The organism is Streptomyces sp. NPDC005648, assembly GCF_040605395.1.
GTDB lineage: Bacteria > Actinomycetota > Actinomycetes > Streptomycetales > Streptomycetaceae > Streptomyces.
Genome location: NZ_JBEXCS010000008.1, coordinates 1 through 55,486, shown reverse-complemented (window position 1 = coordinate 55,486; position 55,486 = coordinate 1). Strand labels below are relative to the sequence as shown.

At 71.8% G+C, this 55,486-nt stretch carries 52 protein-coding genes (1 of these 52 cut by a window edge); 30 read left to right on the top strand and 22 right to left on the bottom strand.

The features are described 5' to 3' along the window. Both ABZT17_RS06780 and ABZT17_RS06775 read left to right on the top strand, forming a co-directional pair. Positions 1 to 129, top strand: partial view of a glycosyltransferase family 2 protein gene (locus tag ABZT17_RS06780; RefSeq protein ID WP_356344596.1) — the end only. 855 nt of this gene lie to the left of the window's left edge; the window shows 129 of its 984 coding nt (coding positions 856-984); the start codon falls outside the window, past its left edge; its stop codon occupies positions 127 to 129. After that, positions 126 to 1,118 (top strand): NAD(P)-dependent oxidoreductase, encoded by a 993-nt coding sequence (locus ABZT17_RS06775; RefSeq protein WP_356344594.1) that lies wholly within the window; start codon positions 126 to 128, stop codon positions 1,116 to 1,118. Before ABZT17_RS06780 ends, ABZT17_RS06775 begins: the two co-directional genes overlap by 4 nt. Here the strand turns inward: ABZT17_RS06775 and ABZT17_RS06770 are convergent. Continuing rightward, positions 1,098 to 2,492: an O-antigen ligase family protein gene (locus tag ABZT17_RS06770; RefSeq protein ID WP_356344592.1), complete on the bottom strand. Its 1,395-nt coding sequence runs from the start codon at positions 2,490 to 2,492 to the stop codon at positions 1,098 to 1,100. The genes ABZT17_RS06775 and ABZT17_RS06770 overlap by 21 nt on opposite strands. Before the next feature lie 18 nt (positions 2,493 to 2,510). After that, positions 2,511 to 3,953 carry a polysaccharide biosynthesis tyrosine autokinase gene (locus ABZT17_RS06765; protein WP_356344589.1) on the bottom strand — a complete coding sequence of 481 codons (1,443 nt, stop codon included), beginning with the start codon at positions 3,951 to 3,953 and terminating at the stop codon, positions 2,511 to 2,513. Between the two features lie 126 nt (positions 3,954 to 4,079). Here ABZT17_RS06765 and ABZT17_RS06760 point away from each other — a divergent pair, with 126 nt between their 5' ends. The 8 genes from ABZT17_RS06760 to ABZT17_RS06725 all read left to right on the top strand — a co-directional run bounded on the left by ABZT17_RS06760 (position 4,080) and on the right by ABZT17_RS06725 (position 13,431). Beyond that, complete coding sequence (locus ABZT17_RS06760) at positions 4,080 to 5,144, top strand: glycosyltransferase family 4 protein (RefSeq protein WP_356344587.1); 1,065 nt, start codon at positions 4,080 to 4,082, stop codon at positions 5,142 to 5,144. Between the two features lie 29 nt (positions 5,145 to 5,173). After that, on the top strand, positions 5,174 to 5,848 hold the full coding sequence (locus ABZT17_RS06755; RefSeq protein WP_356344585.1) for a sugar transferase: 675 nt from the start codon (positions 5,174 to 5,176) through the stop codon (positions 5,846 to 5,848). Further along, positions 5,848 to 6,795, top strand: a complete 948-nt coding sequence (locus ABZT17_RS06750) for an NAD-dependent epimerase/dehydratase family protein (RefSeq protein ID WP_356344582.1) — start codon at positions 5,848 to 5,850, stop codon at positions 6,793 to 6,795. Before ABZT17_RS06755 ends, ABZT17_RS06750 begins: the two co-directional genes overlap by 1 nt. A 98-nt stretch (positions 6,796 to 6,893) precedes the next feature. Next, a complete protein-coding gene (locus tag ABZT17_RS06745; RefSeq protein ID WP_356344579.1) occupies positions 6,894 to 8,198 on the top strand; it encodes a glycosyltransferase in 1,305 nt (434 codons plus the stop codon). A gap of 39 nt (positions 8,199 to 8,237) precedes the next feature. Then, a complete protein-coding gene (locus ABZT17_RS06740) occupies positions 8,238 to 9,563 on the top strand; it encodes a UDP-glucose/GDP-mannose dehydrogenase family protein (protein WP_356344577.1) in 1,326 nt (441 codons plus the stop codon). A 16-nt stretch (positions 9,564 to 9,579) separates the two neighbouring features. Next, entirely contained in the window at positions 9,580 to 10,557 is a 978-nt protein-coding gene (locus tag ABZT17_RS06735; protein WP_356344575.1) for a UDP-glucuronic acid decarboxylase family protein, read from the top strand. Between the two features lie 31 nt (positions 10,558 to 10,588). Beyond that, on the top strand, positions 10,589 to 11,596 hold the full coding sequence (gene rfbB, locus ABZT17_RS06730) for a dTDP-glucose 4,6-dehydratase (protein WP_356344573.1): 1,008 nt from the start codon (positions 10,589 to 10,591) through the stop codon (positions 11,594 to 11,596). Continuing rightward, a complete protein-coding gene (locus tag ABZT17_RS06725) occupies positions 11,593 to 13,431 on the top strand; it encodes a glycoside hydrolase family 15 protein (RefSeq protein WP_356344571.1) in 1,839 nt (612 codons plus the stop codon). Before rfbB ends, ABZT17_RS06725 begins: the two co-directional genes overlap by 4 nt. Here the strand turns inward: ABZT17_RS06725 and galE are convergent. The 7 genes from galE to iolC form a co-directional block, all read right to left on the bottom strand. Next, a complete protein-coding gene (galE, locus tag ABZT17_RS06720) occupies positions 13,358 to 14,416 on the bottom strand; it encodes a UDP-glucose 4-epimerase GalE (protein ID WP_356344810.1) in 1,059 nt (352 codons plus the stop codon). The genes ABZT17_RS06725 and galE overlap by 74 nt on opposite strands. Positions 14,417 to 14,607: 191 nt before the next feature. Then, entirely contained in the window at positions 14,608 to 15,393 is a 786-nt protein-coding gene (locus tag ABZT17_RS06715; RefSeq protein ID WP_356344568.1) for a GntR family transcriptional regulator, read from the bottom strand. 35 nt (positions 15,394 to 15,428) lie between these two features. Then, a complete protein-coding gene (locus ABZT17_RS06710) occupies positions 15,429 to 16,931 on the bottom strand; it encodes a CoA-acylating methylmalonate-semialdehyde dehydrogenase (RefSeq protein ID WP_356344565.1) in 1,503 nt (500 codons plus the stop codon). 57 nt (positions 16,932 to 16,988) lie between these two features. Then, positions 16,989 to 18,866 (bottom strand): 3D-(3,5/4)-trihydroxycyclohexane-1,2-dione acylhydrolase (decyclizing), encoded by a 1,878-nt coding sequence (gene iolD / locus ABZT17_RS06705; protein ID WP_356344562.1) that lies wholly within the window; start codon positions 18,864 to 18,866, stop codon positions 16,989 to 16,991. Then, complete coding sequence (iolB, locus tag ABZT17_RS06700; RefSeq protein WP_356344560.1) at positions 18,866 to 19,771, bottom strand: 5-deoxy-glucuronate isomerase; 906 nt, start codon at positions 19,769 to 19,771, stop codon at positions 18,866 to 18,868. Before iolB ends, iolD begins: the two co-directional genes overlap by 1 nt. A 28-nt stretch (positions 19,772 to 19,799) precedes the next feature. Then, the gene (locus ABZT17_RS06695; protein ID WP_356344558.1) at positions 19,800 to 20,678 is read right to left on the bottom strand and encodes a deoxyribose-phosphate aldolase; all 879 of its coding nucleotides are present in this window, start codon (positions 20,676 to 20,678) and stop codon (positions 19,800 to 19,802) included. Positions 20,679 to 20,692: 14 nt separating this feature from the next. After that, a complete protein-coding gene (gene iolC, locus ABZT17_RS06690) occupies positions 20,693 to 21,670 on the bottom strand; it encodes a 5-dehydro-2-deoxygluconokinase (protein ID WP_356344555.1) in 978 nt (325 codons plus the stop codon). Between the two features lie 302 nt (positions 21,671 to 21,972). Here iolC and ABZT17_RS06685 point away from each other — a divergent pair, with 302 nt between their 5' ends. The 5 genes from ABZT17_RS06685 to ABZT17_RS06665 are packed head-to-tail and all read left to right on the top strand — an operon-like array spanning position 21,973 to position 26,943. Then, positions 21,973 to 22,995, top strand: a complete 1,023-nt coding sequence (locus ABZT17_RS06685; protein ID WP_356344553.1) for a sugar ABC transporter substrate-binding protein — start codon at positions 21,973 to 21,975, stop codon at positions 22,993 to 22,995. Then, positions 22,995 to 24,071: an ABC transporter permease gene (locus tag ABZT17_RS06680; protein WP_356344551.1), complete on the top strand. Its 1,077-nt coding sequence runs from the start codon at positions 22,995 to 22,997 to the stop codon at positions 24,069 to 24,071. The genes ABZT17_RS06685 and ABZT17_RS06680 overlap by 1 nt, the downstream gene beginning before the upstream one ends. Positions 24,072 to 24,075: 4 nt before the next feature. After that, positions 24,076 to 24,996, top strand: a complete 921-nt coding sequence (locus ABZT17_RS06675) for an ATP-binding cassette domain-containing protein (protein WP_356344547.1) — start codon at positions 24,076 to 24,078, stop codon at positions 24,994 to 24,996. Position 24,997: 1 nt separating this feature from the next. Next, a complete protein-coding gene (locus tag ABZT17_RS06670; RefSeq protein WP_356344545.1) occupies positions 24,998 to 25,900 on the top strand; it encodes a sugar phosphate isomerase/epimerase in 903 nt (300 codons plus the stop codon). 23 nt (positions 25,901 to 25,923) lie between these two features. Continuing rightward, on the top strand, positions 25,924 to 26,943 hold the full coding sequence (locus ABZT17_RS06665) for a Gfo/Idh/MocA family oxidoreductase (protein ID WP_356344542.1): 1,020 nt from the start codon (positions 25,924 to 25,926) through the stop codon (positions 26,941 to 26,943). Here the strand turns inward: ABZT17_RS06665 and ABZT17_RS06660 are convergent. Continuing rightward, complete coding sequence (locus tag ABZT17_RS06660; RefSeq protein ID WP_356344539.1) at positions 26,934 to 27,389, bottom strand: GNAT family N-acetyltransferase; 456 nt, start codon at positions 27,387 to 27,389, stop codon at positions 26,934 to 26,936. The two genes, ABZT17_RS06665 and ABZT17_RS06660, sit on opposite strands and share 10 nt — an antisense overlap. Positions 27,390 to 27,399: 10 nt before the next feature. Between ABZT17_RS06660 and ABZT17_RS06655 the strand changes: the two genes are divergently transcribed. Further along, on the top strand, positions 27,400 to 29,166 hold the full coding sequence (locus tag ABZT17_RS06655) for a hypothetical protein (RefSeq protein WP_356344536.1): 1,767 nt from the start codon (positions 27,400 to 27,402) through the stop codon (positions 29,164 to 29,166). Here the strand turns inward: ABZT17_RS06655 and ABZT17_RS06650 are convergent. The 5 genes from ABZT17_RS06650 to ABZT17_RS06630 form a co-directional block, all read right to left on the bottom strand. After that, positions 29,121 to 30,137 (bottom strand): Gfo/Idh/MocA family oxidoreductase, encoded by a 1,017-nt coding sequence (locus ABZT17_RS06650; RefSeq protein WP_356344534.1) that lies wholly within the window; start codon positions 30,135 to 30,137, stop codon positions 29,121 to 29,123. The genes ABZT17_RS06655 and ABZT17_RS06650 overlap by 46 nt on opposite strands. A 26-nt stretch (positions 30,138 to 30,163) precedes the next feature. Further along, positions 30,164 to 31,492 carry an FAD-dependent oxidoreductase gene (locus ABZT17_RS06645; protein ID WP_356344532.1) on the bottom strand — a complete coding sequence of 443 codons (1,329 nt, stop codon included), beginning with the start codon at positions 31,490 to 31,492 and terminating at the stop codon, positions 30,164 to 30,166. Between the two features lie 163 nt (positions 31,493 to 31,655). Further along, positions 31,656 to 32,660 carry a Gfo/Idh/MocA family oxidoreductase gene (locus ABZT17_RS06640; RefSeq protein WP_356344529.1) on the bottom strand — a complete coding sequence of 335 codons (1,005 nt, stop codon included), beginning with the start codon at positions 32,658 to 32,660 and terminating at the stop codon, positions 31,656 to 31,658. Between the two features lie 94 nt (positions 32,661 to 32,754). Beyond that, the gene (locus ABZT17_RS06635) at positions 32,755 to 33,531 is read right to left on the bottom strand and encodes an SDR family oxidoreductase (protein WP_356344527.1); all 777 of its coding nucleotides are present in this window, start codon (positions 33,529 to 33,531) and stop codon (positions 32,755 to 32,757) included. A 17-nt stretch (positions 33,532 to 33,548) separates the two neighbouring features. Next, entirely contained in the window at positions 33,549 to 34,712 is a 1,164-nt protein-coding gene (locus tag ABZT17_RS06630) for a phytanoyl-CoA dioxygenase family protein (RefSeq protein WP_356344524.1), read from the bottom strand. 107 nt (positions 34,713 to 34,819) lie between these two features. On the opposite strand from ABZT17_RS06630, the gene ABZT17_RS06625 reads away from it, so the two are divergent. Then, positions 34,820 to 35,851 (top strand): LacI family DNA-binding transcriptional regulator, encoded by a 1,032-nt coding sequence (locus ABZT17_RS06625; RefSeq protein WP_356344521.1) that lies wholly within the window; start codon positions 34,820 to 34,822, stop codon positions 35,849 to 35,851. Between the two features lie 10 nt (positions 35,852 to 35,861). Further along, positions 35,862 to 36,473 (top strand): poly-gamma-glutamate hydrolase family protein, encoded by a 612-nt coding sequence (locus tag ABZT17_RS06620; RefSeq protein ID WP_356344518.1) that lies wholly within the window; start codon positions 35,862 to 35,864, stop codon positions 36,471 to 36,473. On the opposite strand, the gene ABZT17_RS06615 is transcribed toward ABZT17_RS06620, so the two are convergent. Next, positions 36,457 to 37,614 (bottom strand): Gfo/Idh/MocA family oxidoreductase, encoded by a 1,158-nt coding sequence (locus ABZT17_RS06615; protein ID WP_356344516.1) that lies wholly within the window; start codon positions 37,612 to 37,614, stop codon positions 36,457 to 36,459. The genes ABZT17_RS06620 and ABZT17_RS06615 overlap by 17 nt on opposite strands. 132 nt (positions 37,615 to 37,746) lie before the next feature. Here ABZT17_RS06615 and ABZT17_RS06610 point away from each other — a divergent pair, with 132 nt between their 5' ends. Next, positions 37,747 to 38,751 (top strand): LacI family DNA-binding transcriptional regulator, encoded by a 1,005-nt coding sequence (locus tag ABZT17_RS06610; protein ID WP_356344513.1) that lies wholly within the window; start codon positions 37,747 to 37,749, stop codon positions 38,749 to 38,751. On the opposite strand, the gene ABZT17_RS06605 is transcribed toward ABZT17_RS06610, so the two are convergent. Beyond that, the gene (locus tag ABZT17_RS06605) at positions 38,741 to 39,085 is read right to left on the bottom strand and encodes a cupin domain-containing protein (protein WP_356344511.1); all 345 of its coding nucleotides are present in this window, start codon (positions 39,083 to 39,085) and stop codon (positions 38,741 to 38,743) included. The two genes, ABZT17_RS06610 and ABZT17_RS06605, sit on opposite strands and share 11 nt — an antisense overlap. Positions 39,086 to 39,207: 122 nt before the next feature. Here ABZT17_RS06605 and ABZT17_RS06600 point away from each other — a divergent pair, with 122 nt between their 5' ends. The 3 genes from ABZT17_RS06600 (at position 39,208) to ABZT17_RS06590 (ending at position 41,840) form a co-directional block, all read left to right on the top strand. Beyond that, the gene (locus ABZT17_RS06600) at positions 39,208 to 39,723 is read left to right on the top strand and encodes a hypothetical protein (protein WP_356344509.1); all 516 of its coding nucleotides are present in this window, start codon (positions 39,208 to 39,210) and stop codon (positions 39,721 to 39,723) included. A gap of 171 nt (positions 39,724 to 39,894) precedes the next feature. Next, a complete protein-coding gene (locus tag ABZT17_RS06595; RefSeq protein WP_356344506.1) occupies positions 39,895 to 40,761 on the top strand; it encodes an intradiol ring-cleavage dioxygenase in 867 nt (288 codons plus the stop codon). Next, a complete protein-coding gene (locus ABZT17_RS06590) occupies positions 40,758 to 41,840 on the top strand; it encodes a maleylacetate reductase (RefSeq protein ID WP_356344504.1) in 1,083 nt (360 codons plus the stop codon). The genes ABZT17_RS06595 and ABZT17_RS06590 overlap by 4 nt, the downstream gene beginning before the upstream one ends. A 103-nt stretch (positions 41,841 to 41,943) precedes the next feature. Here the strand turns inward: ABZT17_RS06590 and ABZT17_RS06585 are convergent, their stop codons facing one another. The 3 genes from ABZT17_RS06585 to ABZT17_RS06575 all read right to left on the bottom strand — a co-directional run bounded on the left by ABZT17_RS06585 (position 41,944) and on the right by ABZT17_RS06575 (position 45,816). After that, a complete protein-coding gene (locus ABZT17_RS06585) occupies positions 41,944 to 43,422 on the bottom strand; it encodes an MFS transporter (protein ID WP_356344502.1) in 1,479 nt (492 codons plus the stop codon). A 62-nt stretch (positions 43,423 to 43,484) separates the two neighbouring features. Next, positions 43,485 to 44,669: a histidine kinase gene (locus tag ABZT17_RS06580; protein WP_356344500.1), complete on the bottom strand. Its 1,185-nt coding sequence runs from the start codon at positions 44,667 to 44,669 to the stop codon at positions 43,485 to 43,487. Positions 44,670 to 44,781: 112 nt separating this feature from the next. Next, complete coding sequence (locus tag ABZT17_RS06575; protein ID WP_356344497.1) at positions 44,782 to 45,816, bottom strand: zinc-binding dehydrogenase; 1,035 nt, start codon at positions 45,814 to 45,816, stop codon at positions 44,782 to 44,784. Between the two features lie 333 nt (positions 45,817 to 46,149). Here ABZT17_RS06575 and ABZT17_RS06570 point away from each other — a divergent pair, with 333 nt between their 5' ends. The 7 genes from ABZT17_RS06570 (at position 46,150) to ABZT17_RS06540 (ending at position 51,953) form a co-directional block, all read left to right on the top strand. Further along, on the top strand, positions 46,150 to 46,653 hold the full coding sequence (locus ABZT17_RS06570) for a MarR family transcriptional regulator (protein ID WP_356344495.1): 504 nt from the start codon (positions 46,150 to 46,152) through the stop codon (positions 46,651 to 46,653). A 145-nt stretch (positions 46,654 to 46,798) separates the two neighbouring features. Next, positions 46,799 to 47,449 carry a GntR family transcriptional regulator gene (locus tag ABZT17_RS06565; protein WP_356344493.1) on the top strand — a complete coding sequence of 217 codons (651 nt, stop codon included), beginning with the start codon at positions 46,799 to 46,801 and terminating at the stop codon, positions 47,447 to 47,449. A 66-nt stretch (positions 47,450 to 47,515) separates the two neighbouring features. Next, positions 47,516 to 48,268 (top strand): PIG-L deacetylase family protein, encoded by a 753-nt coding sequence (locus tag ABZT17_RS06560; protein WP_356344491.1) that lies wholly within the window; start codon positions 47,516 to 47,518, stop codon positions 48,266 to 48,268. After that, positions 48,265 to 48,969 (top strand): 4-carboxy-4-hydroxy-2-oxoadipate aldolase/oxaloacetate decarboxylase, encoded by a 705-nt coding sequence (locus ABZT17_RS06555; protein WP_356344488.1) that lies wholly within the window; start codon positions 48,265 to 48,267, stop codon positions 48,967 to 48,969. The genes ABZT17_RS06560 and ABZT17_RS06555 overlap by 4 nt, the downstream gene beginning before the upstream one ends. A gap of 31 nt (positions 48,970 to 49,000) precedes the next feature. Beyond that, positions 49,001 to 50,110: a 4-oxalomesaconate tautomerase gene (locus ABZT17_RS06550; RefSeq protein WP_356344486.1), complete on the top strand. Its 1,110-nt coding sequence runs from the start codon at positions 49,001 to 49,003 to the stop codon at positions 50,108 to 50,110. Further along, positions 50,107 to 51,057: a VOC family protein gene (locus ABZT17_RS06545; RefSeq protein ID WP_356344484.1), complete on the top strand. Its 951-nt coding sequence runs from the start codon at positions 50,107 to 50,109 to the stop codon at positions 51,055 to 51,057. The genes ABZT17_RS06550 and ABZT17_RS06545 overlap by 4 nt, the downstream gene beginning before the upstream one ends. A 107-nt stretch (positions 51,058 to 51,164) precedes the next feature. Beyond that, entirely contained in the window at positions 51,165 to 51,953 is a 789-nt protein-coding gene (locus tag ABZT17_RS06540; RefSeq protein WP_356344482.1) for an alpha/beta hydrolase, read from the top strand. 37 nt (positions 51,954 to 51,990) lie between these two features. On the opposite strand, the gene ABZT17_RS06535 is transcribed toward ABZT17_RS06540, so the two are convergent. Then, positions 51,991 to 52,953: an alpha/beta hydrolase fold domain-containing protein gene (locus tag ABZT17_RS06535; protein ID WP_356344480.1), complete on the bottom strand. Its 963-nt coding sequence runs from the start codon at positions 52,951 to 52,953 to the stop codon at positions 51,991 to 51,993. A gap of 75 nt (positions 52,954 to 53,028) precedes the next feature. After that, entirely contained in the window at positions 53,029 to 53,616 is a 588-nt protein-coding gene (locus ABZT17_RS06530) for a helix-turn-helix domain-containing protein (RefSeq protein WP_356344477.1), read from the bottom strand. 242 nt (positions 53,617 to 53,858) lie between these two features. On the opposite strand from ABZT17_RS06530, the gene ABZT17_RS06525 reads away from it, so the two are divergent. Next, positions 53,859 to 55,307, top strand: a complete 1,449-nt coding sequence (locus ABZT17_RS06525) for an MFS transporter (protein ID WP_356344474.1) — start codon at positions 53,859 to 53,861, stop codon at positions 55,305 to 55,307. Positions 55,308 to 55,486: the final 179 nt, after the last annotated feature.

Sequence of the window (55,486 nt, the reverse complement as noted above, 5' to 3'; positions counted from 1 at the left end):
GCCGGAGCGGCACTGCGCGGACAGCGCGTGGAGCTGCGGGCCACCTTCGCCGTCTACCGGGAGTTCCTGCGGTGGGTCCGTGAAGATCGAAAAGCAACCGATGGAATGGTCGGAAGGCAAGGCAGATGAAACTCACACGCGTTCTCGTCACAGGGGGGCAAGGGTATCTGGGCTCTGTCGTCGACGATCTGCTGTCCCACAACGGATTCGAGGTCGTGTCCCTCGACAGCGGCTATGTGTCGGACACGCAGCGGGAACTGCCCCATGTGACGTATGAGCGGGGGGACGTACTGGACCCGGGCGCCTGGCAGACCCTGCTCGCCGGTGCCGACGCGGTGGTTCACCTCGCCGCGATCGTCGGAGATCCCGCGTGCGGGGTGGACGAGGATCTGGCGATGGCGACGAACTACCTGGGGACGATCCGGGTCGTGGAGGCATGCAGGAAGTTCGGGGTGGGTCGGATCGTCTTCGCGTCCACCTGCAGCAACTACGGGAGCACGGCGGGCGAACAGGTCGACGTCTGGTCCCCCCTCAACCCCCAGTCGGTGTACGCGCAGACGAAGGTGCTGGCGGAGCACTACCTTCTCTCGCCGCGCGGCGGTGGGCCGGAGCCCTGCATTCTGCGTTTCGCGACGCTCCACGGCCTGTCGCCCCGGATGCGTTTCGACCTGGCCGTGAACGTCATGACGGCCAATGCCATCGCGGAGGGACACATCGCGGTCCACGGAGGGGCTCAGTGGCGGCCGTTCATCCATGTGCGGGACGCGGCCATGGGCGTCCTCAAGTGCCTGCGGAAGAGGCCCGGTTCGTCGGCCGCGGTGTACAACTGCGGCTCGAACGAGGAGAACTACCTGATCCGGGACCTGGCCGAACTGGTCCGGCGGGAAGTCCCCGGATCGGTGACCGACTTCCTCGGGGAAGTCGACGACCCACGGAACTACCGAGTGGATTTCTCCCTGATACGACAGGCACTCTCGTTCACCAACAGTTTCCGGGTCGTCGACGGCATACGCGAGATCCGTGACGCGATGCGGAACGGTGAGTACGGGGACTATCTCTCGCCCCGGTACAGCAATCATCTGCGCGCCCTGGACCTGTCAGGACAGGGAGTCTCCTGAGAGAACACCCGCGGGTTCGGACCTGCCTTCGCCCGGCGGTTCCGGCAGCGGTTCGGGCGTCGCGCCCAGACGTGCGCCGATCGGCATCAACGTGGTCGCGAGGAGTGCGAAGGTCAGCGAATTGCTGATGCCGAAGGACCACGGCCGCTCCAGCACCGAGCCCAGCAGCACCGGCAGCAGGACGCAGGCCGCGGCGGGGAGCCTTCGGGGCCCGTCACGGAACAGGAGATACACGAGCAGCACGGCGAAGAGGAAGACGCCGACGAGTCCGCCCGCGTAGAGCACATCGATCCATTCGTTGTGGAGCGACGGCGAGACCGCGGCGGGAATCGCGCCCTGCTCGTACTTGGCGGACCAGGCCTTGCCCCCGTATCCGAGAAGCGGCGAGCGCGTCCACTCCTCCTTGGCCATGTCCCAGATCGCCGCACGCAGTCTCAGATCGCCGAAGTCCGCGTGGCGCAGCGGCACGACGACACCGATGGCCACCGCCGAGAGCACGGCCGACATCCCGATGAACCTGTGGGCCGGCGTGACGGGCGGGGTCCCCGGGAGCTCCTCGTCGGCGAGTTTCGGGCGCAGCAGCACCAACAGGATCACCGTGACGACCGCGGCCGTGCCGGCGAGCACACTCCCGGTGACCAGCGCCAGGAACGCGAGGTAGCAGGAGAGGACGATCCGCACACCACCCCGCAGGCCCAGCCAGGCGAAGGGGACGCACACCAGCAGCAGCAGGGCGAAGATGTTCTCGTTGCTGAACACGCCCGCGTAGTGGATGCCGAGAACGTTGCAGGCGTTGTCCGCGCGACAGGGGCGTACGACACTCGTCGGGGCCACGAGTGCTTCGACACCGCTGATGACGGTGTACACCATGGCGACGGCTGCGCCACCGAGGAACGCCGAACGTCCTGGCCGCCCGACCGCGGCCGCGAACAGGGCCATCAGCAGGGTGAGTTGCCTGGGGGCCCACAACGGCTGTCCGTGCAGGCCGTCGGAGGCGCCCAGAGCCAGGACGATCATCACGGCGATGAGGGGTGCCGTATTGATGCGGGCACGCGCCATCAGCAGCCGGTAGAGGACGAAGAGCGCACAGGCGACCAGGATCAGGCCGTTCGCGACCATGTCGATCCGGTTCACCCAATCCGGGAATCCGATCACGGTCCGGCCCTGGGGGTCCAGGCGCTCCTTGCGGCCCGAACCGATGATGTACGCGGCGGCCTCCGTGTTGGCCAGCACACCGACCACGAGAACGAGCGTGGCGGTGAGATCCCAGTCCCTGAAGACGTGGGCCCTGTGGAAGGCGACGGCCCAGGGGAACAGGGCCAGCAGGCCCAGGATGCCGATGATCAGCACGGAGGTGTACTGCGCCTGCGACATGCGGATCCTCCCGGTGTCCTACGGGTGGCGTCCGGTGGTGGAGCCGACGCCGGTGGACACGGGCGTGCCGTCCGCTTCGGACTCCGGTGAGTGCTTGCGGCGCGGGGCCGCAGGACCGCTCTGCCTCGTCGGCCGGCCGTCGGGCTGCTGGTGCGCGAACTTCTCGGCGGGCAGCCCGGTGAGAACGGCGCCGAGGACGCGCGCATGGACGGAGGCCAGGCTCTCCATCGCCCGGCGCACGGCTTCGTAGCGGACCTTGCCGAGGCGGATGACGAGGAGTACGGCCTCCGCCTCCGAGGCGAGGATGGCCGCGTCGGCGTAGGGGAGCAGCGGTGGACTGTCCACGACCACGAGATCGGCGTCCGCCTCGAGACCGCGGAACAGCTGTGTCATGGAGCGGGACGAGAGCAGCGCGGCCGGATCCGGGGGCGGGGTGCCGGCTGTGAGCACCCGCATCAGCCCGTCTCCCCAGTCCTGGAGGGCGCCGTTCAGGGGTGTGGCGCCGGTGAGGACCTCGGTGAGCCCGGTCGTGCGGGGGAGGTCCAGGGTCCTGGCCAGATGAGGCCGGCGCAGGTCGCCCTCGACGAGGACGACGTTCCGGCCCGTCCGCGCGACGTTCGCCGCCAGGTCGACGGCGGTCTCCGTCCTGCCCTCGCCGGGCAGGGAGCCGGCGATCACGAGTGAGCTCGGACTGCGCCCGTCGGCGGAGAAGCGCAGCCGGGTGCGGAGCTGGTTCATCGCTTCGTCCCGGGGCGTCGTGGCGCCGACGTGCCCGGAGTGCGCCCGGTGACGGGGAGGCCTGGGCAGAGCGACCACGGTCGCGAGGCCCAGACGGCGGCGGACGTCGTCCGCCGACCGCACGGTGCTGTCCAGCGACTGGCGCAGCACCGCGCCCGAGACGCCGACGACGAGGCCGGCGAGCCCTCCGATCGCCAGGTTCAGCGCGGGGCGGGGACTCGTCGGCGACGACGGAGGCCTGGGGTCGCTGAGAACGCTGGCCTTGACCAGGGGCGGGGCGTTCGTGGCGCCCTTCTCGATGCTGTCGATGTACTTGGTGAACTGGACGGCTGTCTCGTCGGCGATCGCCTGCGCCCGGAGGGGGGACCGCTCCTGTACCCGGATGTCGACGAGGGTCGTGTCCAGCGGCGCCTCCGTGCTGATCTTCTTGGCGAGCTGTTCGGGCGTGGTGCGCAGATGCAGCTTGGCGATGACGCCCTCGAGGACAGCGGGGCTGTTCGCGATCTTCGTGTAGGACTTGACTCGCTGCTCCGTGAAGAGACTGCCCGCGTACGCGTTGGAGCTGTCCTTGTCGTTGGTGGCGATGAAGAGCTGAGCCTTCGCCGTGTAGGTGCGCGGCGTCAGGGCCGTCACGGCGACCGCCGCGCCGAGCCCCAGCAGCACGCACGCCACGACGAACCGCCACCGCCGGCGCAGTACGTCGATGTATTCGCGGAGATCCATGGGGACTCCTCCACACGTCCGTGCGGCCTGTCACTACGGCCGCCTTGACTCCAGGAAGTTATGACGGCATATTCCTGTTTACAACGTAAATGTACGTTATCAGCGTTCGGTGTCGAATGTGAAGCCATGGGTCGTTCTCCGGAGTACTGCGCCATCACCCCCTACAGTCGGCGGGCGGGTAGTTCGCGGGTGCGTGTCTTCGAATGGCTGGACCGTGTCGGTACCGACTTCGCCGTCGTCAGCTACGCGTCTCTGGCCGACGCCGCCCCGTCCCGTCTGGCCCGTCACCCCCTGGCCGTGGCGCGCGCCGAGCTGAGGCTGCGCAGCCTCGCGGCCGCGCGCCCCGGACGTCTGCTGCTGCACCGGGAGGCGTCCCCGCTCAGTCGCGGCTGGTGGGAGCGGCGCCTGCTCACGGGTGCGGACTTCGCCGTGTACGACTTCGACGACGCCCTGCAGTGGGACCGCGGCGACGGTGGCCTGGCCCGGAAGCTGGCACCGAAGGCCGAGAAGGCGCGGACCTCCGTGCTCCACGCCGACCGGGTCATCGCGGGCAATGACGTCCTCGGGAGCTGGGCCGCGCAACATCACGGAGATGTCGTGGTGATCCCCAGCTGCGTGGCTCCGGAGGACTACCTGCCGAAGACCTCCTACGCGCTGCACGACCCGCCGCGGCTCGGCTGGATCGGCTCGCGGGACAACGAGGCCTGTCTGCTGCTGGTGGCCGGGGCGATCGAGGAGATCCACCGCCGCACCGGTGCCCGGCTGACCCTCGTCGGCACGACAGGGCGTTCTCTGGGCCGTCTGGAAGCCCTCGTCGACCGAATCGCCTGGAGCCCGCACACCGCGCGCACCGCGCTGGCCGAGATCGACATCGGCCTGATGCCGCTCCCCGCCACCCCGTACAGCCTGGGCAAGTGCGGCTACAAGCTGCTCCAGTACGGCGCCGCCGGCGTGCCCTCGGTGGCCTCGCCGATCGGGGTGAACGCGGACATCCTGCGCCAGTTCCGGATGCCCGCCGCGTCCGACGTCGATGAATGGACCGAGGCGCTCCAGGAACTGCTGGACGGCTCGGACGCCCACCGCGAGCGGCTGGGCCGCGGCGCCCGGGCCGTCGTCGGCCACCGCTACTCGTACGACGCCTGGCTCCCGCGATGGACGGCGGCCCTGGAACTTCCCGCGGTGCCGCCGTGACGGCGGCGACCTGTGAAAGGACACCTTTCATGGACACGACCGGTCACCTGCAGCAGAAGGCCCTCCCGCGCATGGCTCCGGCACCTCTCACCCTGCCGCGCCGCGCGCTGGACGTGGCCGTATCGTCGCTGCTGATCTTCCTCCTGTCTCCGCTGCTGGTCCTGCTGGCCCTCGTGGTGCGCGCGACGAGTGAGGGGCCGGCGCTGTTCCGGCAGCAACGCATGGGCGAAGGCGCACGGGAGTTCACCCTGTACAAGTTCCGCAGCATGCGGCAGGACGCCGAGGGGCCGGGGCTGACCGGTGCCACCGACGCGCGCGTGACCGCCACGGGACGCCTGCTGCGACGTTTCAGCCTTGACGAACTCCCGCAGCTCTTCAATGTCCTGCGCGGCGACATGACGCTGGTGGGACCGCGCCCCGAGGCCGTGGAACTGGCTCACCGGTATCCGGCCGAGTACCAGTGGGTGTTCCGCCACCGCCCCGGGCTCACGGGACCCTGCCAACTCCGCTCACGCCGTGACGCGGTGCTGCTGGACGGCAGGCCGGACCCCGAGGGCTACTACCTCGAGGTCATGGTGCCGCGCCGTGCCGCGATGGACGCCCAGCTGCTGGCGCACATCTCCGTGCCCACGGTCCTTGTCTTCGTCGCCCGCACGCCCTGGTACCTGCTGTCCGCCGCCTGGGACGAGGGAGGCGGTTCGTGATGCGCGCCGTCGTGACCGGGGCAGCCGGGTTCATCGGCTCCCACCTGTGCGAACATCTGCTGTCCCGCGGCGACGAGGTGACGGGCGTCGACGCCATGACGCGGTACTACGCTCCCGGGCGCAAGCGGCAGAACCTCACCTCCCTGCTCGGCCGGGACGGGTTCACCTTCCTGCGCCAGGACCTCCTGACGGCCCCTCTGGAGCCCCTCCTCGACGGCGCCGACGCCGTGTACCACCTCGCCGGCCAGCCCGGGGTGAGAGGTTCCTGGGGCCCGGAGTTCGCCGTCTACGTGGAACGCAACGTCCTGGTCACCCAGCGCCTCCTGGAGGCCGCCCGGGCGACCGCCCTGCCCCGGCTCGTGTACGCCTCCAGCTCCTCCGTCTACGGGAACGCCGAGACCTACCCGACCAGGGAGACGGCACGCCCGCAGCCGGTGAGCCCGTACGGCGTGACCAAGCTGGCCGCGGAGCACCTGTGCGAGACCTACCGCACGGCGTTCGGCGTCGACGCCGTCTCGCTCCGGCTGTTCAGCGTGTACGGCCCTCGACAGCGCCCGGACATGGCTTTCTCCCGGCTGGTGACGGCGGCCCTCGCGGGGCGGACCTTCACGCTGTACGGAGACGGTGGGCAGAGCCGGGACTTCACCTATGTCGCCGATGTGGTGACCGCCATGCGCGAGGCCGCGCTCTCCCCGTGGAGCGGTGTCGCCAACGTCGGGGGCGGATCCGAGGTGACGATGAATCAGGTCATCGGCCTTCTCCGCGTGTTGGGCGCGCCCGTACGCGTGGTGCGCGCGCCGACTCAGCGGGGCGACGCCCGCCGCACCGCCGCGGACATCGCCGTCGCCCGTGGGGCCTTCGGCTTCCGGCCCACCACGGGCGTGCGGGACGGACTCGCGGCCATGGTGGCGGCCGCGCGGTCGGCACGGCCGCTGTCGGCGGCGTGACCGACGTGCCGACCGTCCGGATTGCCCCGGACACCCGGGCGAGTATGCTGTACGTATACACCGTAAATATACGACCAATGTGACGGTGGTGGTCGACCATGCGGAACGCGACGCTCGCGACCGGTTCGTGGCGGTCGGACGGCAGAGCCCCGAGCTGGCCCGCGACGCCCGCGCAGGTGGCACCGGCGGCGACGCTGCCGACACCGCCGGTGCTGCCCCGCATCAAGGTCCTGCACGTCATCACCCGCTTCGAGGCGGGAGCCGGCGGCAACACCCTGCTGTCGGCGGAGGGAATGGACCCCGAGCGCTACGAGGTGTGGATCGCCGGGGTCCCGGGGGGCGAGTTCTGGGAGCGCGCCCGTGCCGCGGGGCTGCACACCGTCCAGATACCCGGGTTCCGGCACACCCTGACCCCGACGGACCTGCTCGTGCTGCGACGGCTGGTGCGGCTCATCCGGCACGAGCGCTTCACGGTCGTGCACACCCACTCGGGAAAGGGCGGTTTCCTGGGGCGCACCGCGGCGAGGTGGTGCCGTACACCGGTGGTGGTGCACACCTTCCACGGCTTCAGCTTCCACCCCTACATGTCGCGCGGCAGGCGCACGGCCTACCGCTGGCTGGAGCGGGCGACCCGGCGCTTCACCCACCGATTCCTCGCGGTGGCACCACGGGTGGCTCAGGAGGCGGTCGAGGAGCGCCTGGCCACACCGGGGCGCATCCACGTCGTACCGTCGGCGGTCGATCTGGGGCACATCCCCGAACGGTTCGACCCCACGGCCCGGCGAGCCCTGGGGGTACCCCCTGAAACGGCCCTCGTCGGCACCGTCGGCCGGGTCGACCACCAGAAGGCGCCGTGGAACTTCGTCCGCATGGCCGCCGCGATCCGCGCCGAGCGCCCCGGCAGCGCCTTCGTCATGATCGGTGACGGGCCGCTCCTGGACGAAACCCGGAAGCTGGCGGCGGAACTCGACATCGACGTGATCTTCACCGGGCACCGGGCGGACGCGTCCTGGCTCGTGGCAGGGCTCGACGTCTTCGTGACCACCTCGCTCTACGAGGGGCTCGGCCGGGCTCTCACCGAGGCACTGGCCACGGCCCGGCCGGTCGTGGCCACCGCCGTGAACGGCGTGCCCGACCTGGTCGAGCACGGCGCCACGGGTCTGCTCGTGCCGCCGGCCGACCCGCAGGAGGAGGCCCGGGCGGTCGGCTGGCTGCTCGACCACCCCCGGGAAGCCGCGGAGATGGGACGACAGGGCCGACGACGGGTTCGTACGTCGTTCGAACCTCAGGCCATGTGCGCGGCCGTCGACGCCTGTTACCGAGAACTGCTCGGCCTGCCGCCCCTTCCCGAGCCGTCCGCCGGCGTCCCGGGGCGGCACCGGGGAATCGTCCCAGCGCCCTGAACCGAGCGCGCCTTCGACGCACCCACCACGGAGACCGACATGCGCCTCACTGTCATAGGCACCGGATACGTAGGAGCCGTGCACGCCGCCTGTATGGCGGAACTCGGCCACGAAGTCCTCGGTGTGGACGTCGACGCGGAACGGATCGGTGCGCTGGCGGCCGGCCGCCCGCCGTTCTACGAACCCGGACTGTCCGCCATGCTCAAGTCGGCCGTGGACAGCCGGCGGCTGCGCTTCACCACCTCCCTGACCGAGGCCGCCTGGTTCGCCGACACCCACTTCGTCTGTGTGGGCACCCCGCAGCGTGCCGATTCCGGCGCCTCCGACCTGCGCCATGTCGAGGCCGCCGTGGACGGCCTGGCGCCGTACCTGCCGGGCAGCGGGTACGAGCGTGTCCTGGTGGTCGGCAAGTCCACGGTGCCGGTCGGGACGGCCGACCGGCTGGCAGGGCGGCTGCGGGCCCTGGCCCCGGACGTGGACATCGCCTGGAACCCCGAGTTCCTGCGTGAGGGCCGTGCCGTCCGGGACACCCTGAGGCCCGAGCGCATCGTCGTCGGAGTCCGCTCCGTCCACGCCGAGAGGCGGCTCCGGGAGATCTACGCACCCCTGCTGGCCGACGGGACCCGCTTCATCGTCACCGAGCCCGCCACCGCCGAACTCGTCAAGCTGGCCTCCAACTCCTTCCTCGCCACCAAGATCTCCTTCATCAACGCCATGGCCGAGATCTGCGACGCGACGGGTGCCGATGTGTGCACCCTCGCCGAGGCGATGGGCGCGGACTCCCGCATCGGGCCGAGCTTCCTGGCGCCCGGCCTCGGCTTCGGCGGCAGCTGTCTGCCCAAGGACATCCGGGCCTTCGCGGCCCGCGCCGAAGAACTGGGCCTCGGGGCGTCCGTGGTGCTCCTGCACCAGGTCGACGAGATCAACACACGCCAGCGCCGCCGCGTCGTGGACCTCGCCGAGCGGATGGTCGGCGGGGACTTCCGGGACCATGGCGTCGCCGTCCTCGGAGCCTCCTTCAAACCGCACAGCGACGATGTGCGGGACTCGCCCGCGCTGGACGTCGCGGACGCCGTGCGACGCCGAGGAGCCAGGGTCCGGGTCCATGACCCGGAGGCCGTCGACAACGCCCGGGCCGCCCACCCGGAACTGCAGTTCGCGCTGGACGTGGCGAAGGCGTGCGAGCAGGCCGACGTGGTGCTGCACCTCACCGAGTGGCCCCAGTACCGCGAGCTCGACCCGGCCGCGCTGGCCGCCGTGGTGCGGACTCCGGCTCTGGTCGACGCCCGGAACGTCCTCGACCCGGTGGCCTGGCGCGCGGCGGGGTGGACCCTGTGCGCGCCGGGTCGTCCGCGGCTCGGCTGACCGGCGGGAGAAGACAGTGCGTGCGGTGGTGGCAGGCGGAAGCGGCTTTCTCGGATCCCATCTGTGCGAGGCCCTGCTGCGGCGGGGCGACAGCGTCCGCTGTCTGGACGACTTCTCCTCGGGGCGAGCGGAGAACGTCCGCCACCTGCTGCGGACACCCGGCTTCGAGTGCGTGTCGTGCGATGTCACGGCCCGGTTCCGGGTGGCCGGGGAGGTCGACGCCGTGGTCCATCTCGCGAGCCCCGCATCGCCGTACGACTACCAGCGCATGCCGCTGCAGACGCTGGCGGCCGGCAGCCGTGGCACCGAGAACCTGCTGGACCTGGCGCTCCGCCACCACGCGCGCTTCGTCCTCGCCTCCACCAGCGAGGTCTACGGCGACCCGGCGGTACATCCGCAGACCGAGGACTACTGGGGCCATGTGAACCCCGTCGGCCCCCGCAGCGTCTACGACGAGGCGAAGCGCTACGCCGAAGCCCTCTCGATGGCGTACCGGCGCAGCGAGGACGCCGACGTCGGCATCGTACGGATCTTCAACACCTACGGGCCGCGGATGCGGGCGCAGGACGGCCGGGTGGTCTCCACCTTCGTCCGGCAGGCCCTGGCGGGGGAGGACCTGACTCTCTTCGGCGACGGCGGCCAGACCCGCAGCTTCTGCTACGTCGACGATCTGGTCCGCGGGCTCACGGCCGCGATCGACTCGCACCGGACCGGCCCGTTCAACCTCGGCAACCCCGAGGAGCGGACGGTGCGCGAACTCGCCGAACTGGTGCTGCTGATCACCGGATCGTCCAGCCGGCTGCGCTTCCTGCCGCTGCCCGTCGACGACCCGGTCCGCCGGTGCCCCGTCATCACCCGGGCCCGCACCCAACTGGGCTGGCGCCCGCTGGTGCCCCTGGACGAAGGGCTGCGGCGCACCGTCGAGTGGTTCCTCGCCCAGCCGGAGACGCTCGTACGGTCTCCGGAGCGATCCGCGGTGGGGTGGTCTCCGTGAGAGCCCTCGTCGGCAAGGCGCGGATCCCGTCATGAGCACGACTCGTATCCTGGTCACCGGCGGCGCCGGCTTCATCGGCTCGCACTACGTCCGCACCCTCCTCGGGCCGAACGGGCCGCCCGGGGTGGCCGTCACCGTGCTGGACCGGCTCACCCACGTCGGCAGCCTCGCCAACCTGGCCGACGTCCGTCGCGCCGACGGCTTCGGCTTCGTGCACGGCGACATCTGCGACGCGGACCTGGTGGGCAGGCTGGCCGCCGACCACGACCAGGTCGTCCACTTCGCCGCCGAGTCGCAGGTCGGGCCCGTCGTGAGCCCGGACGCCTTCGTCCGTACGAACGTGCTGGGCACCCAGGCCCTGCTCGCCGCCGCCCTCCACCACCGGCTGAGGACGTTCGTGCACATCTCCTGCGACGAGGTCTACGGGTCCATCCGCGCCGGATCCTGGGCGGAGACCGACCCGGTGCGGCCCAACTCGCCGTACTCCGCGTCCAAAGCGGGTGCCGACCTGATCGCCCTGTCGTACCACCGCACCCACGGTCTCGACGTCCGGGTCACCCGCTGCTCGAACACCTACGGGCCCTACCAGCACCCCGAGAAGCTCGTCCCGCTGTTCATCACCCGGCTGCTGCAGGGCCGGCCGCTGCCGCTGTACGGCGACGGCGCCCATGTGCGCGACTGGATCCACGTCGACGACCATGTGCGGGCCATCGAGCTGGTCCGGGCGGCGGGCCGGCCGGGGGAGGTCTACAACATCGGTGCCGGCAACGAGCTGTCGCACCGGGAGCTGACCGGACTGCTGCTGCGGGAGTGCGGGGCCGACTGGGGCAGGGTGACCTTCGTCGAGGACCGCCAGGGTCACGACCGGCGCTGTTCGGTCGACTTCACCAAGATCCGCGCGCAGCTCGGCTACGCCCCGCACAAGGACCTGGCCGACGGCCTCGCGGAGACCGTGGACTGGTACCGGACGCACCGCTCGTGGTGGGAACCGCTGCTGCGGCGGGCCGGTTCCGGCGAGAGGGTGCTGCTGCGGTCATGAACGCCCCGATCGAGGACTACGCCCTCCTCAGCGACCTGGAGACCGCCGCCCTGGTCGGCCGTGACGGCTCCGTCGACTGGCTGTGCCTGCCCCGGTTCGACTCTCCCGCCTGTCTGGCCGCCCTGCTCGGCACACGGGACAACGGGTTCTGGCGGGTGGCCCCGCTCGGCGTCGAAGGACCCTGCGCCCATCGGGCGTACCGGCCGGACACCCTGGTCCTGGACTCCCGGTGGGAGACGGCGCACGGCACCGTGCGGGTCACCGACCTCATGCCGCCGCGGGACGGACTGCCGTGCCTGCTGCGCGTGGTGGAGGGACTGTCCGGCTGTGTGCGGATGCGCAGTGAGCTCAGGCCGCGCTTCCACCACGGCCGCGTCGTGCCCTGGATCCGCGCCGCCGACGACTGCACCGTCGCCCTGGCCGGTCCGGACGCCCTGTGGCTGCACACCGACGACGCCGGCGGAGAACACCCGTCGACCGACGGCGCCGTCCTCGACTTCTCCGTGCCGGCCGGCCGGCGGCTCGCCCTGAGGACGGTGTGGGCGCCCTCGCACAGGGCCGAGCGGCCCGCACCCCTGTGGGTTCCCGCGGACACCGTGCTGAAGGAGACCGGCGACTTCTGGCGGCACTGGACCGCCCGCTGCCGCTACCGGGGGCCCTGGCGGGAGGCGGTCGTCCGCTCCCTGATCACCCTGAAGGCGCTCACCTGCGCGTCGACGGGCGGCATCGTCGCCGCCCCCACCACCTCCCTCCCGGCCTGCCCCGGCGGCGAGCGGAACTGGGACTACCGGTACTGCTGGCTGCGGGACTCCGCGCTCGCGCTGTCCTGTCTGCTGCGCAGCGGGTACCGGGAGGAGGCCACCGCCTGGGTGGACTGGCTGGTGCGGGCCATCGCCGGGGATCCCGCCGATCTGCAGACCGTGTACGGGGTGGGCGGGCAGCGGCTGCTGCCGGAGACCGAGGCGCCGTGGCTGCCGGGGTACGAGGGCTCGCGGCCGGTCAGGTTCGGCAACTCCGCCGCCGGGCAGTTCCAGCTCGACGTCTACGGCGAGGTCATGGAGGCGCTGTTCCTGTCGTCGCGCGCGGGCATCCCGCTGCCGGGCCATGTGTGGAGCCTGGTCGAGGCGTTGATGGCCCATCTGAGCGGGCACTGGCGCGAACCCGACCACGGGCTGTGGCAGGTGCGCGGCTCCCGGCGTCAGTTCGTGCACTCCAAGGTCATGGTGTGGGTGGCCGCGGACCGTGCCCTGCGCATGGCGCGGCTGTTCGGGCGCGACCGGGTGTCGGGGGAGTGGCGGGCGCTGGGGGAGGAGGTCCGCCGGGAGGTGTGCCGGCAGGGCTGGGACCCGGTCGGGAGGTCCTTCGTACAGGCCTACGGATCGCCCTCGTTGGACGCCTCGGCCCTGCTGATTCCCCGGCTGGGCTTCCTGCCGGGGCCGGACGTGCGCGTGCGCGACACCGTCCGGGCCATGCGGGACCTGTCGTACGGCGGGTTCCTGCGGCGGTATCCGGCCGAGGGGCCGGGATCGGACGGACTGCCCGGCGCCGAGGGCGCGTTCGTGTCCTGCACCCTCTGGTACGCCGACGCCCTCGCCGCGACCGGACACCTCGCCGAGGCCCGGGAGGTCTTCGAGCGTGTGCTCGCCGTCCGCAACGACGTCGGCCTGCTCTCCGAGCAGTGGGACCCGGACGCACACCGCCAACTGGGCAACGCTCCCAAGGCGTTCAGCCACATCTCCCTGGTGGAGACGGCCTTCGCCCTCACGCGGGCGGCTGCCCGTCGTGCCCCGCCGCCCGGTACCCCTCCCCGTCCTCTCGGTATCCGCGCGGGTTGAGCTGCTGGAACCGCCAGGCGTCCCGGCACACGTCCCCGAGATCACGGGTCGGCCGCCACCCCCACGCCCGCGAGACCGCGCTCGCGTCGGCGACGAGCGAGGCCACGTCCCCGGGGCGGCGCGGAGCGATCTCGTACGGCACCTGCCGGCCGCACGCCGCGGAGAACACGGCGACCACGTCCAGCACCGAACTCCCCTGCCCCAGGCCGATGTTGAACACCCGCATGCCCGGTGCGTCGGCCAGGTGGTCGAGCGCCACCCGGTGGGCCTCGACGGTGTCCATGACGTGGATGTAGTCGCGGATCGCGGTGCCGTCGGGGGTCGGATAGTCCCCGCCGAAGATCCGCAGCCGCTCCCTGCGGCCCACGGCGACCTGCGCCACATACGGCAGGAGGTTGTCGGGGACGTCGCTCGGGACCTCGCCGAGCATGCCGCTGGGGTGGGCGCCGGCCGGATTGGCGTAGCGCAGGCACAGCACCGTGCAGTCGGGGCAGTGGCGGCAGACGTCGGCGAGGATCTGCTCGGAGATCCACTTCGAGGTGCCGTAGGGAGCGGCCGGGGCGGCGGGCGTGGACTCGTCCAGCAGGCCGGGGCCGGCGTCGCCGTAGACCGCGCAGGTGGAGGAGAAGACCAGGCGGTGCACCCCGTGCTCGTGCATGGCGCGCAGCAGCGCGGTGGTGCCGCCCACGTTGGTGTCGTAGTACGGGACGGGCGACTTCAGGGACGCGCTCGGGGACTTGAGCGCGGCGAAGTGCATCACCGCGTCCACCGAGTGGCGTTCGAAGACGGCCGACAGCGAGCGGCGGTCCCGGATGTCCAGTTCGTAGACGGCGCCCACGAACCGGCCGGCGACGCGTTCCACCCGGGCCAGGACCTGGGGGCTGCTGTTGGTGTAGTCGTCGACCACGATCACCTCGTAGCCGTGGTCGAGGAGTTCGACGCAGGCGTGGCTGCCGATGAAGCCGGCTCCGCCGGTGACGAGGATCGTGGTGGGGGCCCACAGCGAAGCGGCCCCCGGCCGTGCGCGCAGTCGCCGCTCCTTGTCCACGGTGCCTCACCGGCCCTGGAGGAAGGATTCGAACGCCGTATGTTTACGACGTATATGTACGACTGTGCCCCCGGCCGGCCCCGGAAGTCAAGGGGGCCGGGCGGGGGTTCGGCGCGCGGCCGGCCGGGTCAGGGTCTGACCAGCAGCTGGAAGTCGAAGGCGTACCGGGACGCGCGGTAGATGTGCGTCCCGTACTCGACCGGGCGGCCGGTGTCGTCGTAGGCCGTGCGCTGCATGGTGAGCAGGGCGGCGCCCGGCTCTTCCTCCAGGCGTCCGGCCTCGTCCGCGGTGGCGGAGCGGGCGCCGATCGTCTGGCGGGCGCTGTGCAGGGTGATGCCGGCGGTGCGCATCATGCGGTACAGGCCCGTCGACTCCAGGCGCCCCGAGTCCAGCTCCAGGAGGGTGGCCGGGAGGTAGTTGCAGAGCAGGGCCACCGGCTGGCCGTGGGTGAGGCGCAGCCGTTCCAGGACGATCACCTCGCCGCCCTCCGCGATGCCGAGGGCGGCCGCGACGTCCGGGGAGGCGGGCTGCCGTTCGTTGCGGACCACCTGCGTGGTCGGGCCCTGGCCGGCCGCCTCCAGGTCGTCGTAGAGGCTGGAGAGCTCCAGGGGGCGCTTGACCTGGCTGTGGACGACCTGGGTGCCCACGCCCCTGCGGCGCACCAGGAGGCCCTTGTCGACCAGGGACTGGATGGCCTGCCGGACGGTCGGTCGGGACAGGCCCAGGCGGGTCGAGAGGTCGATCTCGTTGCCCAGGAGGTTTCCCGGGGCGAGGGCCCCGTGCTCGATCGCCGCCTCCAGCTGCTGCGCGAGCTGGTAGTACAGCGGCACCGGACTGCCGCGGTCCAGGGCGAAGTCCAGGGAGTCGAGCGCGGGGGCGTTCGCGGCGCGGGTCGCGCCACGGGTCTTCGCCATGGACGTACCTCCCTCCGATGAGAGCTGACGTGACGTCAGGAGTGGCTGGGGAAACCGAGGTTGATGCCCGCGTCGGCCGGGTCCGGCCAGCGCGTGGTGATCACCTTGCCCTGGGTGTAGAAGGCGATGCCGTCATTGCCGTAGACATGCAGGTCGCCGAAGAGGGAGTCCTTCCAGCCGCCGAAGGAGTGGTAGCCGACGGGCACCGGGATCGGCACGTTCACGCCGACCATGCCCGCCTTGACCTCCAGCTGGAAGCGGCGGGCGGCGCCGCCGTCCCGGGTGAAGATGGCGGTGCCGTTGCCCCAGCGGGAGTCGTTGATCAGCTTGATGGCCTCGTCGTACGACTCCGCGCGGACCACCGCGAGGACCGGGCCGAAGATCTCGTCCCGGTAGGCGTCCGCCGTCAGCGGCACCCGGTCCAGCAGCGACACGCCGAGGAAGAAGCCGTCGGCGCATTCGGGGTGGTCCTCGACGGTGTACCCGGTGCCGTCGACCACGACCTCCGCGCCCTGCTCGGCGGCCGAGGAGACATAGGAGGCCACCTTGTCGCGGTGCTCGCGCGTGATCAGCGGGCCCATCTCGGACGCCGGGTCGTCGCCGGGACCGATCCTCAGGTCCTTCGCGCGCTCGGCGATCTTGGCGACCAGTTCGTCGCCGGTGTCGCCGACCGCGACCACGACGGACACGGCCATGCAGCGCTCGCCCGCCGAGCCGTAGGCCGCGTTGATCGCCTGGTCGGCCGCGAAGTCCAGATCGGCGTCGGGCAGGACCAGCATGTGGTTCTTGGCACCACCCAGGGCCTGTACGCGCTTGCCGTGCTCGACCGCCTTGAGCTGGATGTACTTCGCGATCGGCGTCGAGCCGACGAAGGACACCGCCTCGATGTCCGGGTGCTCCAGCAGACGGTCCACGGCGACCTTGTCGCCCTGCACGATGTTCAGCACCCCGTCCGGCAGGCCCGCCTCGGAGGCCAGCTCGGCGAGGCGGAAGGAGGCCGACGGGTCCTTCTCGCTGGGCTTGAGCACGAAGGTGTTGCCGCACGCGATGGCCAGGGGGAACATCCACATCGGCACCATGGCCGGGAAGTTGAACGGGGTGATGCCCGCGACCACGCCGAGCGGCTGCCGGATCGAGGCCACGTCGACCCGGGTCGAGACCTGCGTCGACAGCTCGCCCTTCAGCTGCACACTGATCCCGCACGCCAGCTCGACGATCTCCATGCCGCGCGCGACCTCGCCGAGCGCGTCGGAGTGAACCTTGCCGTGCTCGGCGGTGATCAGCTCGGCGATCTCGTCGCGGTGCGCGTCGAGCAGCTCGCGGTACTTGAACAGGATCGCGGTGCGCTTGGCGAGCGAGGAGGTGCCCCAGGTCTCGAAGGCGGCCTTCGCGGAGGCGACGGCGGCGTCCACCTCGTCGACGGTCGCGAAACCGACCTGCTTCTCCTGCGCGCCGGTCGCCGGGTCGTACACGGCGCCGTGGCGGCCGGAGGCGGACGCGACGGGCTTGCCGTCGATCCAGTGGGTGATGGTCTTCATGGTGCGGGGGCCTTTCGAAAGCGGTTCACGCGGGGGAGTCGGGGGCGGCGGGGAAGGTCAGAGGTGGTGGCGGCGGTCGGCGACCTGGCGTTCGTACTCCGCACGGGCCTGTACGGCCGCCTCGCGGGAGGCGGTCTCCGCGACCGGCACGTCCCACCAGGCCTCGGCCGGGGGAGCGGCCGGGCCGGCGGTGTCGGTCTCGACGTAGACGCAGGTCGGGCGGTCGGAGGCGCGGGCCGTGGCGAGCGCCTCGCGCAGTTCGCGGACGGTCTTCGCGCGCAGGACGTCCATGCCGAGGCTGGCCGCGTTGGCGGCCAGGTCGACCGGGAGCGGGGCGCCGGAGAAGGTTCCGTCGGCGGCCCGGTAGCGGTAGGCCGTGCCGAAGCGCTCGCCGCCGACCGTCTCGGACAGGCCGCCGATGGAGGCGTAGCCGTGGTTCTGGATGAGGACCAGGTTGACCGGCAGGCCCTCCTGGACGGCGGTGACGATCTCCGTCGGCATCATCAGATACGTGCCGTCGCCGACCAGGGACCAGACCGGGGTGCCGGGGGCCGCCTGCTGGACACCGATCCCGGCCGGGATCTCGTAGCCCATGCAGGAGTAGCCGTACTCCAGGTGGTACTGGCGGGGGCTGCGGGCGCGCCAGAGCTTGTGCAGGTCGCCCGGGAGCGAACCGGCCGCGTTGATCACCACGTCGTCGTCGCCGACGACCGCGTCCAGGGCGCCGAGGACCTGGGTCTGGGTGGGGACGGCGTTCTCGTCGGCGGCCGTGTACGCGGACTCGACCACCTGCTCCCAGCGTTCCCTGCCGGCGCGGTAGGCGGCCTCGTGCGACGGGTCCACCCGGAACCCGGCCAGCTCCCGTGTCAACGCCGTGAGCCCGGCCCGCGCGTCGCACACCAGCGCGCGCGCCGCCAGCTTGTGGGCGTCGAACGCCGTGATGTTGAGGTTGACGAAGCGCACGGCCGGGTTCTGGAAGAGGGTCCCGGAGGCGGTCGTGAAGTCCGAGTAACGGGTGCCCACGCCGATCACCAGGTCGGCCGTGCGCGCGATGTCGTCGCTGACCGCGGTGCCGGTGTGGCCGATGCCGCCGAGATCCGCGGGGTGGTCGTGGCGCAGCGAGCCCTTGCCCGCCTGGGTCGAGGCGACCGGGATGCCGGTGGCGTCCACCAGCGCCTTCAGCGCCTCCTCGGCCTCGCTGTGGTGGACGCCGCCGCCCGCCACGATCAGCGGGCGCCCGGCGGACCGGATCGCCGCCACCGCCTCCGCCAGCTCGTAGGGGTCGGGAGCGGGCCGCCGTACGTGCCACACGCGCTCGGCGAAGAACTCCTCCGGCCAGTCGTGGGCCTCGGCCTGGACGTCCTGGGGGAGGGCGAGGGTGACCGCGCCGGTCTCGGCCGGGTCGGCGAGCACGCGCATGGCGTTGAGCGCGGTGGGGATCAGGGCCTCGGGGCGGGTGACGCGGTCGAAGTACCTCGACACCGGGCGCAGGGTGTCGTTCACCGACACGTCCGCCTCGGTCGGGTGCTCCAGCTGCTGCAGCAGCGGGTCCGGGGCGTGCGAGGCGAAGTAGTCGCCGGGCAGCAGCAGGACCGGGAGGCGGTTGATGGTGGCGAGGGCGGCGCCGGTGACCAGGTTGGTGGCGCCGGGGCCGATGGACGTCGTCACCGCCTGCGCGGAGAGGCGGTTGAGCTGGCGGGCGTATCCGACGGCCGCGTGCACCATGGACTGCTCGTTGCGGCCCTGGTGGTACGGCATGGTGGCCTCGCCCGCCTCCAGGAGGGCCTGGCCGATCCCGGCGACGTTGCCATGGCCGAAGATGCCCCAGGTGCCGGCGATCAGCCGGTGGCGTACGCCGTCGCGCTCGGTGTACTGGACGGACAGGAACCGCACCAGGGCCTGGGCGACGGTAAGTCGGCGGGTGGGCGTGCTCATCAGGACTTCTCCGGGGCCGTGTAGAGGGGGAGGCGGGGGTCGACCGGTTGGTCGGGCCAACTGTCGCGGACCCAGGCGTGATCGGGGTGGTCGCAGATCAGCCAGGCACGCTCGGGCTCGGGGCCGGCCATGACGTTGAGGTAGTACATGTGGTGGCCGGGCACGGCCATGGACGGCCCGTGCCAGCCGTCGGGGATCAGTACGACGTCCCCGCCGCGGACTTCGGCCAGCACATCGGTGTGGCGGCCGGGCCCCGAGGGGGAGACCCGCTGGTAGCCGAGGCCGGGGATGCCGTCGTGGTCGGCGAACTCGAAGTAGTAGATCTCCTCGAGGACGGACTCCTCGCCGGGGCGGTGCTCGTCGTGCTTGTGCGGCGGGAACGACGACCAGTTGCCGCCCGGCGTGATCACCTCGACCGCGATGAGCTTGTCGCACTCGAAACCCTGGCCTCCGGCGCCGGGCGCCGCGCCGAAGTTGTTGACCTGGCGGGAGCAGCTCCCGGTGCCGCGCAGCTCGACCGGGACCGAGGAGGCCGGTCCGTAGCGGGCGGGCAGCCGCCGGGCGCAGCGCGCGCCGGTGAGCGCGAACCGTCCGCCGCCGGGGGACGACACCGTCGTACGGGCGTCACGCGGCACGTAGACGAAGTCGCTGACGCCGGTGAACACGCTCTCGCGGCCGGTGAGCCGGAAGGTGTCGTGGCCGAAGTCGTCGGCGGCGGAGACCGTGCAGGCGCCGCCCAGCGACAGCACGATCCACTCGCTCTCGCCGGTGTCGAAGGTGTGTGTGCCGCCCGGCGGCAGCTCCAGGACGCGCAGGCTGGAGTAGCCCCAGCCGGCCTTCTCGGGTGTCACGTCCACGACGTAGGGGCCGCCGAGGGCCTTCCCCGCGGGCAGGTGGTGGGTCATGGGGCTCCTCCTTGTCACGACAGACACGTCACAGCAGCCCGACAGCCGTGTCCACCGCGGTCTCCACACTGCCCTCGGCCGGGTAGAGCAGCGAGCGGCCGACCACCATGCCGAGGACGGTGGGCAGGCGCAGGGCCTTGCGCCAGCGCTCGTAGGCACCCTCCTGGTCGTCGCCGATCTCGCCGCCCAGCAGCACGGCCGGCAGGGTGGAGGTCTCCAGTACCTCGCCCATGTCGTCCGGGTTCTCGGTGACCGGCAGCTTCAGCCAGGTGTAGGCGGAGGTGCCGCCCAGGCCCGCGGCGATGGCGATCGACCTGGTGACCGCCTCGGCGGAGAGATCGTTGCGGACCCTGCCGTCGACGCGGGTAGAGATGAACGGCTCGACGAAGATCGGCAGCCCGTGCGCCGCGCAGTCGTCGATGGCGCGGGCGGTGGATTCCAGGGTGGTCAGCGAGCCCGGGTCGTCGTAGTCGATCCGGGTGAGCGTCTTGGCCGCGTCGAAGCGCAGCCGCGCGAGGTCCTGGGCGCGGTGGCCGGTGAAGCGGTCGTCCAGCTCGAAGACGGCGCCGGCCAGGCCGCCGCGGTTCATCGAGCCCATGACGACCTTGTTCTCCAGCGCCCCGAGCAGCAGCAGGTCCTCCAGGATGTCCGCGGTGGCGAGCACCCCGTCCACTCCGGGCCGTGCGAGCGCGACGCACAGGCGCTCCAGCAGGTCGGCCCGGTCGGCCATGGCCAGCGCCCGGTCGCCGACACCGAGCGCCCCACGGGCCGGATGGTCGGCGGCGACGATCATCAGACGGCCGCTCGCGCCCAGCAGCGGGCGCCGGGCGCGCCGGGCCGCGGCCTCGGCGACGGCCTCGGGGTGCCGGGCACGGACCGAGACGAGGTCGGGGATGCTCAGGGACAAGGGGAAGCTCCGTTTCAGGGCGTGGCCCGCGCGAGGAGGTCGTCGACCTCGGCCCCGGTGGGCATCGCGGAGGAACAGGCGAGTCGGGAGGCGACGAGGGCGCCGGCGGCGTTGGCGTACCGCATGGTTTCGGCCAAATCCCAGCCGGAAAGCAGCCCGTGCACCAGGGAGCCGCCGAAGGCGTCGCCCGCGCCCAGGCCGTTGGCCACCTCGACCGGCACCGGCGGGACCTCGGCGCTGGTGCCGTCGCGGTGCACGGCCAGCACGCCCTTGGGGCCCTGCTTGACCACCGCCAGCTCCACGCCCGCCTCCAAGAGGGCCTCGGCGCAGGCCCGTGGCTCGCGGACGCCGGTGGCGACCTCGCACTCGTCGAGGTTGCCGACCGCGACCGTGGCGTGGCGCAGGGCCTCCGCGTAGTACGGGCGCGCCTCCGCGGGATCTCTCCAGGCTGAGTCACTCCAAAGCTCGGGACGCCAGTCGAGGTCGAAGACGGTGGTGCCGGCCCTGTCGCGGGCCTTGAGGGCGGCGAGCGTGGCGGAGCGGCTCGGCTCCTCGCTCAGGCCGGTGCCGGTGATCCAGAGGACCCGGGTCGCCCGGATGGCGAAGTAGTCCAGCTCCTCGGAGTGTATCTCCAGGTCAGGGGCCTTAGGCTGCCGGTAGAAGTACAGCGGGAAGTCATCGGGAGGAAAGATCTCGCAGAAGGTCACCGGGGTCGGATACGCCAGGACGGGCGTGACCCAGCGGTCGTCGACGCCGAACTCCTTGAGCGCCTCGTGCAGATAGGCGCCGAAGGGGTCGTCCCCGGTGCGGGTGATCACCGCCGTGTTCCGGCCCAGGCGGGCGGCGGCCACCGCCACGTTGGCGGCCGAACCGCCGAGGAACTTGCCGAAGGTCTCCACCTGGGCCAGGGAGACACCCGACTGGAGCGGATAGAGGTCGACTCCGATGCGGCCCATGGTGATCAAGTCGAAGGGCGGGGCTGACTCGGCCATGCGCGATGCTCCTCGGACTGGGCTGCTCGGGATGCGGGTCCCCGTGGGTCTGCCGCCTCCCAGGTGTAGGCCTCCACTGCCGATGCTGTCAATAGTTTGTACTTACATTCGGACCTGAGTGTGAAATGATGTCTTAACAAAGTATTGACAGCGGACTCCGCCAGGGGTTTGATCCCGTCCCAGGTCGACCGCCGCGTTTGCCGTGAACGACCCGGACATGCCAAGATCCCGGGCCCTGGATCTTCGTAGATCCCCTCTCCCTTTCCCTTTCCCCCGTGAAGCACAGTGAGGTGCCAGGAAAGATGGACCGTTCTTCTCAGCGCCGCTCCCGCAGACTCGTTCCTGTCGTCGCGGTCGCTGCGGCAGCCGCCCTGACGCTCGCCGGCTGCTCCAGCAGTTCCGGGGGCAAGAAGTCCGAGGAGTCCTCGGGCGCCAACGCCTCCGCCGGCAAGGCCACCACACCCCGGATGACCGTCGCGCTGGTCACCCACCAGGCGCCCGGTGACACCTTCTGGGACATCGTCCGCAAGGGTGCCGAGGCCGCCGCCGCCAAGGACAACATCAAGCTCGTCTACTCGGCCGACCCGAACGCGGGCAACCAGGCCAACCTGGTGCAGAACGCGATCGACCAGAAGGTCGACGGCATCGCCGTGACCCTGGCCAAGCCGGACGCCATGAAGGACGTCGTCGCGAAGGCGAAGTCGGCGAACATACCCGTCGTGGGTCTCAACTCCGGTCTGAGCGACTGGAAGAAGCTCGGCCTGATGGAGTTCTTCGGCCAGGACGAGTCGGTGGCAGGCGAGGCCTTCGGCAAGAAGCTGAACGACCTCGGCGCCAAGCACACCGTCTGTGTCATCCAGGAGCAGGGGAACGTCGGCCTGACCCAGCGCTGCGACGGTGTGAAGAAGACCTTCTCCGGCAAGACCGACGTCCTCTACGTCAACGGCACCGACATGCCGTCGGTGAAGTCGACGATCACCGCCAAGCTGAAGCAGGACTCCTCCATCGACTACGTCACCGCCCTCGGCGCCTCCTACGCGCTCACCGCGGTGCAGTCGGTCTCGGACGCCGGCAGCAAGGCGAAGATCGCCACCTTCGACCTGAACAAGGACATGACGTCCGCGATCAGCAAGGGCACGATCCAGTTCGCGGTCGACCAGCAGCCGTACCTCCAGGGCTACCTGGCGGTCGACTCGCTGTGGCTCTACAAGAACAACGGCAACTACAGCGGCGGTGGCGAGCAGCCCGTGCTCACCGGGCCGGCCTTCGTCGACAAGTCCAACGTCGACCAGATCGCCAAGTACGCCGCCAACGGAACGCGGTGATGAGCATGACCCAGCATGCCGAGCCGGCGGTGGCGACACCGCCGGCCCCCGGCCCCAAGGAGACCGACGGGCGCACCTCCGAACGGCCCCTGGCCCTTCGGCTGTTGGCCCGGCCCGAGGTGGGCGTGTTCCTCGGCGCCGCCGCGGTCTACGTCTTCTTCCTGATCGCCGCCCCTCCGGTACGGGACGGCGGCTCGATGGCCACGATCCTGTACCAGTCGTCCACGATCGGCATCATGGCGCTGCCGGTCGCCCTGCTGATGATCGGTGGCGAGTTCGACCTCTCGTCCGGTGTCGCGGTGATCACCTCCGCGCTGACCGCGAGCATGCTCAGCTACCAGCTGACCCTGAACGTGTGGGTGGGTGTGATCGCGGCGCTGGTCGTGTCGCTGGCGGTCGGGTTCTTCAACGGCTGGATGGTCGTGAAGACGGGTCTGCCGAGCTTCCTGGTCACCCTGGGCACGTTCCTGATCCTTCAGGGCGTCAACCTGGCGGTCACCAAGCTGGTGACCACGAACGTGGCGACCGACGACATCAGCAACATGGACGGGTTCGACCAGGCCCGGAAGATCTTCGCGTCGTCCTTCGACATCGGCGGCGTGCAGGTGAAGATCACGGTGTTCTACTGGCTGGTGTTCGCGGCGCTGGCGACCTGGGTGCTGCTGCGCACCCGCTACGGCAACTGGATCTTCGCGGTCGGCGGCAACAAGGAGTCGGCGCGCGCGGTCGGCGTCCCGGTGACGTTCACCAAGATCTCGCTGTTCATGCTGGTCGGGGTGGGCGCCTGGTTCGTCGGTATGCACCAGCTGTTCACCTTCAACACCGTGCAGTCGGGCGAGGGCGTGGGCCAGGAGCTCATCTACATCGCGGCGGCCGTCATCGGCGGGTGTCTGCTGACCGGTGGCTACGGTTCGGCGATCGGCCCGGTCTTCGGCGCGTTCATGTTCGGCATGGTCAACCAGGGCATCGTGTTCGCCGGCTGGAACCCGGACTGGTTCAAGGCCTTCCTGGGCGTGATGCTGCTCGGCGCCGTCCTGATCAATCTGTGGGTCCGCCAGTCGGCGACCAGGAGGTGACCCGATGACGAAGAACGAGTCCACATCCCACGGAGCCATCCTCCAGGACACCCCGCCCCAGGGCGAGGACAGCCCGATCGTCGAGCTGCGCAACGCGGGCAAGTCCTACGGCAACATCCGCGCCCTGCACGGCGTGAGCCTGTCCGTGCATCCGGGCAAGGTCACCTGTGTCCTCGGCGACAACGGCGCAGGCAAGTCCACCCTCATCAAGATCGTCTCCGGGCTGCACCAGCACACCGAGGGCGACTTCCTCGTCGACGGCCAGGCCGTGCGCTTCTCCACCCCGCGCGACGCCCTCGACAAGGGCATCGCCACCGTCTACCAGGACCTCGCCACCGTCCCCCTGATGCCGGTGTGGCGCAACTTCTTCCTCGGCTCCGAGATGACCAAGGGCCCCTGGCCCGTGCGCCGCCTCGACATCGCCAGGATGAAGGAGACCGCGGACCAGGAACTGCGCAACATGGGCATCGTCCTGGACAACCTGGAACAGCCCATCGGCACGCTCTCCGGCGGTCAGCGCCAGTGCGTCGCCATCGCCCGCGCCGTCTACTTCGGCGCCCGGGTCCTCATCCTGGACGAGCCCACCGCCGCCCTCGGCGTCAAGCAGTCCGGCGTGGTCCTCAAGTACATCGCCGCCGCCCGCGACCGCGGCCTCGGCGTCATCTTCATCACCCACAACCCGCACCACGCCTACATGGTCGGCGACCACTTCAGCGTCCTGCGCCTGGGCACCATGGAACTGTCCGCCGACCGCAGCGAGGTCAGCCTCGAAGAGCTGACCAACCACATGGCCGGCGGCGCCGAACTCGCCGCCCTCAAACACGAACTCTCCCAGGTCCGCGGCGTCGACGTCGAAGAACTCCCCGAAGCCGAAGACCTCACCGCACCGGTGGCCGGAGCACCAGCGCCCGAAGGGAAGTCCTGAGATGGCGGGCGCCCTCGACCGCATCCGGGTCGGTTCGGCTCCCGACTCCTGGGGCGTCTGGTTCCCGGACGACCCCCGGCAGGTGCCATGGGAACGCTTCCTGGACGAGGTCGCCGAGGCCGGCTACTCATGGATCGAGCTGGGTCCGTACGGCTATCTGCCGACCGACCCGGCCCGGCTCACGGACGAGATCGCCAGGCGCGACCTGAAGGTCTCCGCGGGCACGGTCTTCACGGGCCTGCACCGCGGGCCCTCCGTCTGGGAGTCCACCTGGGAGCACGTCAGCCAGGTCGCCGCGCTCACCCAGGCGATGGGCGCGCGGCACCTGGTGGTCATCCCGTCGTTCTGGCGGGACGACAAGACCGCCGAGATCCTGGAGCCGCCGGAGCTGACCCACGAGCAGTGGGCGCACCTCACCAAGGGCATGGAGCGGCTCGGGCACGAGGTGCGGGAGGCGTACGGCCTGGACATCGTGGTGCACCCGCACGCGGACACCCACATCGACACCGAGGACCATGTCGAGCGCTTCCTCGACTCGACCGACTCCGAACTGGTCAACCTCTGCCTGGACACCGGGCACTACGCCTACTGCGGCGGCGACAGCGTCAAGCTGATCGAGACGTACGGCGAGCGCATCGGCTATCTGCACCTCAAGCAGGTGGACCCGGAGATCCTCGCGGACGTGGTGAGCGACGAGACGCCGTTCGGCCCCGCCGTGGCCCGCGGAGTGATGTGCGAACCCCCGTCCGGCGTGCCGGAGCTGGGGCCGGTGCTGGAGGCGGCGCAGAAGCTCGGCGTCGAACTGTTCGCGATCGTCGAGCAGGACATGTACCCCTGCGAGCCGGACAAGCCGCTGCCCATCGCGGTGCGTACCCGGAAGTTCCTGAGGTCCTGCGGCGCCTGACCATCCGAAGGGGACGAACGACCATGGCTCAGCCGGGAACGCTGAAAGTCGCCGTCGTCGGCACCGGAAAGATGGGGGCCGACCATGTCCGCCGAATCCAGGAGGTCGTCAGCGGGGCCAGGGTGACCGCCGTCGTGGACGTCGACGCGGAACGAGCCAAGGCCGTGGCGGCCCGCGTCGACGGCTGCACCGCCCACACCGACCCGGCCGCCGCGATGGCGGCGGCCGATGTCGACGCCGTGCTGATCGCCTCCCCGGGGCCCGCTCACGAGGCGGCCCTCATGGCGGCGTTCGCGCGTGATCTGCCCGTGCTCTGCGAGAAGCCGCTCACCCCGGACGCGGCCTCGGCGCTGCGCGTCCTGGAGGCCGAGCGGCGGCTCGGCAGGCGCCGGGTCCAGGTCGGGTTCATGCGGCGCTACGACGCCGAGTACCTGAAGCTCAAGTCCCTGCTGGAGACGGGCCAGTTGGGCAGACCCCTCATGGTCCACAACCGGCACCGCAACGCCGCCTCACCGCCCGGCTGGCGCAGCGAGATGCTGATCAACGACTCCGTCGTGCACGAGATGGACGTGACCCGCTGGCTGCTCGGCCACGAGATCACCGCCGTGACGGTACTGCGGCCGACGCCGTCGGCGAACGCGCCCGACGGGATACAGGACCCGCAGTTCGTGGTCTTCGAGACCGACGGCGGCGCGATCGTCGACGTGGAGATCTTCGTCAACTGCGGCTTCGGCTACCAGGTTCAGGCCGAGGTCGTCTGCGAGCGCGGCACCGCCCGCATCGGCGACGGCCACGCCATGGTCACCAACATGGCCGGCCGCTGGGGCGGCACCATCACCCAGGACTACATCGAGCGCTTCGCCGACGCCTACGACCGCGAGGTCCAGGCCTGGGTCGACGCCACCCGCCGGGGCGAGGTCGTCGGCCCGAGCGTGTGGGACGGCTACGCGGTGGCCGCGGTGTGCGAGGCGGGGGTGAAGGCGCTGGAGGAGGGCGGCCGGACGGAGGTCGAACTCGTGGAACGGCCCGCGCTCTACGACTGAGGGTCCAGCGCCCGGGTGAACACCACGCGCGGCGGCTGTCCCGGGCCGTTGTACTCCTCCCGCACCCGGGCGTCGAAGCCGAGGCCGCGGTGGAAGGCGATGGACCCCTCGTTGCCGACGGAGGTGATCGCCTTCAGCCGCACCGCGCCCTGACCCCGCGCCGCCTCGACGAAGGCGCCGTACAACTCCCGCCCCAGCCCGGTGCCACGTACGTCGTCCCGCACCGCGACGAGATGCACGTACCCCGTGCCGTCGGGTGTGACGAAGCCGATGAGATAGCCCAGGACGCCGTCCTCGGCCCGAGCGACCAGACAGGTCCGCCCGAACTCGTGCACCAGCGGCAGGAGATGGAGGGCGCGCATGTCCCGGTCGCCCCAGTAGCGGGACTGGTCGGCCAGGACCTGCTGGATGTCGGTGAGTTCGGCGGGGGCGATGTGGGCGGCCATGCCGTCGATCATGTCAGCCGTGCAACTGCCGGGCGTCCCCGGCCGTCCTTTCAGTGACGGCGAGGGGGCGCGGATGGGGCTCGTGCGGATGACGCTTCCGGTGCCGCGTGCGCTGGCCCGGCTGGTGCCGGGGGTGGGGCGGCCGGTGCTGGGAGCGGCGCTGTCGTGGACCGTGCTGCCACGCTGGGTGGCGCTGCGGCCACCGACGACCGCACACCGGCTGGCGGTGACGGAGGAACTCGTCTCCCTGTACCGGCAGTCGTCGGACCCCGACCGGCTGTGCCGAGCGCTGGCGCTGCGGGCTTCCGCGCTGGTACTGGCGGGGCGGAACGCGGAGGCGTGCGCGGCGCTGGACACCGCGCACGCGGTGCCGGGTGCGCGTCCGTCGGTCGCGCAGTCCGCGTACGCCCACCATGTGCGGGCACAGGCACTCATGGGCCTCGGCCGCTACGAGGAGGCCCTGGAAGCGGTTCGGGAGGCAGTCGAGGCGTATCGCCGCGCTCCCGCTCCGGCGCGCCGCGACCGGGTACTGGGCAACCTGCCGGGTGCGCTGCGCACCCATGGTCTGGTGCTCGCCAGGCTGGGGCGCACGGCGGAGTCCGTCACCGTGTACGAGGAGTGCGCCGCGCTCCTGCGGCCCATGTCCCTGCGGGAGTCGGCGCATGTCCAGCTGGTCCGGCCTCGTGTCTTCGTCGAACTGGTCGGCGGACTGCGGGCTCTCGGCCGGTACGAGGAGGCACTCGCGGTCGGCCCGGAGGCCCGCGAGGCGGCGTACGACTCGATGGGGTGGTTCATGCCCGAGATCATCCTGACGCTCAGGGTGTCGCTCCTGACGGATCTGGCCGCCTGCGAGAGCGCGACGGGCAGGCGGACGCGGGCGCGGGACACCGCCGAGGAGGCGGTCGCGCAGGCCCACCGGCTGACCGAGCGGCATCCGGCGTCGGGCGAGTGGCCGCTGACCGTCGCCCTGGAGGGCCTGGCCACGGTGCTCGACGAACTCAAGGCGCACGAAGACGAGTTGACCGCCCTGCGCGAGCTGGTGGATCTCCACGCCCGCCACCACGACGACGCCTCGCTCGCGGAGACCCTGGACGACATCGCCCGTTGCCTGGGGCAGACCGGCGACCACCGGGCGGCCATGACCGAGTCGGAGCGCGCCGTGACCGTGGCCCGGCGCGCGGCGGAACGCGACCCCGCGCGCCATGAGCCGCTGCTCGCCCGTCTGCTGGCCAACCTGAGTATCCGTCAACAGGACGACGGGAACATGGAGTCGGCGGTGCCGTCGGCGCGCGAGGCGGTGGCGCTCACCAGACGGCTGGCCGAGGCGGACTGGGCGACGCACCAGCCGGACACCGCCCGCAGGCTCCGCGTCCTCGGCCAGGCCCTCCGCCGCACCGGCGCCTACGCCGAGGCCGTGGCCTGCTACGAGGAGGCCGAGGCCGCCCTGCGCGAACTGCTGACGGACGGCGGTGACCACACCGCCGAACTCGCCCTCACCCACGCCCGGTTGGCCACCACCCACCGAGCGGCTGCCTACGCCGGTCTCGACGCCGGCCGCACCGCCGAAGCCGTCGAGGCCCTGCGCTCCTTCCTCGCCCTCACGTGGCGGTCCGACGCCCCGGACGTCCACGCCCGCTGTGTCACGACGTTCCACGAGATCCGGGCGGAGTTCGGGAGCGATGTCACTCGGGCGTGGGAGCGGGCGACCGGGCAGCCGTACCCGACGTTCGTCTACAGGCGGGTGCGCGGGCGCGGTTCGAAGCCCGCCGCCCGGTAGCTCTCGTCGATCAACGTCATCGTCGCCAGCGCGTCGTCCGGGTCCAGCGGCACCGGCGCGCCCTCCCGCACCCGTGCCGCGAACGCCTCCAGCTGGTAGGTGTACGACGACCGGGTGCCGAGGTGCTCGGTGCGCTCGCCGTCGGCCGTGCGGACGACGACCCGGTCGTCCATCTGCGGGAGGACGAAGTTCGGGGCGTACGCCTCGCCCCGGCTGCCCACGATCCGGCAGCTCATCTCCAGCCGGTCGTGATCCATGTGGCAACGGGCCGATCCGGTGGCCCCGCCGGGGAACTCAAGCTCGGCGTCCAGCCATTCGTCCACGCCGGGAGAGGTGGCACGCTCGCCGCCCCGCGCCGAGACGAGCCGAGGGGCGCCGCCCGCCCAGGGGGCCAGCATCCGCACCGCGTGCAGGCTGTAGCAGCCCAGGTCCATCACCGCGCCGCCGGCGAGCGGCAGGGACCAGCGCGGGTCGGTGTCCTCCGGTGCCTCGATGGCGACCAGTGTCTCCACCCGCCGCAGCTCGCCCAGTTCACCGCTCTCCAGCAGCTCGTGCAGGCGTCGGGTGACCGGGTGGAACAGGTAGTGGAAAGCCTCCATGAAGACCGTGCCGGACTTGGCCGCGGCCTCCCGGACCTCGGTCGCCTCCTCGGCGTTGCTCGCCGACGGCTTCTCCGACAGGACGTGCTTGCCGGCCGCGAGGGCCGCGAGGTTCCACGGCCCGTGCAGGCCGTTGGCGAGGGGGTTGTACACGGCCTCGACCTCGGGATCGGCGAGCAGCGCCGCGTAGGAGTCCACCACCCGCTCCACACCGTGCTCGGCGGCGAACGCCTCGGCGCGGGACCGGTCGCGGGCGGCCACCGCGACGATGCGGTGCCCGGTCGTCCGGGCCGGGTCGACGAGGGCGGCCTGTGTGATCCGTGCTGCTCCCAGTACTCCGATGCGCAAAGGCTCCCGGACCGGTTCGCTCATGACTTCCGTTCCTCCTTGATCCGTCACTACGAGGTCAGTGTGCCGCCCGGCGTCGGGAAGTGTCGGCGGGCCAGGTCCTGCGCGTGGGCGACCGCGCACTCGATCAGCTCGAAGGCGGGCAGGCCGCCGACATGGTAGGTGTGGTTGTGGCCCTGCAGCGCGTCCAGCCGCTCCAGCGCCCCGGCGGCGAGGTCCGCGCCGGCGAAGTGCGGCATGAACGCCCACGCGCGCTCCAGATGCACCTCCGCCAGGCGACCGCCGAGCCCCGCGACGTCATCGGCCAGGAGGGTGCTCACGTCCTCGGGGCGGCCGTAGGAGTAGAAGGTCCGCACCTCGGTGTCCGGGTAGCGGTGGTGGTACGAGACGCAGTGGCCCCTCGACGCGCGGCTCGCGGTGTGCGCGGCGAGGAAGTAGAAGGCGTCCGCCGGGAGGCCGGGCGCGGTGGCGAGGGTGGTGTGGTACGCGTGGGTGCGGATCCGGGCGGCCAGGTCGCGCTCCTCCTCGGTGGCGTCCAGGACCGCCAGGACACGGTCCAGCGGCACCGCCAGCACCAGGTCGTCCGCCTCCACCGGCCCGGAGTCCGTGTGCACCCGCACCCCGTCCGGCCGCCGCTCCACCGACGTCACCCGGACCGCGCACCGCACGTCCTTCAGCTCGTCGGCGACCCGGCCCCACAGTGCCCCGAACCCGCCCACGACCGTGAACGCGCCCTCGTGGCCCAGCAGTCCGGACCCGGGGGTCAACAGGCCCGTCATCTCGGCGTACTTGACGAAGTAGAGCGCCGGGACGCCGTCGTCGAGATGCCCGTATCCGGCCGCCGTCCAGCCGGTGCCGAAGGAGTCCGCCATCGACTCGAGCCCGTGGTCGGCGAGCCACCGTCCGACGGGAGCGGACAGCGCCCGCGCCGAGTGCGCGAGGCCGGGCTCGGCGATACGCGGGAACTCCCGTTCGCGCAGCGCCCGGTAGCGGCCGAACGCCTCCGTGTCACGCAGGAACGCCATGGCCTGGCGGCTCGCGGTGGCGCCCGCCGCGTCGATGACGCGGTAACGGCTCGTCCGCTCGGTCTCCACGTCCAGCTCGGTCACCAACTCCGCCGTCCGCACGTACTGGTTGGTGCAGATGTGTCCGCCCAGGTCGTAGGCCCGGCCGTCGACGTCCACGCTCCGGCACTTCCCGGCCACGGCGTCCTGTTCCTCCAGGACGGTGACCCGGTGCCCGGCACGCTCCAGCTCGCGGGCGGCGGCCAGACCGCTCGGCCCGGCGCCGATGACGACGACGGTCCGGGGGAGTAACTCCCGTCGGCTGGAGGAAGGTTCGGGGATTTCGTCGATCCCGGACGGATGGTCTACGGCCATGAGGTCGCTCCTCGGTCGGTTGTTCGGGTCTGGCGCGATCTCATCGTCGTACGAAGAGATCTCCCCGGGGTGGACCGACGGGAGTGACGTGATGGTTCGCACACTCGTGTTCCGGGCGCGGAGGCCGTCCGGCGCCCGGAACACGGCAGCGGTGGACCGCCGGTCAGACGGTGCGGACCTCGGCGATGGTCACCGGGCGGTGCTCGTGCAGCGACAGCGTGCAGGCGTCGGCGATCCAGCCGGCCTCCAGCGCGTCGGCGACCGTGCAGGGGGAGGGGCGGGTGCCGGCGACGACCTCGGTGAACGCGGTGAGTTCGGCGCGGTAGGCCGCGGTGAAGCGGTCCATGAAGAAGTCGTGCGGGGTGCCCGCGGGGAAGGTCACGCCGGGCTCGACCGAGCGCAGCGGGAGCTTGTCCTCCAGGCCCACCGCGATGGAGTCCTGGAAGCCGTGGATCTCCATACGGACGTCGTAACCCCGGGCGTTGTGGCGGGAGTTGGAGACCACCGCGATGGTGCCGTCGTCCAGGGTGAGGATCGCGCCGGTGGTGTCGGCGTCACCGGCCTCCTTGATGTACTCGGCGCCGCGGTTGCCGCCGACGGCGTACACCTCGACGACCTCGCGGCCGGTCACCCAGCGGATGATGTCGAAGTCGTGGACGGAGCAGTCGCGGAAGATACCGCCCGACGCGGCGATGTACGCGGCCGGCGGGGGCGCCGGGTCCAGCGTGGTCGACCGCACGGTGTGCAGCTTGCCCAGCTCACCGCTCCGCACGGCGGCGCGGGCGTTCACGAAACCGGTGTCGAAACGGCGGTTGTAGCCGATCTGGATCGGCACGTCGCTGCCCTCGACCGCCTTGAGGACCTGGACGCCCTCGGCCATCGTCCGGGCGACCGGCTTCTCGCAGAAGACGGGGATGCCGGCCTCCACGCCGGCCAGGATCAGCCCGGGGTGGGCGTCCGTCGCGGCCGCGACGACGATGCCGTCCACGCCGGCGGCCAGCAGGGCTTCGGGCGAGTCCACGACCTCGCCGCCGAACCGCTCCGCGGCACTCTTGGCGGCGTCCGCGAAGGGGTCGGTGAGGACCAGGGACTCGACCACGTCGAGCCCGGACAGGGTCTCGGCGTGGAAGGCGCCGATACGGCCGAGGCCGAGGATTCCGATACGCATGGGGGTGCAGCTCCTTGAAGGTGGTACGGGTGAGCGGAGAGGGAGAGGGGAGGGGGAGCGGGGAGGGGATTTCTGGGGGATGGGGAGGGGCGTGTCAGTCGAGTCCGCCGAGGACGTTCTGGTCCCAGTCGATCACCGATCCGGTCACCACGCCCGACCGGTCCGAGAGCAGGAAGACCACGAAGTCGGCGATCTCGTCCGGCTGGCCCAGCTTGCCCATCGGCAGCCTGGCCGCGGCCTCCTCGCGCCAGTCGTCCCCCGCGTCGTGGAAGGTCCTCTGCGTGGCGTCCTCGCCCTCGGTCGCCGTCCAGCCGATGTTCAGGCCGTTGATGCGGACCCGGTCCCAGCGGTGGGCGTGGGCGGCGTTGCGGGTCAGGCCGATCAGGCCCGCCTTGGCGGCGACGTACGGGGCCAGGAAGGGCTGTCCGCCGTGCGCCGAGCTGGTGATGATGTTGACGATCGTGCCGGGGGCCCCGCGGCCCACCATGTCCGCGACGGCGGCCTGCATCGCGAAGAACGGCGCCTTGAGGTTGATGGCGATGTGCTGGTCGAACAGTTCGGGCGTGGTGTCGAGCAGCGTGCCCCGGGAGGTCAGCCCCGCCGAGTTGACCAGGCAGTCCACCCGCCCGTACGCGGCGACCACGTCGCCCACCGCGTGCGTCGCCTGCCGGGCGTCCGAGAGGTCGGCCCGGATGAACATCGCCTTGCCGCCGGCCGCGGACAGCTCGCCCACCAGTGCCTCGCCGGGCTCCGGCCGCCGGCCGGTGACGGCCACGACCGCCCCCTCCCGGACGGCCGCCCGCGCGATCGCGGCGCCCACGCCCTGGCTGCCGCCGTTGACGAGGACGACCTTGTCGTCGAGCAGTCCCATGGATCTCCGTCGCCCTTTCAGCTCGCGCGCCGTTCACCGGCCACGCGCAGTTGGTCCCGCAGGATCCGCGCGGGCCGGCTCTCGGCGAGCGCCTCCCGTACGAGGTCCGCCTGCGAGGGCGGGGCCAGACCGTCGACGGGCGGGTCGCTGTCGAGGTTGGTGGGGAAGGGATAGCCCTCGGCGCTCGCGGCGATCACGTTCTCCAGCCACTCCGGCGCGGCCCCCTCCGCCTTGCGGCGCAGCAGCACCGGGTAGACGGCGTTGGCCACGGCCTCCCGGTCCACGGTCTCCATCGCGCGCCCGAAGGCCGAGGACACCTGGAGCAGGTTGGCCATGCGCCGCACGTCCGGGGTGCGGTTGGTGCCGGCCGCGTGGAACAGCGCCGGGTTGAAGAACGCGGCGTCCCCCTTGGCCAGCGGCAGCTGGACGTGGTGCTCCTTGAAGTACGCCTGGAACTCCGGCCGCCGCCATGCCAGATAGCCCGGCTCGTACGACTGCGAGAACGGCAGGTACAGCGTCGGCCCCGACTCCACCGGCATGTCGCAGTGCGCGACGGCGCCCTGCAGGGTGAGCACGGGGGACAGGCGGTGGACGTGCGCCGGATAGGCCGAGGCGGCCTCGTCCGAGAGGAAGCCCAGGTGGTAGTCGCGGTGCGCGGTCTGCGCGAGGCCGCCCGGGTTGACCACGTTGACCTGGGACGTCACCTGGTAGCCAGGGCCCAGCCAGGCCTCGCAGACCAGGGCGAGGACGGGGTTGGCGTAGTAGTCGGCGAAGGCCGCGGGGTCGTAGAGGGCCGCCTTCTCCAGCGCGTTCCACACCCGCTCGTTGGCGCCCGGCTTGGCGAAGTGGTCGCCGGCCGTCGTGCCCGCCGCGTACTGCTCGCGGATCAGCGAGTCGAACACCTCGGTGGCCCGGTCGACGACCGCGTGATCGGGGAACGCGCCCCGGAACACCACCACACCCGGCCCCTCGGTGAGGGCTCTGACCAGCTCCTCCTGGACCTCCCGGCGCCGTGCGGCAAGGACCCGCTCGGCGTCGTACACCAGGACGTTCCGCTCCACCGCCAGGGCGTGGGGGTAGTCGGAGAGGTCGGCCGTCCGCTCGACGAGCGCGCGGAACGAGTCGAGGTCGCAGTCCTGCTCGGACAGCCAGACACGGTGTTGCACGGCGGTGAAGGACATCGAGGTCCTCTCGGTGACAGGGGCGACTCAGCGCTGCCATTCTTGTCAGTGCAAACCCGTCGAACAACCGGCACGCGGCCATCAAAAACCCCTCAAGGAGCCATCGAATGGGTCACCCGTTCCCGATCCGGGAGATCGCCCGTCAGGCCGGGTTGAGCGAGGCCACCGTGGACCGGGTCCTGAACGGCAGGGGCGGTGTCCGCGAGAGCACCGCGCGGGAGGTCGAGCAGGCCATAGCCGATCTCGACCGCCAGCGCACCCAGGTGCGGCTGCTCGGCCGCACCTTCATGATCGACATAGTGATGCAGACGCCCGAGCGGTTCTCCACGGCCGTCCGTGCCGCCCTGGAGGCCGAGCTGCCGTCCCTGCACCCGGCCGTGGTCCGCTCCCGCTTCCACTTCCGCGAGACCGGCCCGGTCGCGGAGCTGACCCGGATCCTGGACCGGATCGCCCGGCGCGGCTCCCAGGGGGTCATCCTCAAGGCCCCGGACGTCCCCGAGATCACCGACGCCGTCGCCCGCCTCGCCGACGCCGGCATCCCCGTGGTCACCCTGGTCACCGACCTGCCGGCCACCGCCCGGCTCGCCTACGTCGGCATCGACAACCGCGCCGCCGGAGCGACCGCCGCCTATCTGACGGGCCAGTGGCTGGGCGACCGCCCCGGCAATGTGCTCACCAGCCTCAGCAGCGGTTTCTTCCGCAACGAGGAGGAGCGCGAGATGGGCTTCCGCAGCGCCATGCGCACCCACCACCCCGACCGCACGCTGGTCGAGATCGCCGAGGGCCAGGGCCTGGACGCCACCCAGTACGACCTCGTCCGCGCCGCTCTCGAACGCGACCGGGACATCCGCGCCGTCTACTCCATCGGCGGCGGCAACATCGCCACCCTGCGGGCCTTCGCCGACCTCGGCCGCGAGTGCGCGGTGTTCGTGGCGCACGACCTCGACCACGACAACACCCGTCTGCTGCGCGAGCACCGGCTCTCCGCCGTGCTCCACCACGACCTGCGCCAGGACATGCGCGAGGCCTGCCACAACGTGATGCGCGCCCACGGCGCCCTGCCGCCCGCGGGGCCCACGCTGCCGTCCGCGATCCAGGTGGTCACCCCCTACAACATGCCGCCGCAGGCGACGAGTTGAGAGGAAGGCAGTGACGACGAGGACCGAAGAGGTCGAGATCGAGGGCGTACGACTGCTGGCCACCCTGACCCCGGGCGGCGCCGCCGGACTCCTCGCGCTGCACGGCAGCAACGAGGGCGGCACCGCCGAACTCGCCCGGTCGGTGGGCGAGTCGTGCGACGCCACCAGCCTGGTCTTCACCCAGCCGGGAGTGGTGCGACCGGTGCACATCCCCTCGCCGCGCATGGCGGTGGAACACTGCGCGCTGCTGCGGGAGTTCCTGACGCAGGTGACGGTGGTGGTCTCCCTGCACGGCCATATGCGGCCCACGGCACCGAGCTCGGTCTTCCTCGGCGGCGGCAACCGCCGGGCGGCACACCTCGTCGCCGCCGAACTCGACGTCCTGCGGCCGGAGTTCGAGGCGGTCACGGACCTCGACGAGATCCCGGTGTCGCTGCGCGGGCTGCACCCCAGGAACCCGGTGAACCTGACCCGCGGCGGGGGCGTCCAGCTGGAACTCCCGCTCACCGCCAGGACCCGGCGGACACGGTGGGCACCCGGCCTCCCGGACGATCCGCCCCGGTCCGTCGTCGACGCCCTGGCCAAGGGCGTGGAGGCGCTGGCCGCTATGACCGGACGCTGACCCAGGAGCCGCTCTCCGCCGAGCTCGCCATCGCCTCCAGCGCGGCGGCACTGTGCACGGCGTCCGGGAGCGTGGCCCCGTGCGATCGGCCCTCCGCGATCGAGCGCAGGAAGCGGTGGGCCTCGATCACCTTCAGGTCGTCCATGCCCATGGCGTTGGCCGCGCCCGGCTGGAACGCGCCGAACTCGCCGTCGCCCGGGCCGACGTAGACCGTGCTGACGGGCTGGTCCTGATAGGTGGTGCCGCGGCTGACGCCCAGCTCGTTCATCCGGCGGAAGTCCCAGAACACCGCGCCCTTGGTGCCGTGCACCTCGAAGCCGTAGTTGTTCTGCTCGCCGACCGAGACCCGGCACGCCTCCAGGACACCGCGGGCACCGGAGGCGAAGCGCAGCAGACAGCTGACGTAGTCCTCGTTCTCCACCGGGCCCAGCTCGCCGCCCGTGGCGCGGGTGTGGCCCGCGGTGGCGCCGGTCGGGCGGGCCCGCCGCGGGATGAAGACGGCGGTGTCGGCGGTCAGCGACTCGATGTCGCCGAGCAGATGGCGGGCGAGGTCGGCCCCGTGCGAGGCGAGGTCGCCCAGGACCCCGCTGCCACCGCGCTCCTTCTCGTACCGCCAGGTCAGCGCACCCTCGGGATGGGCGGCGTAGTCGCTGAAGAGACGGACCCGGACATGGGTGACCGTGCCGATCTCGCCGCCGCGGATCAGGGAGCGGGCGGCCTCGACGGCGGGCGCGTTGCGGTAGTTGAAACCGACCGCGCCCTGCACGCCCGCCCCCGCGACCGCGTCGGCCACCGCCCGGGCGTCCGCCACGCCGAGGCCGACCGGCTTCTCGATCCAGATGTGCTTGCCGGCCTCCGCCATCGCCACGCCGATCTCGCGGTGCAGGAAGTTCGGGGCGGTGATGGAGACGGCCTGGACACGCGGGTCCTTCACCACGTCCCGCCAGTCCCGGGTCGTCGAGGCGAAGCCGAACTGCGCCGCGGCCTCCTCCGCCCGACCGGGTACCTCCTCGGCGACCACGACCAGCTCGGGGCGCAGGCCCAGCCGCGGATAGTGGTGCAGCACGCGGGCGTACGCCTGGGTGTGCACCCGGCCCATCCAGCCGAACCCGACGACGGCGACACCGAGCGAATCCACCATGACAGCACCTCTTTGGACCGGTCCATAATCTGTCCAGGTCACACTGAGGGGGAGCTTTGGCTGTTGTCAACCCTCACCGACCCTCATCCGGCCCTTTGACAAGCCACACCAGTGCATGGAACGGTCCACGACATGAAACCGCCGACGATCCGCGACGTGGCCGAGCTGGCCGGGGTCTCCAAGTCGCTGGTCTCGCTCGTGCTGCGCGGCTCCGAGCAGGTGCGGCCCGAGAAGCGGGAGGCGGTGCTGCGGGCGGTGCGGGAGCTGGGCTACCGGCCCAACGCCGCCGCGCGCAGCCTCAGCGAACAGCGCACCCGCACCGTCGGCGTGCTCCTGAACGACCTGCGCAACCCCTGGTTCGTGGACCTGCTCGACGGCCTCAACTCACTCCTGCACGACAACGGCCTGCGGATGCTGCTGGCCGATGCCCGCCTCAACCGCCGCACCGGCCAGGACCCCGCCGACCCGCTCCTCGACCTGCGGGTGGACGGTCTGGTCGTCGTCGGCACCCTGCCCGACCCGGCGGCCCTGGGCGCGGCGGCCGCCCGCGTCCCCGTCGTGGTCGCGGGTGCCCGCGAACCCGCCCCGGGCGGCGTGGACGTCGTGGCGGGCGACGACGAGCGGGGCGCGCGGCTGGTCACCGAGCACCTGATCGGCCTCGGTCACCGGCGCATCGCGCACATCGCGGGGTACGGCGCCGTCGGTGAGCTGCGCCGGCGGAGCTTCGAGGCGACGATGCGCGCCCACGGCCTCGCCGACCGGGCGTCGGTCGAGCCCAGCGACATGACGGAGGAGGGCGGCTACCGCACCACCGTCCGGCTGCTCAGCCGCCCGGACCGGCCCACCGCCGTCTTCGCCGTCAACGACATCGCCTCGGTGGGCGCGCTCTCGGCCGCCGAGGAGCTGGGCCTGCGGGTCCCGCACGACCTGTCCCTGGTCGGCTACGACAACACCAGCATCTCCCGGCTGCGGCACGTCTGGCTCACCACGGTCGACGGCGCCGGCCACGAGGTCGGCCGCCGCGCCGCCCGGTGTCTCCTGGACCGCTTCGAGAGGCCCGGGGGAGAGGGCCGGCTGAGCCTGGTGACACCCCAGCTGGAGATCAGGGGAACCACGTCCCCGCTCGTCACAGACTGATGGCGTACGCCTTCCGGAGCGTCTCGTGCACGGTCCAGGTCGTGCGGTCGCCCTCGCGGAGCACCGCCATGTCGCCGGGACCCACCGTCAGTGTCGGCCCGCCCTCGACCTCGATCGTGGCCGACCCGCTGATCACCACGAACAGCTCGTCCGCCTCGGTGTCGGTGACCACGCCCGGGGTGATCTGCCAGATCCCGCGGAGCTGCTTCCCGTCCGCGGACTCCCACACGACCTTCCCGGTCACCTCGGGCGCCCCGGAGACGATCCGCTCCGGATCGAGGGGCTCGGGCGCGAGCTCGGCGTCGGGGACGTTCACTACGAAGCTGTGGGTCATACGGCGACCCTAACGAGCCCTCCTTGGGCCCGTCCGCCGACACTGTGTGCGGTATCCGCCCTGGTGGGAGGACACTTCGTCGCGACTGGCGGGCCGGGCGGCGGCGGGTGATCGTGGAGGGCATGGCGCAGACCACCACGGCCGCCCCCGAGCCACGGCGACAGCACGACACCCGCGAGTCCGTCCTCTTCGGCGGTGTCTACGGCGCCGTACTCGCCTGCTCCATGGTCGCCGCCCTCACCCAGTACGGCCACACCACCCGCGCCAGCCGCCGCTACGACGCCCTCTGGCTGCTGGTGACCGCGCTGGCCTCGGCCCTCGCCCACGGCTACGCGCACTACATCGCCGAACGCGAGCCGCACCGCCGCTGGGACGCCGTGCGCATCCTCTCCGAGGAGTGGCCCCTGGTCACGGCGGCCCTGCCGACGGTGCTGCTGCTCGCCGGGGCGGGCTGGGGCTGGTGGGCCGCGAACGGGGTCGAGTACGCGGCGTTCGTCCTCAACATCGCCCTGCTGTTCGCCCTCGGCGTGGTCACGGCCCGCTGGTCCCACCGCTCCTGGCCGTTCGCCACCCTGACCGGCGCGGTGGACGCGCTGCTCGGCGTGGTCGTGGTGGTGGCCAACGCGATCATCAAGTAGCGGCGGCCGCGTCCTCGGGGGACGGCGGTCTGCCACCCCGCCCGGCAGGGCGGCACCCCGTCCGCGACCGGGTTCGCGCAGGTCGGCCGGGTGGGGGCGACTACCGTGGGAGAGGGGGCCGCACGAGTGTCCCCGGGTGTGCCCGGGGGCCGTACCAGGGAGGAAGCCGGGATGACGACCGACGCCATCGGGACGACCGTCACGGACGAGGCGGTGAACAGTCTCGCGGGCACCGCGGACCCGCGTCTGCGCGAGCTGCTGAGCGGCCTGATCCGGCATCTGCACGCCTTCGCCCGCGAGACGCGGCTGAGCCAGGCGGAGTGGGAGCGGGCGATCGGCTTCCTGACCGCGACCGGCCAGAAGTGCACGGACACCCGGCAGGAGTTCATCCTCCTCTCGGACGTGCTCGGCCTGTCGATGCTCGTCGAGACCATCAACGGCGACCGCGCCCCGGGCGCCACCGAGTCGACCGTCCTCGGCCCCTTCCACATGACCGAGTCCCCGGTCCGTGAACTCGGCGCGGACATCGACCTCGTGGGCGGCGGCGAGCCCTGCGTGGTCAGCGGCCGTATCCGGTCGGGGGACGGAACTCCCCTGCCCGGCGCGGTGGTCGACGTCTGGCAGGCGGACGGCAACGGCTTCTACGACGTCCAGCGCCCCGACGTGCAGCCGCCGGGCAACGGCCGGGGACTGTTCACCGCGGACGCCGAGGGCCGCTTCTGGTTCCGGACCTGTGTGCCGAGTCCGTACCCGATTCCGACGGACGGCCCGGTGGGGGAGCTGCTCGAGGCCACGGGCCGGCACCCGTACCGTCCGGCGCACATCCACTTCATCGCCACGGCACAGGGGCATGTGCCGGTCACCACGCACATCTTCGTCGCGGGCAGCGACTACCTCGGCTCGGACGCGGTGTTCGCCGTCAAGCCGAGTCTGGTGCAGGACTTCGACACGACCGACGACCCGTCCCTGGCACGGGAGTTCGGCGTCCCGAACCCCTTCCGGCACGCCCGCTTCGACCTCGTACTGGAGCGATCGTGAAGGACATCCTCGACTTCACCCACGAGTCCCGGCCCCAGCGGGTCGTCTTCCGGCCCGGTGCCGCCACCAACGCGACGGCAGGTGAGGCCGCCGGACTCGGCCTGCGCCGGCTGCTGGTCGTCTGCGGCAGCCGCGGCACGGCCACCGCACGGGCGGTCGCCGACTCCCTCGGCCAGGCGTGCGTCGGTCTGCACGACGGCGCCACGATGCACGTCCCCGTCGAGGTCGCCGACCGGGCCGTCGAGGCGGTCCGCGCGGCCGGCGCCGACGGCGTGGTCGCGGTCGGCGGCGGCTCCTCGGTCGGCCTCGGCAAGGCCATGGCCCTGCGCACCGGCCTGCCGCTGATCGCCGTGCCCTCGACCTACTCCGGCTCGGAGATGACCCCGGTCTGGGGCCTGACGGAAGGCGGCGAGAAGCGCACCGGCCGCGACCCCGTCGTCCTCCCGCGCAGTGTCGTCTACGACCCCGAGCTGACCCTCTCCCTCCCCGTGCCGCTGTCGGTGACCAGCGGTATCAACGCGATCGCCCACGCGGTGGAGGCCCTCTACGCCCCCGACACCACGCCCCTGATCGCCCTGATGGCGCAGGAAGGCGTGCGCGCCATGGCGGCCGCCCTCCCCGCCGTGGCCGACGAACCGGACTCCCTGGAGGCACGCGGCCGTGCGCTCTACGGGGCCTGGCTGTGCGGCTCCTGCCTGGGCGCCACCACCATGGGGCTGCACCACAAGCTGTGCCACGTCCTCGGCGGCACCTTCGGCCTCCCGCACGCCGAGACCCACACCGTGGTGCTGCCCTACGCCCTCGCCTACAACGCCCCCGCCGCCCCGGACGCGGCCGCCGCGGTGGCCCGCGCCCTGGACACGCACGACGCCCCGCACGCCCTGCGGGAGCTCGCCACCCGCCTCGGCGCCCCGCGCTCCCTGGCCGAACTCGGCCTGAAGGAGGCCGACTTGGCGGTCGCGGCGGCACAGACGGCGGGCCAGGCCGCCACCAACCCCCGCGCGGTCACGGTGGACGGCGCGCTCGCTGTGCTGCGGGCCGCCTACGAGGGCGGGGCGCCGGAGTTCCCGGCCGGCTGAGGGCGCCGCGGGGGCGAGGCCGGCCGGGGGTGCCGTAGCGGCGAACGCGAGACGGCCGTCGCCCCGCTCGCGCGGAACGACGGCCGTCTGCCGGGCGGTCGGCTCACACCTTCGCGGAGGCGGCCTCCACCTGCTCCGGCGCGTCGTCCTGCGCCACCGGGGTCGCCGTCTTCCGGCGCGGGATGAAGGAGGCGACCACGAAGGCCAGCAGGGCGGCTCCGGCGCCGATGGCCATGACGACCTTGAAGCCGTTCTCCGAGGGCAGCGCGTGCCCGCCGAAGTCGGTGGTCATCTGGGCCAGGATCACACCGGCGAGGGCGCTGGCGAAGCTGGTGCCGAGGGAGCGCATCAGGGTGTTGAGGCTGTTGGCGGCACCGGTCTGGGACGGGTCGACCGCACCCATGATCAGGGCGGGCAGCGCGCCGTAGGTGAAGCCGATGCCCGCGCCGATGATGCAGGAGACCAGGATGAGATGCCAGACCTCGCTCATCAGGACGATGTTGAGCGCGTAGCCGGAGGCCACGATCAGGGCGCCGATCATCAGGGTGACCTTCGGGCCCTTGGCCTGGGTGACCTTGGCCGAGACGGCGGACATGACCATCATGACCAGGCCCTGCGGGGCGAGCACCAGGCCGACGGTGAGCATGGACTTGCCGAGGCCGTAGCCGGTCTGGGTGGGCAGCTGGAGGAGCTGCGGCAGCACCAGGGACATCGCGAACATCGAGAAGCCGAGGGCGACCGAGGCGAGGTTGGTGAAGAGGACCTGCGGCTTGGCGGTCGTACGGAGGTCGACCAGCGGATGCTTGGCCTTCAGCTCCCAGAAGCCCCAGCCCAGCAGGATCACGACCGCGGCGGCGCCCAGCCCAAGGGTGGTGCCGGAGGTCCAGCCCCAGTCGGCGCCCTTGGAGACGGCCAGCAGCAGGGAGACCAGACCGGCGGACAGACCGAGCGAGCCGACCAGGTCGAAGCGGCCACCGGTGCGCACCTTGGACTCGGGCACGATCAGCAGCACCAGCACGAAGGCGACGGTACCCAGCACGGCCGAGGTCCAGAAGAGGATGTGCCAGTCCCAGCGGTCCGCGATGAACGCGGCCGCCGGCAGACCCAGCGCACCGCCCACCCCCAGCGAGGCGCTCATCAGCGCGGTGGAGCCGGCCAGCCGCTCGGCGGGCAGCGCGTCGCGCATGATGCTGATGCCCAGCGGGACCACGGCGGCCGCGAGACCCTGCAGCGTACGGCCGATGATCATCGGCACCAGGGAGTCGGCGAGGGCGGCGACGACCGAGCCGGAGACCAGCAGCACGATGCTGACCAGGAGCATCCGCCGCTTGCCGATCATGTCGCCGAGCCGGCCCACGACCGGGGTGGCCACGGCGGCGGCGAGCAGGGTGGCGGTGACGGCCCAGGCGGTGTTGGAGGCCGAGGCGTGCAGCAGGGTGGGCAGCTCCGGGACGATCGGGATGACCAGGGTCTGCATCAGCGAGACGACGATGCCGGCCAGAGCCAGGACCGCCACCACGGCGTTGGGCTTCGGCGGAGCGGATGTCCCCGCGTCGGCGGGTCGGGTCAGGGCGTCGGACATGGCAGGGCCTCCGGACAAGGGTTGTTGCTTGACTTACGCAAGCATAGACGGAATTGATTGACTTAAGCAAGTGGTGACTGAAGGGGCAGCTCGGTGACGACCTCGAAGCCGCCCTGGGGCCGGGGCCCGACCCGGATCTCGCCGCCGGCGGAACGTGCCCGCTCGCGCATGCCGATCACGCCGTAGCCGCCGGCCGGGGGAGCGGCGGCGGGCTCCGCGCCGCCGTCGTCGACGACGCTCACCGCCAGCCGATCCCGGCTGTAGACGAGCCGCACCTCGGCCGTACGGGCGACGGAGTGCTTGGTGACGTTGGTGAGGGCTTCCTGCACGATCCGGTACGCCGTCAACTCCGCACCGGCGGAGAGGGGACCGGCCTCGCCCTCGCTGGAGACGACGACCTTGAGCCCCGCGTTCTCGAACGAGGCCGCCAGCTCGGGCAGCCGGGCCAGCCCGGGGGCGGGCTCCAACGGTTTCTCCGCGTCGCCCGTCCGCCGCAACAGGCCGACGGTGGACTTGAGTTCACGCAGCGCGGACGAGGTCGTGCCGGTCAGATCGGCGGCGATCCGCCCCGCCTCCTCCGGCCGCCCCGGCAACTGCCGTGCCACCGCGCCGGCTTGGAGATTGGCGAGTACGAGGTGATGCGCGACGACGTCGTGCAGATCCCGGGCGATCCGCATCCGCTCCTCCGCGACCCGCCGCCGGGTCTCCTCCTCCCGGGTCCGCTCGGCGTGCTCGGCACGGGCCTGCACGGCCTCCAGATAGGCGGCCCGCAGCCGTGTCACCGTGCCCAGCGAGGTCGGCAGCAGCAACCAGGCGGCGGGACCGAGGAGTTTGAGCACCCACGGCTCACCGGGAGGCCCGGTGAGCAGCCCCGTGCCGACGAGCAGCGCGATACCGGCGAACGTGAAGCTGTTGGCGGTCCTGCGGCCGGTCCCGGCGGCCAGCGAGTAGAGCGCGACCATGAGCGGTCCGAGCAGCAGGACGGTGAGGAGATAGCCGAGGGCGGAGGCGGCGGTGGCGTACAGGAGGGTCACGACCACGGTGGTGCGGGGCAGGGAGCGCCGCCACAACAGGGACGGACACGAGACCCCGGCCAGGAGCACCCCGGGCCACCAGGCAATCCCCAGGTCCTGACCGGGGAGGGTGATCAGGCTGCCGGGGAACGAACAGGCGAAGAGGGCGGCGGCGACAGCTGCGTCGACGGGACGAGGGCGCCGCCGGGACGGACGTAGCAGATGCTCAGTCATGGAAGTGGGGGTTCCTGTAGATGCCGGCCGCGTCCCGCGCCCCCGTGGTCAGGGGGCGGGGAACCGGGCGACCGGCCACGACGAAGCCGCGGACAACCGATAAGAGCGGTGCCTACTCGAACGTGACGACGACCTTCTCCGCCGCCCCCGGGGTCATCGCCAGCTCGAACGCCCGCTCGGCCTCGGCGAAGGGCACCCGGTGACTGATCAGCTTCGCGAACCGCTCGTGATGCTCCACCAGTTCCGGCGTCACCTCGAAGATCTCGGTCGGATACCCCTGAGAGGCGATCAGCGTCAGCTCGCTGCGCAGCATCCCGCCCAGGTCGATGTCCGCGCCCTTCTTCTGCACGGCGACCATGACCAGCTTGGCCCCCCACTTCGCCGAGTCCACGGTCGTGTTGAAGACCGCGGCGACCCCGGCGGCGTCGATGTAGACGTCCGTGCCCGCCCGCGGCTGCCCGAGGGCGTTGGCCGCCTCGCCGTGCAGTTCGATCAGCCGCGAGGTGACGTCCTCGGCGGCGGAGTCGATGACGGCGTCGGCGCCCACTGCCAGGGCGGTCTCCAGCCGCTCGGGGATGACGTCGGCGACGACCACGTGCTCGACGCCCCGCAGCTTCAGCCAGATGGTGGCGCCCAGTCCGATGGGCCCGGCGCCGAAGACGACCACCTTGTCGGACGGTCTCGCCCCGGAGCGGTTGACGCAGTGCCGGGCGACCGCCATCGGCTCGTTCAGCGAGGCGACCTCGAAGGGCACGGTGTCCGGGAAGACGGCGACGGTCCTGCCGACCTCCGCGCCCTCCAGCAGCAGGTACTCGCTCATCGCGCCGTGCTCGCCGCCGCAGCCGATGATCCCGGACGGCACGCCCTGCGGGTTGACGACCACCCGGTCGCCCACCTTCAGGCCGGCGACCTCGGCGCCGACCTCCACGATCTCACCGGCCGGCTCATGGCCCAGCGGAATCGACCGCATGGAGCCGTCGGCGCCGGCGGGCATACCGCCGATGTGCAGGAAGAAGGTGTCGGTCCCGCAGATCCCACAGGCCCGGATCTTCATCAGCACGTCCTTCGGCCCCGGTACCGGACGCTCCACGTCCACCAGGTCGATCTGGTTGACGGCGCCGGTCTTGACGGACTTCATGGTGGCCATCGGAGGCTCGCTTTCTGGCTGGGGGAGTGTCGGTACAGGTGGTGCCGGGCCGGGTCCGCGGTCCTCGTGAGGGGAGGGACGCCGACCCGACCGGACGTGCGAGGTGTCACCGGGTCCGGCGCCGGGTGGGGGAGTTTCCCGGCGGCCGGACCCGGTGACCGCGCCGTTCCCCGTCCCCACGGAGCCGGCGCGCGGGGGCCGCCTCCGCTCGGTGCGGCCCCGGTCTGGTTGCTGTTCGGCTTGCTTGACTTAGGCAAGCACATTCGAGTTACTTAAGTCAAGCAAGCATCTTCATATTGCTTAAGTCAGGCAAGTAGACCTACTCTCGAGTACATGTCCGCGCAACGAACCGCCTCAGCGTCCGTCCCGGGGAACGTGAGCGACATCGAGCAGGCCCTCACCCGGGTCACCTATCTCGCCGGCCGGGCCCGGCAGCACGAGCGTCTGATGGCGTTGGCCGCGCTGCCGCTGGACCGGGCCGCCGTCGCCATCCTGCGGCACATCGCCGAGAGCGAGCCGCTGCGCCCGGGGGTGCTCGCGGTGCGGCTGTCGGTCGAGGCCTCCCATGTCACGCGCCAGTTGCGGCAGTTGGAGCAGGGCGGGTATGTCGTCCGGATCGCCGACCCCGAGGACCGGCGTGCCCAGCGCGTCCAGATCACCGACCTCGGGCTGGGCGCGGTCGAGCGGGTCCGTGAGGCGAGTCGCCGGGGGCTGGAAGTGGCCCTCGCCGACTGGTCGGGGGAGGACCTGAAGCGGCTCGCGGCGCTCTTCCATCGGCTGGTGGACGATTTCGTGGCCCATGCCGAGGACCCCCTGCCGGTGCCGCCGGCCGCCTGATCGGTCTCCGCTCGGCCGCCGGGCACGCGTCCCTCCGGGAGCGGGCCCGGTTCTGTCGCGCTCCCCGGGCGTGGCCGACAAAATTGTTGACAATGTTGTCCGGCTGGATTTAGGTTCGACAGGCGCTGACTCAGGGAGGGCGACGATGCCGGCAGAAGCCCGTCCGAGCACCGGAGAGCAGGCCAAGCAGCACGCGCTCGCGCAGCTGCGGCAGGCGATCCTGCACGGCGAGATGGCACCGGCGCAGCGGCTGGTGGAGAACGAGCTCGCCGAGCAGTTCGGTGTGACACGGGCCAGCATCCGCGCGGCACTCATCGATCTGGAGGCCCAGGGCCTCGTCGAGCGGATCCGCAACCGCGGCTCGCGGGTGCGGGTGGTGACCGTCGAGGAGGCGGTCGCCATCACCGAGTGCCGCATGGTCCTCGAAGGGCTGTGCGCGGCCAAGGCCGCCGTCGCCGCCAGTGACGAGCAGCTCGCCGAACTGACGGAGCTGGGCACGGCGATGACCAAGGCCGTGGCCGACGGTGAGCCGGTGACCTACTCCGAGCTCAACCAGGAACTGCACGCCAAGGTGCGCGAGTTCTCCGGCCAGCGCACCGCAGTGGACCTGCTGGAGCGGCTCAACGCCCAACTGGTGCGTCACCGCTTTCAGCTGGCGCTCAGGCCGGGGCGCCCGCAGCACTCCCTGAACGAGCACCTGGCGATGATCGAGGCGATCAGGGCCAGGGACCCGCAGGCGGCCGAGGCGGCCGTCCGCGCCCACCTCGCCAGCGTCATCGAGGCGCTGCGCGACTGAGGCCGCGCGGCCGAGAGCCGTTCTCCCGAGGCGGGCGCCCACCTGTCCACAGAGGAGATTGCAGCAATGACCGAGGCCAACGCGCCCGCCCCCACCCCACGTTCCACCCTCGTCGTCACCGCGCACGCCGGGGACTTCGTGTGGCGGGCGGGCGGCGCCATCGCCCTGGCCGCCTCCCGCGGGGAGAAGGTCACCATCGCCTGTCTCACCTTCGGCGAGCGCGGCGAGTCCGCCAAGGCCTGGCGCGAGGGCAGGCGGCTGGACGAGATCAAGGCGATGCGCCGGGACGAGGCCGAGCGCGCCGCCGCCACCCTCGGCGCCGAGGTCCGCTTCTTCGACGCCGGCGACTACCCGCTGCTCGAGAGCGCCGAGCTGACCGATCAGCTGGTGGCTGTCTACCGGGACGTCCAGCCGGACGTGGTGCTCACCCACCCCACCGAGGACCCGTACAACGGCGACCACCCGGCCGCCAACCGGATGGCCCTGCAGGCCCGTATCCTCGCCCAGGCCATCGGCTACCCGGCCGAGGGCGACGTCATCGGCGCCCCGCCGGTCTTCTACTTCGAGCCGCACCAGCCCGAGATGAGCGGCTTCCGGCCGGAGGTCCTCCTCGACATCACCGAGGTCTGGGACACCAAGCGCAAGGCCATGGAGTGCCTCGGCGCCCAGCAGCACCTGTGGGCCTACTACAGCGACCTCGCCGTACGCCGTGGCGTCCAGCTCAGGCGGAACGCCGGCCCGAACCTGGGCCTGGCGCACACCACCCTGGCCGAGGCGTACATGCGGCCGTTCCCGCAGATCGCGAAGGAGCTGGCATGAGCGGCGTCATCGTCACCGACCCGCCGAAGGCGGACCCGCGGGACGTCGAGGCGCTCGCCGGCTTCGGGGTGGCCACCGTGAGCGAGGCGATGGGCCGAACAGGCCTGCTGGGGCCGGAGATCCGGCCCGTCCAGCACGGTGTACGGGTCGCGGGCACCGCCGTCACCGTGCTCAGCTGGCCCGGTGACAACCTCATGATCCACGCGGCCGTCGAGCAGTGCGCGGAGGGCGACATCCTGGTCGTCACCACCACGTCCCCGTGCACGGACGGGCTGTTCGGCGAACTGTTCGCGACCGCTCTCCAGCGGCGGGGCGTCCGCGGGGCCGTCCTCGGCACCGGCATCCGGGACACCCGGGAGCTGCGGGACATGGGCTTCGCCGCCTGGTCCCGGGCCGTCTGCGCACAGGGCACGGTGAAGGCCACCGGCGGCTCGGTCAATGTGCCGATCGCCATCGACGGCCAGGTGATCCGCCCCGGCGACGTGATCCTCGCCGACGACGACGGTGTCGTGGTCGTCCCGCGCGAGCGCGCCCGGGAGACGGCCGAGCGGTCCGAGGCCCGCGAGGCCAAGGAGGCCGCCACCCGCGCCGCCTTCCTCGACGGCCAACTCGGCCTGGACCGCTACGGGTTGAGGGACACCCTCAAGCGCCTCGGCGTCGAGTACCGGACGTACGAGGAGTACACCGGGGAAGTGTCGTGACCGGTTACGACACGTACCCGGGGGAGGTGTCGTGACCGGGTACGAGGAGGTGCGCTGTCTGCTGATGCGCGGTGGCACCTCCAAGGGCGCCTACTTCCTGGCCGAGGACCTGCCCGCCGATCCGGCCGCCCGTGACGAACTGCTGCTGCGGGTCATGGGCAGCCCGGACGAGCGGCAGATCGACGGCCTGGGCGGCGCCCACCCGCTCACCAGCAAGGTGGCCGTCGTCTCGCCCTCCGCCGATCCGGACGCCGACGTCGACTACCTCTTCCTCCAAGTCGTGGTGGACCGGCCGGTGGTGAGTGACCGTCAGAACTGCGGCAACCTCCTCGCCGGCGTCGGCCCGTTCGCCGTCGAACGAGGGCTGGTCCCGGCGGGGGAGGAGAGGACCTCCGTCCGCATCCGCATGGTCAACAGCGGCGACCTCGCCACGGCGACCTTCCCCACGCCGGGCGGGCGGGTCGAGTACACGGGAGACGCCGAGATCTCCGGCGTACCCGGGACGGCCGCCTCCGTGCTCCTCGAATTCCCGCCCGGCGCAGGGCGGTTGCTGCCCACCGGCAATGTCCGTGACGAGATCGACGGAGTGTCCGTCACCTGCGTCGACAACGGCATGCCCACGGTCCTGATCGAGGCCGCCGCCCTCGGCGTCACCGGGTACGAGACGCCCGGAGACCTGGAGGAGGACCTCGCGCTCGCCGGCCGGCTGCGGGAAATCCGCCTGGAAGCAGGGAGGTTGATGGGCCTCGGTGATGTCTCGGACGCCACCGTGCCCAAGCTCACCCTCCTCGCCCCGCCCCGGGAGGGCGGCGCGATCACCACCCGCACCTTCATCCCGGTCCGCTGTCACCCCTCCATCGGCGTGCTCTGCGCGGCCGGAGTGGCCGCCGGACTGCGGATCGAGGGCGCCGTGGGCGCGGAACTGGCCGAGACCGACGCCGTCGGCGACCGTATCCGCATCGAACACCCCACCGGCTTCCTGGACATGGAGAGCAGCCTGGGAGCCACCCCCGAGGGCCTGCCCGTCGCCCGCCGCACCGCCGTGGTCCGCACGGCCCGCAAGATCTTCGACGGCGCCGTCTTCCCCCGAGCCGCCGAGACGGTGTCCATCCCCCCGCGACCCCGAGGAGGTCGACGATGACCCCGCCGCTCGGCGACATCGCCCACATCGGCCACGCCCAGCTCTTCACCCCCGACCTGGACGCCAGCGTCGCCTTCTTCACCGACTACCTGGGCCTCACGGTGAACGGCCACGACGGCGGCACCGTCTACCTGCGGACCTTCGACGACTACGAGCACCACAGCCTGGTCCTCACCGGACGCGAACAGCCAGGCCTCGGCCGGCTCGCCCTGCGCACCTCCGGCGAGGAGGCACTGCACCGCCGTATCAGGGCGATCGAGGAGTCGGGCGGCACCGGCAGGTGGGCCGAGGACGAACCCGGCCTCGGGAAGCTGTACCTGACGACCGATCCGGACGGCCATGAACACGCGCTGTACTGGGAGAGCGAGCACTACCGGGCCCCCGAGGAGCTGCGCCCGGCGCTGAAGAACCAGCCACAGGCCAAGCCCAACAAGGGAGTCGGTGTCCGCCGCCTGGACCACGTCAACTTCCTCGCCGCCGACGTGCTCGCCAACGCGGAGTTCCAGGAACGGGTGCTCGGGGCCCGCCCGACCGAGCAGATCCGGCTCGACTCCGGGCGGATCGCGGCGCGTTGGCTGACGTACACGAACAAGTCGTACGACGTCGTCTACACCGAGGACTGGACCGGTGCGGCAGGCCGGCTGCACCACATCGCCTTCGCGACCGACACCCGCGAGGACATCCTGCGCGCGGCCGATCTCGCCGTCGACAGCGGGGTGTTCATCGAGACGGGCCCGCACAAGCACGCCATCCAGCAGACGTTCTTCCTGTACGTCTACGAGCCCGGCGGCAACAGGATCGAGCTGTGCAACCCGCTCACCCGCCTTGTGCTCGCGCCCGACTGGCCGCTGATCACCTGGACCGAGGAGGAGCGGAAGAAGGGGCAGGCCTGGGGCCTGAAGACCATCGAGTCGTTCCACACGCACGGGACGCCTCCGGCCGCCTGACAGCCCCCGGCCGACGAGGCCGGCGACCTCGGCGCGGGGCCGACCCGCCGCCCCGCCGGGGCACCCCAGCGGATGCGGGAGGATCGCCCTGGGCGCAGGCTCAAGGTATGAGCGAACGCTGGGACGTCCGCCGCGCGGGCCCCGCCGACGCGTCGCACCGGGTGCTGATGATCCCCGGCGGCATGTGCTCGACGGAGTTCTACGCCGACGTGATGGCCGAACCCGCACTCGCGACCGTGGGCATGACCGCGGTCACCCAGCCTGGCTTCGCCGGGACGACGGCCCCGGAGGACGTCACCATGGAGCACTACGCGGAGCTGCTGGCGCGCTTCGCGGGCGACACCGGCTGCGATGTGGTGGTGGGGCACAGCCTCGGCGCGAACGTGGCCATCGAGATGGCCGCGGCCGGCCTGTTCAAGGGCCCGCTGGTGCTGCTGTCGCCGACCTTCTCACGCGCGGACGAGGCGACGTTCCTGGCGGCGATGAACGCGGTCGGGCGCGTACCGCTGCTCGGCCGCGCGGTCTGGACCGGCATGATCAAACTGCTGCCGAGGGCGATGAAGCGCGAGATGCCCGCGCACCGGGCCGACACTCTCTCCGCGGTGATGGCCCACAACGACGCCACGACCTGCCGCCGGATCGTTCGCCGCTACTACGAGTACCTGGACCGGTATCCCTCGCTGGTCCCACGCCTGTGTGTCGCCGCCGTCCCGTCCTGGGTCGTACGCGGCGACCACGACGAGATCGGGCTGGCGGAGGACGAGCGACGGGACCTGGAGGCCTGCCCGCACGTCCGGATGGTCACCGTGCCGGACGCCGGGCACCTGGTTCTGGTCGAACAGCCCGCGCGGGTCGCCGACGTGATCGTGGAGGCGGTGTCGGCGGCCGGCGGCTGAGGGGTACGGCATCGGCCTCGTCCACGAGTGCCGTGCTTCACGCGTCCGACGCTTCGTCCGCCTCGGCCGCCCGGTCGCCGACGGCGCGTCGGACGTGACCGGCGATCAGGGCGTAACTGCGCCTGGCCCGTTCGTCGTCCGTGCCGTCGTAGCCGTGGTCCGCCCCCACCACGTCATGGTGCTCCACCAGCGCCCCCGCCATCCGCAGCCGGTCCGCGTACCCCACCGCCTCCCCCTTGAGCACGTCGTACTCGGCGGTGATCACCAGAGCCGGCGCGATGCCCTGGAGGTCGGCCGTGTCGGACGGATGCGCGGGCGAGACGAGCCGGTCCGTCCGCATCCGCACGTCGGGGACGTACGACGTGTCGAAGACGTCACCCATCCAGGGGCGCAGCAAGGGCCTGGCGATCGCGGCCCGCTTGTTCCTGATGCCGGTCGCCAGATCCAGCGGCGGATAGTGCAGCACCTGGAGCGCGATCGGCGGCCCGCCCTCCTCCAGCGCCTGCCGCGCCACGGCCGCCGCGAGACCACCGCCTGCGCTCTGTCCGCCGACGGTCAGCCGGCTCCCGTCCCAGCCGTGCGCGGCACCGTTTTCGGCGACCCAGCGGACCACGTCGTACGCCTGCCGGGGCGGGGCCGGAAAGGGGTGCTGGGGTGCGACGACGTAGTCCACGTTGAGGACGACGACCCCCGCCTCGGCGGCGAGGAAGCGGCACAGGGGGTCGTCGAGTTCCGTGAGCGTCATGACGTAGCCGCCGCCGTGGAAGTTGACGTGGACGGGCGGCGTCCCCCCGGCCGTGGGCCGGTAGACCGTGACCCGGGCCGGGGCGATCGACGTGGGAATCGTCAACTCGCTGACGGAGCGCGGGAATTCGGGGAATCGGGCGTGCGAGGCGGCGGCCGAGCCGCGTCCCCCGGAGCGCCGGTCGGCGAGTCGCGTCATGCGCTGGAGTGTCTTGGCGGCGAAGGTGGCCAGTGCCGGCCGGGCCAGGAGGGACATGCCGGCCAAGTTACTTGAGTCACGCAAGAAAAAGCTAGATCGGTGTCGGGGTCGGCTTCCCGGTGGTCACCGGTGTCAGTTCGCCGGACGCCCCGTGCGCACCCCGTCCAGTGCGATGCCCAGAACCCGGTCCCGCTGCGCGTCGTCGACGAAGGCCGTTCCGGTGACGCCCGAGACCAGCCGCAGCAGATCGCCGATGTCCATGTCCTTGCGGGCCACGCCCGCCTCCTGTGCCCGCTCGAGCAGCGGGACGCCGGCGGTGTAGAGCGAGTCCCGGCAGGCGTCGAAGATCTCGGACTCGCCGTCGAGTGCCTCGCGGATGGCGCGCTTGGTCACCATGTAGCCGGCAAACCGGTCCAGCCAGGCGGTCAGCGCCGTCCATGGCTCCAGTCCGGCGACCTCCTCGGCCACCCGGACGAGCTCGTTGACGTCCTCCGCGTACACGCTCTCGAACAGCTCGCGGCGGGACGGGAAGTTCCGGTACAGCGTGCCGATGCCCACGCCCGCGCGGCGCGCGATGTCCTCCAGCGAGGCGTCGGCGCCGTGCTCGGCGAAGGCCTCGCGGGCCGCCTCGATCAGGGCGTCGTAGTTGCGCGCCGCGTCCTTCCGGTGGGGTCGGCGGGACGCCACGATCTCGCGGACGGGGAACGGCTGAGCCGGCACTGCTGCCTCCCGGGGCGGGTACGGGTTGAACCGGAGGTGCACCTCCGCTACAGTGGAGGTGTGCCTCCACTTTAACAGTGCGCGGCCCTCAGTACCTTTCCCGTACCTTGCCCAGCACCTTTCCGCGACCGCTCACCGCGGCCGTCGGCGTGCCCGGAGCCGCCCGTGGAGGCGGACCGGGTCCGTACGACCGTGGCCCGAGAACCTCGGCCGCACCCCCGTTCGTTCGGAGAGGCCTTTTCATGCCCCGCAAGTCCACCCGTCTCACCTTCGCGGTCCTCGCGACCGGCGCCGGTGTGTTCTCCATGCTGCAGTCGCTGATCGCGCCGGCCCTGCCGACCGTCCAGCACGCCCTGCACACCTCCCAGTCCACCGCGACCTGGGTGATGACGGCCTATCTGCTGTCCGCCTCCGTCTTCACCCCGATCCTCGGTCGCGTAGGCGACCTGGTCGGCAAGAAGCGCACCCTGGTCGCCGTCCTGCTCGTCGTGCTGGCGGGCTGTCTGCTCGCCGCACTCGCCCCGAACATAGGGGTGCTGATCATCGCCAGGGTCGTGCAGGGCGCGGGCGGCGCGCTCTTCCCGCTCTCCTTCGGCGTCATCCGGGACGAGTTCGACCCCTCCCGGGTCCCCGGCAGCATCAGCAACCTGTCCGCCGTGATCGCCGCGGGCGGCGGCGTCGGCATCGTCGCGGCCGGACCGATCGTGTCCGCGCTCGACTACCGCTGGCTGTTCTGGATCCCGGTCGCGGTGGTCGCGGCCACCGTCGTGATCGCCCTGCGCTATGTTCCCGAGTCCTCCAACAGGGCCGAGGGCAGGGTGAGTTGGCTCGGTGCGGGGCTGCTGTCGGCGTGGCTGGTGGCGCTGCTGCTGCCGCTGAGCCAGGCGGGCAAGTGGGGTTGGGGCTCGGGCCGGGTCATCGGCCTGTTCGCGGTGGCCGGGGCCCTGTTCGCCCTGTGGCTGTTCACCGAGGCCCGCTCCCGCACCCCGCTCATCGACCTGCGGGTGATGCGGCTGCCGGCCGTGTGGACCACCAACACCGCCGCCCTGCTGTTCGGCGCCGGCATGTACGCGCTGTGGTCGTTCCTCCCCGGCTTCGTCCAGACACCGGGCTCCGCCGGCTACGGGTTCGGCGCCAGTGTCACGGCCTCCGGGCTGCTGATGCTCCCGATGCTGGTGGCGATGTTCGTCTCCGGCATCCTCAGCGGGCGCCTGGAGCCCCTGGTCGGCGCGAAGACACTGCTGACGACCGGTGCCGCGCTCGGCGCCCTCGCCCTCGGCCTCCTCGCCCTGTGGCACGCGGCGCAGTGGCAGATCGCCGTCGTCTCGGGTCTGTTCGGCCTCGGCATCGGACTGGCCTTCGCCTCCATGGCCAACCTCATCGTCGGCAGCGTCCCGCCCGACCAGACCGGCGCCGCGACCGGTATGAACGCCAACATCCGCACCATCGGCGGCTCCATCGGCGCCGCGGTGACCAGCGTCCTGGTCACCGGCCGGCTCCAGCCCTCCGGCCTGCCGTACGAATCCGGCTACACCCACGGCTTCGCCCTGCTGGCGGTGCTCTGCCTGGCCGCCGCACTGGCCGCGCTGCTGGTGCCGTCGGCCCGCGCCGGCCGTCTCACCGGCCCCCGTGCGGCAGGCGACCCGGCGCACACCGAGCCGGAAACGGCCGTCCCCGCCGCGCGCGGCTGACCCGCACGGCCGGTCCGGACCCCACCGGGCCGGCCCCGCGGCCGGGCCGACACACACACCGGCGCCCGTACGGTAAGGTTGACCTGCGTGATCGCGCGGTTCGCCGCGCGGGCGCACCGGGACGTGGCGCAGCTTGGTAGCGCACTTGACTGGGGGTCAAGGGGTCGCAGGTTCAAATC

Excerpts from the sequence above, each read along its gene's own strand:
- ABZT17_RS06625 (WP_356344521.1), top strand. The coding sequence starts at position 34,820 with ATGGGTCACCCGTTCCCGATCCGGGAGATCGCCCGTCAGGCCGGGTTG.
- ABZT17_RS06615 (WP_356344516.1), bottom strand. The coding sequence starts at position 37,614 with ATGGTGGATTCGCTCGGTGTCGCCGTCGTCGGGTTCGGCTGGATGGGC.
- ABZT17_RS06670 (WP_356344545.1), top strand. The coding sequence starts at position 24,998 with ATGGCGGGCGCCCTCGACCGCATCCGGGTCGGTTCGGCTCCCGACTCC.
- ABZT17_RS06675 (WP_356344547.1), top strand. The coding sequence starts at position 24,076 with ATGACGAAGAACGAGTCCACATCCCACGGAGCCATCCTCCAGGACACC.
- ABZT17_RS06650 (WP_356344534.1), bottom strand. The coding sequence starts at position 30,137 with ATGAGCGAACCGGTCCGGGAGCCTTTGCGCATCGGAGTACTGGGAGCA.
- ABZT17_RS06575 (WP_356344497.1), bottom strand. The coding sequence starts at position 45,816 with ATGGCCACCATGAAGTCCGTCAAGACCGGCGCCGTCAACCAGATCGAC.
- ABZT17_RS06555 (WP_356344488.1), top strand. The coding sequence starts at position 48,265 with ATGAGCGGCGTCATCGTCACCGACCCGCCGAAGGCGGACCCGCGGGAC.
- iolB (WP_356344560.1), bottom strand. The coding sequence starts at position 19,771 with ATGACCCACCACCTGCCCGCGGGGAAGGCCCTCGGCGGCCCCTACGTC.
- ABZT17_RS06770 (WP_356344592.1), bottom strand. The coding sequence starts at position 2,492 with ATGTCGCAGGCGCAGTACACCTCCGTGCTGATCATCGGCATCCTGGGC.
- ABZT17_RS06660 (WP_356344539.1), bottom strand. The coding sequence starts at position 27,389 with ATGGCCGCCCACATCGCCCCCGCCGAACTCACCGACATCCAGCAGGTC.
- ABZT17_RS06710 (WP_356344565.1), bottom strand. The coding sequence starts at position 16,931 with ATGAAGACCATCACCCACTGGATCGACGGCAAGCCCGTCGCGTCCGCC.
- ABZT17_RS06715 (WP_356344568.1), bottom strand. The coding sequence starts at position 15,393 with ATGGCGAAGACCCGTGGCGCGACCCGCGCCGCGAACGCCCCCGCGCTC.
- ABZT17_RS06605 (WP_356344511.1), bottom strand. The coding sequence starts at position 39,085 with ATGACCCACAGCTTCGTAGTGAACGTCCCCGACGCCGAGCTCGCGCCC.
- ABZT17_RS06680 (WP_356344551.1), top strand. The coding sequence starts at position 22,995 with ATGAGCATGACCCAGCATGCCGAGCCGGCGGTGGCGACACCGCCGGCC.
- ABZT17_RS06525 (WP_356344474.1), top strand. The coding sequence starts at position 53,859 with ATGCCCCGCAAGTCCACCCGTCTCACCTTCGCGGTCCTCGCGACCGGC.
- iolC (WP_356344555.1), bottom strand. The coding sequence starts at position 21,670 with ATGGCCGAGTCAGCCCCGCCCTTCGACTTGATCACCATGGGCCGCATC.
- ABZT17_RS06610 (WP_356344513.1), top strand. The coding sequence starts at position 37,747 with ATGAAACCGCCGACGATCCGCGACGTGGCCGAGCTGGCCGGGGTCTCC.
- ABZT17_RS06585 (WP_356344502.1), bottom strand. The coding sequence starts at position 43,422 with ATGTCCGACGCCCTGACCCGACCCGCCGACGCGGGGACATCCGCTCCG.
- ABZT17_RS06755 (WP_356344585.1), top strand. The coding sequence starts at position 5,174 with ATGGACACGACCGGTCACCTGCAGCAGAAGGCCCTCCCGCGCATGGCT.
- ABZT17_RS06570 (WP_356344495.1), top strand. The coding sequence starts at position 46,150 with ATGTCCGCGCAACGAACCGCCTCAGCGTCCGTCCCGGGGAACGTGAGC.
- ABZT17_RS06630 (WP_356344524.1), bottom strand. The coding sequence starts at position 34,712 with ATGTCCTTCACCGCCGTGCAACACCGTGTCTGGCTGTCCGAGCAGGAC.
- ABZT17_RS06600 (WP_356344509.1), top strand. The coding sequence starts at position 39,208 with ATGGCGCAGACCACCACGGCCGCCCCCGAGCCACGGCGACAGCACGAC.
- rfbB (WP_356344573.1), top strand. The coding sequence starts at position 10,589 with ATGAGCACGACTCGTATCCTGGTCACCGGCGGCGCCGGCTTCATCGGC.
- ABZT17_RS06775 (WP_356344594.1), top strand. The coding sequence starts at position 126 with ATGAAACTCACACGCGTTCTCGTCACAGGGGGGCAAGGGTATCTGGGC.
- ABZT17_RS06750 (WP_356344582.1), top strand. The coding sequence starts at position 5,848 with ATGCGCGCCGTCGTGACCGGGGCAGCCGGGTTCATCGGCTCCCACCTG.
- ABZT17_RS06665 (WP_356344542.1), top strand. The coding sequence starts at position 25,924 with ATGGCTCAGCCGGGAACGCTGAAAGTCGCCGTCGTCGGCACCGGAAAG.
- ABZT17_RS06745 (WP_356344579.1), top strand. The coding sequence starts at position 6,894 with ATGCGGAACGCGACGCTCGCGACCGGTTCGTGGCGGTCGGACGGCAGA.
- ABZT17_RS06635 (WP_356344527.1), bottom strand. The coding sequence starts at position 33,531 with ATGGGACTGCTCGACGACAAGGTCGTCCTCGTCAACGGCGGCAGCCAG.
- ABZT17_RS06760 (WP_356344587.1), top strand. The coding sequence starts at position 4,080 with ATGGGTCGTTCTCCGGAGTACTGCGCCATCACCCCCTACAGTCGGCGG.
- ABZT17_RS06595 (WP_356344506.1), top strand. The coding sequence starts at position 39,895 with ATGACGACCGACGCCATCGGGACGACCGTCACGGACGAGGCGGTGAAC.
- ABZT17_RS06685 (WP_356344553.1), top strand. The coding sequence starts at position 21,973 with ATGGACCGTTCTTCTCAGCGCCGCTCCCGCAGACTCGTTCCTGTCGTC.
- ABZT17_RS06725 (WP_356344571.1), top strand. The coding sequence starts at position 11,593 with ATGAACGCCCCGATCGAGGACTACGCCCTCCTCAGCGACCTGGAGACC.
- ABZT17_RS06580 (WP_356344500.1), bottom strand. The coding sequence starts at position 44,669 with ATGACTGAGCATCTGCTACGTCCGTCCCGGCGGCGCCCTCGTCCCGTC.
- iolD (WP_356344562.1), bottom strand. The coding sequence starts at position 18,866 with ATGAGCACGCCCACCCGCCGACTTACCGTCGCCCAGGCCCTGGTGCGG.
- ABZT17_RS06540 (WP_356344482.1), top strand. The coding sequence starts at position 51,165 with ATGAGCGAACGCTGGGACGTCCGCCGCGCGGGCCCCGCCGACGCGTCG.
- ABZT17_RS06765 (WP_356344589.1), bottom strand. The coding sequence starts at position 3,953 with ATGGATCTCCGCGAATACATCGACGTACTGCGCCGGCGGTGGCGGTTC.
- ABZT17_RS06545 (WP_356344484.1), top strand. The coding sequence starts at position 50,107 with ATGACCCCGCCGCTCGGCGACATCGCCCACATCGGCCACGCCCAGCTC.
- ABZT17_RS06740 (WP_356344577.1), top strand. The coding sequence starts at position 8,238 with ATGCGCCTCACTGTCATAGGCACCGGATACGTAGGAGCCGTGCACGCC.
- ABZT17_RS06535 (WP_356344480.1), bottom strand. The coding sequence starts at position 52,953 with ATGTCCCTCCTGGCCCGGCCGGCACTGGCCACCTTCGCCGCCAAGACA.
- ABZT17_RS06645 (WP_356344532.1), bottom strand. The coding sequence starts at position 31,492 with ATGGCCGTAGACCATCCGTCCGGGATCGACGAAATCCCCGAACCTTCC.
- ABZT17_RS06560 (WP_356344491.1), top strand. The coding sequence starts at position 47,516 with ATGACCGAGGCCAACGCGCCCGCCCCCACCCCACGTTCCACCCTCGTC.
- ABZT17_RS06565 (WP_356344493.1), top strand. The coding sequence starts at position 46,799 with ATGCCGGCAGAAGCCCGTCCGAGCACCGGAGAGCAGGCCAAGCAGCAC.
- ABZT17_RS06655 (WP_356344536.1), top strand. The coding sequence starts at position 27,400 with ATGTCAGCCGTGCAACTGCCGGGCGTCCCCGGCCGTCCTTTCAGTGAC.
- ABZT17_RS06640 (WP_356344529.1), bottom strand. The coding sequence starts at position 32,660 with ATGCGTATCGGAATCCTCGGCCTCGGCCGTATCGGCGCCTTCCACGCC.